This window comes from Actinomadura sp. NPDC000600 (genome assembly GCF_040492135.1).
GTDB lineage: Bacteria > Actinomycetota > Actinomycetes > Streptosporangiales > Streptosporangiaceae > Spirillospora.
In genome coordinates, this window is sequence record NZ_JBEUPD010000031.1 from 1 (window position 1) to 57,671 (window position 57,671).

The window sequence follows — 57,671 nt, forward strand, 5'->3', positions numbered from 1 at the left end:
GGCGCGCGCGGGCCGGGCACGGCGTCCCGCACGCCCGCCCGCGCGCCCGGCAGCTCCAGCGGGTCGACCAGGAAGATGATCGCGTCGGCCGCCTCCAGGTACCGCAGGTGCAGGTCGGTGGCCTCGCGGCTGCGCAGGTCCTCGCCGGCGGTGTCGAACAGCACCAGCGCCAGCGAGTCGTTGCGGGACCGGGAGAAGCGGCCCCTGCGGGTGCGGGTGAGCAGGTACACCAGCGGCTCGCGCGGGCCGGTCGCGGCGCTCGGCGTCGTCGGCAGCAGCCGCCGCTCCTCCAGCAGCGGCCGGGCGAAGTCCCGCTTGTACCGCTCGATCGTCCGGTCGTCGCACGCGACGAGCGACGCGTCCAGCTCGGTCCCGACCCGGTTCATCAGCTCGTGCAGCAGGACGGCGATGTAGGTGCTCTTCCCGGCGTTCTTCGCCCCGACGAGCGCGACGATCCGGCCGGGGGAGTCGCAGTACGCCGACGGCAGCGGGTTGTGGCACTCGGGGCAGGCGCGGTTCCCGGTCGGCACGCCGCACGCGGGGCAGTCGGCCCGGCCCTTGCGCCCGGACGCGGCGAACACCGGCGGCAGCGACGCCCCCGCCGTCGACCCGGTGTAGGCGGCGAGCTTCTCGTCCAGGACGGGGGCGCAGCCCTGCCGCCGCCCGGCCTGCCCCCGGCACCGGAACAGGATCCGCTGCGGCGCGACCGAGGCGAAGCAGTAGGGGCAGGTGACGCCCTGCCGGGACGGAACGCCGGGGATCGCCACCCGGGCCAGGGGTCTCGTCATCAGGGGACCTGCAGTCGGCGGACGGGGGGATCGCTCAGCTCGACGGCGTCGTCGTCGGCGAAGCAGCGCAGCCAGTACGGCCCCGGCGCGCGGGGCGCGCCGAGCGACAGCTCGCCCGGCACGGGCACCTGGTCCCACGCGGCGAGGGTCTCGCCGTCGGCCGCGCGCTGCGGCATGACCCGCCCGGCGCGCAGCACCAGCGACAGCCGCGCGACCCGCAGCGGGCGGGACGAGGTGAGCCGGATCGTCAGGGCCCGCCGCCACGGCGGGCCCGACCGCAGCACGTCGTACCGGACGACCGCGGTCGCCGCGACCTCGGCGGTCACCGGCGGGCCGGTCACCCGCGCGCCGCCCACCGTCCCGGCGGCGGCGACGGACAGCTCGACGGGCTCGTCCTCGGGGACGGGCAGGCGGATCCCGCCCTGCGTGTCGTAGGCGGCCCGGGTGACGCTCTGCGCGGCCCGGACCGGGACGGCCGCCGGGTCTGCGGTGTGCGCGGGGTCGCGCCCGATCCGGTAGGCGATGTCGACCTCCGCGACGTCCGGCGGCCAGTCGAACCCGACGTGCACGTACGCGCCCCGCCGCTCGGCGACCAGCCGGCGCGGCGGCGGCAGGTTCACGTGCCGGTGGTACGCGCCGATCGCGGCCGTGCCCTCCGCGACCGTCACCGCGAGCAGCCACCCCCCGGCCCCCGGCCGCACGGCGAGCCCGCCCGGCGCCGGCGCGCACGCCAGCCGCCGCGTCTCCCGCCGCACCTCCTCCAGCGGGACCAGCGCGCTGCGCGGCCACGGCGGCGGCCCCTCGCTCAGCACCAGCTCCACCGTCCCGTGCGCGGGCGGCTCGAACCGGGCCCGGACCAGCCCGGGGTCGGCCGCGTCGGTCTCGGCGGCCAGCTCGTACACCGGTTCGGGCGGCGCGCTCGGCGTGGCCGACGCCGCCACCCCGTCCGTCACGACCTCCCGCCCGGACGCGTCGAGGTAGACGGCGGAGACCCGGTAGTGGTGCGTGCGGCCGTTCGGCACGCGCTCGCGGAACCCGTCGCGGCCCGCCGCGACGGGCTGCCCGTCCCGGAGCACGACGACCCGCGCCGCCTCCGCCGGGCACCGCCACCGCCCGGTGACCTGCCCGTCCCCGGCGGTCAGCTCGACCTCGTCCGGCTCGGGCCGCACGACCACCGGCCCGGCGACCGCGGGCGCCGCGGCGGCCTCGCCCCGCGCCGCGAACACCCCGTAGTACAGCGGCACGTTGACCGGGGGGCGGGTGTCGAGCGCCCCGCCGACGGCCGTGCCGTCGCGCACGTCGCGCGGAGCCCTGCCCGCCTGCCGCACGACGTGGTGGGCCACCTCGCCCCCGGTGGACGGCGTGTCCTCCCAGGACACCCGCACCGACGCGCCGTCCACGTCGAGGCGCGCCGCCTGCGCCGGGCGGGGCGGCAGGCGCCGCAGGCGGGCGGCCGCGCCCGGGAGGTCGCGGACGAGGCGCAGCGCGTCGGTGAGCATGCCGTAGGCGCGGTCGGGGTCGGGTTCGGCGGACGCGGTCTCGCGCAGGCGCAGCGCGGTGGCGAGGCGGTGCCGGGCCTCGGCGGCGAGCACCTCCTCCTCGGGCGCCTCGGTCCCCGAGGAACCCGGGGACGGGGGCGGGACCTGCGCGGCGTCGGCCAGCTCGGCCGCCGCGTGCACCTCACCCGCGTCCAGCAGCGCCCGGAGCCGCCCGGCGAGGCCGCCGCCCGGGTCGGTCTCGCGCACGACGGCGAACACCAGGCGGCGGGCGTCGCCGTGCTCGACGCCCAGCTCCTCGACGGCGTACCGGAGCAGGGCGCGCTCGGACGCCCGCTGCCGCAGCCGCTCGCGGAGCCGGTCGGCCACGTCGAACAGCAGCAGTCCGGGCAGGTCGGCGCCCGAGCGCAGCGCGGCCAGCACCGTGTCGGCGTGCGTGGTGCTGGTGTCGCGGCTGCGGCGCGCCCACTCGGCGCCCGCGGCGGCGACCGCGTCCGCGTCCGGGCGCAGGCCGCCGCCCTGGACCGCGAAGCCGCCCAGGACGCGGAAGGGGCCGGTGAGGCGGGCGCCGAACAGGAAGTCGGCGAGATGCCGCTTGCCGAGCACGTCCAGCGACTCGCGCACCTTCCGGTACGCGGGGTAGGGCGCGGCGGACGGCAGCCGGTCGGGCTCGCGGATCTCGATGCCGTCGGCGGCGGCGAGCTCCGACAGCTCGGCGCCCCGCACCCCGGCGGTGCGGGCGATGGCCTCGACCTCGGCGGGCGCGGCCATCCGCAGCGTCCCGGCGGCGTCGGCGAGGCGGGCGCGGGCCTCGCCGAGGCGCCGCTCGGCGCGTTCCCGGCCGCCGCGCAGCCGCGCCTCCAGCGGGCGCAGGTCGCCGCGCTCGGCGGCCGAGAACAGCGGCGCCAGCTCGCGGTGCTCGGCCTCCAGCCGGTCGATCAGCTTGCGGTACTTCAGCTGCCCGCGCGCCCGCCGCCAGCACTGGCGGACCTGCTTGACCCGCGCCGCGACGGCCGCCGCGTCCATCCCGTCGAGCGTAGCCCCTCCATTGAATGGCGGTGGGTGGGGGCTGGAGGACGGTCCGCCATCGAGCGCGTACCGGGCGCGCAGGTCCTCGGGCGGCTGGTCGCCCGCGGCCCGCGCGGGCTCCAGCACGTCCCGCCGGTAGTCGTCGTCGAACGCCACGGGCGCCTCCAGGGGCTCCGCCGCCCGCTCAGCTGACCTGGACCCGGGAGAGGGCCTTGCGGGACCGCTCGACCTCCTCCTCCGACATGCCGCCGACGTCGACCTTCAGCTCCAGCCGCTCGCCGGTCTCCTTCTCCACGGCCGTGACGTTGAGCAGGCCGGAGGAGTCGAGCGCGAACGTCACCCCGATCGGCCAGCCCGCCTTCTTGCCCGGCGGGACGCGGATCTCCCCGGTCGCGATCTCGGTGTTGTCGATCAGGTCGGCGGACTCCACGACGCCGGCCTGCTCCATCACCCGGATGTCGGCCGAGGCCTGGTCGTCGTAGACGGTGAAGAAGTCCTCGGTCTTGGCGGCGGGCAGCTCGTCGTTGGCGTGCACGAGGTGCGCGACGCTCTCGGCGCCGGTCTCCCGGTCGACCACCACGATCCCGAACGCGTGCGAGGCGACCGTCCTGATCCGCCGCCCGGCGATCTGCCGCTGCTGCTCGGCCGACAGGCCCGCCCGGGTCGCCATCTCCTCGGCGCGCTCGGCGGCGCCCTCCCGGACGAGCCGCCGGTAGGTCTCCTCGAACGCGTACAGGGCGGCGCCCTTGGCGACCGCGAGGTCGGGGTCCTGGAGGCGGGGGGTGATGCCGAGCTCGGTCGCCAGCCGCGCCGCGACGACCGGCATCTTCGTGGAGCCGCCGACGAGGACGAGGTCGTCGTAGTCCTCCACGCCCTTCTCGGCCGCGGTCGCCAGCGTCCGGCCGGTGATCTCCACGGCGCGGTCGAGGAGGTCCTTGGTCAGCTCCTCCAGCTTCTCGCGCGTCACCTCGACCGCCGCGACCCGCCCGCCGTGCATCACCCGGACGGTGTGGGACGTGCGGGTGGTGAGGGCCTTCTTGGCGTCCTCGGCGTCGCGGCGGAGCTGCTGCTCGGTCTGCCGGTCGTCCAGCGGGTCGCCCGCCTCGGGGTGCTCGGCGCGGAACCGCTCGGCCAGGTGCTCCACGAGCCGCGCGTCCCAGTCGGCGCCGCCGAGCTCGTGGTCGCCGTCGGTGCACACCACCTCGATGTGGCCGCCGCGCAGCGCGATGACCGTGGTGTCGAACGTGCCGCCGCCGAGGTCGTAGACCAGGATCGTCCGGTCGGCCTCGGGGTTGAGGACGCCGTAGGTGATCGCGGCGGCGATCGGCTCGGACACGATGTCGATGACGTTCAGCCCCGCGATGCGGCCCGCCTTGCGGGTCGCGTCCCGCTCGGCGGCGCCGAAGTAGGCCGGGACGGTGATGACCACGTCGCGGGCGTCCTCGCCCGTGGTGGTGCGCGCGTCGGTGGCCAGCTTCAGCAGGATGAACGCCGACACCTCCTCGGGGGTGAAGTCGATCCCGTGGATCGGGCGCGTGACGTCGCGGCCCATGTCCCGCTTGATCAGGCTGACGACGTTGTCGGGCTCCAGGACCGCGGTGTCCTTCGCGGTCTGGCCGACGACGACGTTCTCGCCGCTCTCGAAGAACACGACGGACGGGGTGGTGTCGGTGCCCTCCAGGTTCCGCAGGACCGCGGGCCGGCCCACATCGTCGATGGAGGCAATGCAGGAGTACGTGGTTCCCAGGTCGATCCCGTAGACGGCCATGTCCCTCTCACCCGCTGTTCGTCGTCTGTCCGTTGTGCGTCGCCTCGCCGGCGGACGCCGGCTCGGCGGGCCTGGCGGCGGACGCCGGCTCGGCGAGCCTGCCGACGCTGACCGCCGCCTTGCGCAGCACCTTCCCGCTCTGCTCGAACCCGTCGGACTGGACGGCCGTGACGGTGCCGTCCGCCACGGGGTCGTCGACCGGCGTGACCGCGACCGGCCGGTGCCGGGACGCGTCGTAGGGGGCGCCCGGCTCGACGGTGAACCGCTCGACGCCGAGTCGCGCCAGCGCGTCGGCGACCTCGTCGGCCACCGCCGCCAGCAGCGCCGCGGTCCGCCGCGGGTCGGGCGCCTCGGCGAGGTCGGGCGCGCGGAGCCGGTCGGACTCGCGGCGCGCCTGGTCGTGCAGCCGGTACAGCGCCGCGCGGACCGGCTCCAGCATCGCCTGCAGCTCCCCGCGCCGCAGCCGCTGGTTCTCCTCGTGCAGCCGGTCGATGACGGCCTCGCGGTGCGCGGCGCGCTCGTGCTCGCGGTCGAGCCGTGCGGCGAGCCCGGCGAGCGCGTCCCGCACCTCGGCGTGCAGCGCCGCGCCGACGCCGCCGACGCCGCCGACGCCGCCGGCGTCACCGGCTCCGGCCGGGGCCGCCTCGTCCCCGGCATCTCCGGCATCCCCGGTGGGCGCCGGCTCCGGCTCGGCTCCGGAGTCCTCGCTGACTGGGGGTTCCCCGTCCCTCGACACGTAGAGTCACCTTAATGATGGGCGGCAGGAGACGTCAGGCCATTCGATGACCTCCACCGGACTCTAGTTTGACCTGTACCACCCTTCCAGCACCGACTTTCCGTGCCGTTTTCTTGGGACGACACGTATGGGTAACACGGGGGAAACGGGGGTCGCCCAAAGTGGAGACCTCGCACGGAGACTGGAGGTGGCGATGTTGCTGCGGATACGGGTGCGCCTGCCGGACCGTCCCGGATCGCTGGGGCAGGTCGCGCGCACTCTGGGCGCGGCGGGCGCGGACGTCGTCCAGATGGCGGTGCTGGAACGCGCCAACGGGCGGGCGATGGACGACTTCACCGTCGCGTGGCCGGCGGGGGCGGGCTCGGAGCGGCTGGCCGAGGGGCTCGGCTCGGTGCCGGGCGTGGAGGTCGTCGGGATCTGGCCGACCGCCGAGCCGCAGGGCGCCTTCCCGGACGCGGCCGTGATCGGGCAGGTCGCGGCCGTCCCGGAGCGCGGCCTGGAGGTCCTCGCCGACGCCGTCCCGGCGATCCTGAGCGCCGACTGGGCGGGCCTCGCCGAGCTGAAGGGGGAGGGCGAGGCGGTCCTCGTGCACGCCAGCTCCGGCGGCACTCCGGGCACCGGCCTGCCGGAGCTGCGGCCGCTGCGCCCGCGCGCGTTCACCGCGCCGGACGGCGTGCGCTTCGCGGTCTGCCCGCTCGCCACGGGCACGATCGCGCTGGTGGTCGCCCGGACGGGCGCGCCGCCGTTCCACCGGACGGAGGTGTTCAGGCTGGAGCAGCTCGCCGGGGCGGCGAACGCCGTCCTGTACCGGGACCGCCGCACGGCACAGCTCTGAGCCCGCGTCGCTCCCGCTCCGTGCGCTTCGTCGGCGTCACCCCAGGAGGGCGAGGACCGCGTCCAGGTCGGTGAGGCAGGCGTCGGAGCCGAGCCCCTGCGCGACGGTGGCCGCCGCGGCGGTGCCCCAGCGCGCGGCCTCCAGGACGTCCTTGCCGTGGGCGAGGCCGGTGATGAACCCGGCGCAGTACGCGTCGCCGCAGCCGGTCGTGTCGACGACCTCGACGGGCAGGGCCGGCAGCCGGTGCGCGCCCTCGGCGGTGGCGACGAGGCTGCCGCCCCCGCCGAGCGTCACGACGACGGTGCTCGGCCCGCGCGCCAGCAGCGCGGCGGCGGCCCGCTCCGGGTCGTCCTCGCCGGTCATCAGGGCGGCCTGCTCCCCGTTGGGCAGGAAGTGGTCGACGTGGGGGAGGAACGCGGCGGCGCCGGTCAGCAGGTCGGGCATGTTGGACAGCAGGTCCATCGTGACGACGGTGCCGGCCTCGCGGGCGGTGTCGAGCATCGCGAAGAACCCGGGGTCGTTGAGCCCGAACGTGACGTCGGGGCCGCCGAGGTGCACCGCGCTCGCCGCGCCGAGCAGGCCCGGCCCCACCGCGCCCGCGGTGAGGGTGAGGTTCGCGCCGGGGACGTGGAAGCTCGGCCGCCCGCCGTCCGGCCGGATCGGCAGGATGGACGCGCTGGTCTGGTCGGCCTTCCGCCGGACGAGGCCGCGCACGTCCACGCCCTCGCGCGCCATGATCCGCACCAGCAGGTCGCCGAGGTCGTCGTCGCCGATCGCGCCGACCGAGACGACCCGGTTGCCGAGCCGGGCGAGGGCGACGGCGGTGCCGGCGGCGGCGCCCGCCGCGGTCACCCGGATCTGCTCGACGACGACGGTGTCCTGCCCGTCCGGGATGCCCTCCACCGGGCGGGCGAGCACGTCCAGGATGTGCGCGCCGAGAGTGACAACGGTCATGGCCGGCCCCTTAGTGATCGTCCGGGCCGTAGCGTACGCGGTGCAGGCCATGAAATGTGAGAGGTATTCGCATGTTGCTGAGGGACGAGCGGGACGCGCTGTGCGAGGTCGGCCGCAGGCTGGCCGCGACCGGGCTGGTGACGGGCGCGTCGGGCAACGTCAGCGTCCGGTCGGGCGATCTGGTCGCGGTCACGCCGGGCGGGATGATGCTCGACCGGATGGAGCCCGCCGACTGCCCCGTCGTGAACACCGCCGGGCAGTGGGTCGACGGCGACAGGGCGCCGTCGTCCGAGACGCCCATGCACCTCGCGCTGTACGAGGAGACCCCGGCCGCCGCCATCGTGCACACGCACTCCACCTACGGCGCCGTGGTGGCGACGACCATGTCCGAACTGCCGCCGATCCACTACAACACGCTGCTGCTCGGCGGCGTGGTGAAGGTCGCCGAGTACGCCACCTACGGGACGCCCGAGCTCGCCGAGAACGTCCGCGAGGCCATGGCGGGCGGCAAGCGCGCCGCGCTGATGGCCAACCACGGTGGCGTCACGATCGGCCGCGACCTGGAGGAGGCGTACGAGAACGCCCGCCTTTTGGAATGGCTCTGCGGCGTCTACGTCCGCGCCAGGATGATCGGCGAGCCGCGCGTCCTCACGGACGAGGAGCTGGCGAAGGTGGTCGAGCGGGGCCTCGCGCCGCCCGAGTTCCCCCGCGTGTAACCTAACGCTTGTTAGGTCACTCTGGGAGGCCCGCCTTGCCCTTCGTCCTGGTCGACAAGCCGCGCCCGAACGTCACCCTCATCACCCTCAACCGGCCCGAGCGCATGAACGCGATGGCGTTCGACGTGATGGTCCCCTTCCGTGAGGCCCTGGAGGAGGTCAGCCGCGACAACGGCACCCGCGTCGTCGTCATCACCGGCGCCGGGCGGGGGTTCTGCTCCGGGGCCGACCTGGAGAACCCGGGGAGCATCCCCGGCATCGACGGGCTGACGCTCCCGACGATCGCGCTGCGCTCGATGGAGCTGCTGGACGACGTGGTGCGGGCGATGCGGCGCGTCCACCAGCCGGTCATCGCGGCGGTCAACGGCCCGGCGATCGGCGGCGGCCTGTGCCTGTCCCTCGCCGCCGACATCAGGCTCGGCGCGGAGACGGCCCTGTTCCGCGCGGCCGGCATCAACAACGGGCTGACCGCCAGCGAGCTCGGCCTCAGCTACCTGCTGCCGCGCGCGATCGGCGCCTCCCGCGCGTTCGAGCTGATGCTGTCCGGCCGCGACGTGGACGCCGCCGAGGCCGAGCGGATCGGCCTGCTCTCCCGCGTCGTCCCCGGCGACAAGCTCCTCGACGCCTGCTACGAGCTGGCCGAGCGCATCGCCGGGTTCAGCCGCCCCGGCACCGAGCTGACGAAGCGCATGCTGTGGTCGAGCCTTGACGCCGCGAGCCTGGACGCCCACATGGGCCAGGAGGGCCTCGCCCAGCTCTACGTCCGCCTCACCACCCACAACTTCGAAGAAGCCATCAAGGCCCGCCGCGAGAACCGTCCCCCGGACTTCCAGGACTGACGCACACCGGCAGGGTCCGCCGCTGGTACGACCACGCCGCGGCGCCAAGCGCCACGCCGTAGGCGGCGAACGCGCCGATCCCGCACGCCGCGACCGTCCAGCCCGACCATCCGCTGATGAGCCCGTCATGGGGGAGACCGCCCAACCCCAGGACGGGCGGCAGCAGGTAAGCGACGGACCCGACGACCCCGTAGGGGCCGAGCGTCAGGGCGCCGAGCCAGGCCGGCGCGAGCGGCAGCCAGCGCGGCACCCGGCGCCCGGCCAGCGGCGGCGCCCATCGCGGGAAGACCTGCCCCCACTCATGCGTGAGCCCCATCAGCAGGAAGACGCCGGCGAGCGCCGCCAGGGTGGTGAAGTCCAGCCCGTACCTCTCCAGCGTGAGGACCAGCCCGGACGCGCCGTTGCGCTCGAACTCGGCGACGACCCGCTCGCCCTCGATCCCCGCGAACGAGCCCCCGAGCGCCCACGTCGTCTTCATGGCGATGTAGGGCGCGAACCCGAGCGCCCCGGCATAGGCGGCCCACCGCACCGCACGCGGCGCGGGGGACACGGGCGCCGGGACCCTGACCGTCCCCGCCTCGGCGTGCGCTCGGCCGCATCGCGCGCACGTCCCCGCGGTGGCGCGCTGGTAGGCCAGGGCCGTCGCCGCGAGCAGGGCCGCGCCCACCGCGCACAGGACCTCGACGCCGAACCTCGGCCAGTCGTCGACCGTCCCGTCGAAGACGAGTTGCAGCGCGTTCATCACGAAGCCGAACGTTCCGGCCGCCGCCAGCACGCACGCCGCCCAGAGCCCGGTGAGGGGCCACCAGCGCGGCATCTGCCGCCCCACCTCGCGGACGCTCGACACCGCCATGATCCCGCCGACCCCGAGGAAGGCGGCGATCACCCACGCCGCCGCTCTCGTGCCCGCCGACGGGGACCCGGCATCCCCGCCGCCCGCCCAGTACAGGGCCACCCCTACCGCGACCACCGACCATGCCCCGGCCGCGTACCCCGCCCAGCGCGGCCGCAGCCTCCCGACCGATTCCATGGGACGAGCCTCTCCGCGCTTCCGGTCGCGGCACCTCCCGCCCAAGGGCGAATGCCCTGCCCCGCGCGGGGGAGCGGCGTGGGAGGGTGAGGGGGTGCCGAAGCTTGCGCCGGACGAGGCGCGCCGCCTGCTGACGACCGTGCCGGTCGCGCGCCTCGCGACCGTGGGGGAGGACGCCCGCCCGCATCTCGTCCCAGTGACGTTCGCCGTCCACCGCGGCGCCGTCTACACGGCCGTCGACCACAAGCCCAAGAGCACCCGGGAGCTGCGGAGGCTCGCCAACATCCGCGCCAACCCGCGCGTCGCGCTCCTGGCCGACCACTACGAGGACGACTGGGACCGCCTCTGGTGGGTCCGCGTCGACGGCCACGCGACCGTCGTCGACGACCCCGCCCGCATGGCCGACCCCGTCCGACTTCTGGCGGACCGCTACCCCCAGTACCGCGACCACCCGCCGGAGGGCCCGCTCATAGCCGTCACCATCGAAGCCTGGACAGGCTGGTCCGCGTCCTAGAGGGAGCGCTGGAAGGTGGTGACGGCGGCGGCGACCTCGTCGGGGAACTCCACGTGCGGGTGGTGGCCGCCGCCGTCCAGCAGGACGACCTGGCCGTTGAGCCTCTGGGCGACCCATTCGGCCTCGGCGGCGGGGTCGGGCCAGTCGATGTCGGCCGTGCCCATGATGACGAGCGTGGGCGCCTGCACCCGGTCGAGCCGCGCCTCCGACTCGGCGTGCGACATGCTCAGGTACTCGGCGATGACCTTGTCGCGGCCGGGCTCCTTGAGGTTGGCCTTCAGCTTCGCCTTGTGCTCGGCGAAGTCGGCGGGCGGCTTCGGCTCCCACTTCGGGTAGTAGGCCATGTAGAGCGGCAGGGCCAGGCCGGGGACCCGCATGAGGGCGGTGGTCAGCCGCTGCGCGAACCCGCCCTTGCCGTCGCGGACGAACGGCGCCGCCAGCACGAGGCCCTTCACCAGCTCGGGCGCCTCGGCCGCGACCCACACCGCGGCGGCCGCGCCGTTCGAGCACCCGTAGACGAGGGCCGGGCCGGCGTCGAGGTGGCGCAGCAGGGCCAGCAGGTCGTGGGCCAGGGGCGTGCTCCCGTACTCGGGCCACCGCGCGCTGGTCTCGCCCATCCCGCGCTGGTCGACGGTCACGACCCGGTACCCGGCCTTCAGCAGCAGCGGCTTCAGGAACCGGTACTGCGACCGCAGTTCGAGCATCGGGGGCAGGCAGACGACCAGCGGGCCGTCGCCGTCGTCGTCGTAGGCCAGCCGCCCACCGGGAAGGTCGAGGAACCGGGTCTCGCTCATCGCGCACTCCTTGAAGCTCTGTAGCTCTATAGCTAATGAGATTAGCTTCAGGGCGGGCGAGAGTCAAGAGCGGTGCTCTCGCGGGATCAGTCCCAGGCCTGGCCGAGCCTCGCGAGGCCGTTGGCGTACTCGATGCGGGCGGACCATTCGGCGGGCCAGGCGTCCATGCCGAGGTGGGCGCCCGCGAACGCGCCGGCCAGGCAGGCGATCGAGTCGGAGTCGCCCGAGCTGGCCGCGCCGCGCCAGATCGCCTCGACCGGCTCGTCCGGGAACAGCAGGAAGCACAGCAGGCCGGTGGCGAGCGCCTCCTCGGCGACCCAGCCCGCGCCGGTGGTCTCGCAGGGGTCGGACGCCCGGTCCGCGCGCGCGACGGCCTCGTCCAGGCGGTCGAGGACGGCCAGGCACTCGTCCCAGCCCCGGGCGATGAACGCCTCCGGAGTGTCCATGCCGGGCCGCTGCCAGAGCGTGCCGAGCCAGTGCTCGTGGTAGACGGTGCGCTGGTCGTGGCAGCGGGCCCGGAGCGCGCCGGGCAGGTCGGACGGGGCCATCCCGTCGGCCAGCCACCGGACGGCGAACGCGGTCAGCTCGCTCGCGGCGAGCCCGGTGGGATGGCCGTGGGTGAGCGCGGCCTGGAGCTGGGACGCCCCGGCCCGCGTCTCGTCCGACAAGCCCGGGGCCAGGCCGACCGGCGCGACGCGCATGTTGGCGCCGCACCCCTTGGAACCGGTCACGGTGACCTCCACCCAGGGCTTTCCGGCCGCCAGGCCCCGGCATGCGATGAGGCAGGTGTTCCCGGGCGCGCGGTTGTTGTCGGGGCTGTTCAGCCAGTCGACGAAGCGCCGCCGCCACATGGGCGTGACCAGGTCCGGGGTGAACGGAGGGTTGGCCAGGGCGTCCAGCAGCCCGAGCCCGACCGCGATCGCCATCTGCGTGTCGTCGGTGACGAGCGCGGGATCGCCGTTGAGCTGCGTGGGCCCGTGGTCGCCGAAACGCCTGTGGATCTGCTTCATGTCGAGGAACTCGGTCGGCGCCCCCAGGGAGTCCCCGTACGCCAGCCCGAACATCGCACCGCTCGCCCGTCTCATGGCGGGCATTCTTCCCCAGACGCCCTCAAACGGCCGACTGGAAGCGTCCGGGCGTCATGCCGTAGCAGCGGACGAACCAGCGCGTCAGATGGCTCTGGTCGGCGAAGCCGGTGCGGGCCGCCACGTCCCCGATGGCCTCGCCCCGGGCGAGCAGGCGGCGCGCGGCGCGCAGGCGCAGCTGGCGCTGGTAGTCGCTCGGCGCCATGCCGTACTCGCGCCGGAACCCCCGGTACAGCGCGAACCGGCTGCACCCCGCCGCCTCCGCCAGCGCGTCGGCGCCGATGTCCTCGGTGCAGGACTCCTCGAGCCGCCGCCGGGCCCGCTCGACGAACCCGCCGGCCGGCGACGCGCGCACCCGCCGCATGGCGGCCCGGTCGACCAGCGACCCGACGGTCGCGGTCAGCAGCTCGTCGCGCCGGAGGGCGGGCGCGCCGCCGAGCAGCGCCGCGTGCAGCGCGCGCAGGGTCCTCGCCAGGCCGGGGTCGGGCACCACGGGCGCGTCGAACAGCGGCAGCCCGACCGGCCGGTCCGCGATGTCGGCGAGCACGTCCGAGATCAGCCCCGCCCCGATGTGGACGATCCGGTACGTGAAGCCGAGCTCGTCGGCGGGGTGGCCGTCGTGCGGGTCGTCGGGGTTGAACGCGAGGACCATCCCGGCCGCGCTCGTGTGCGCCCCGCCCCGGCACCGGAACGCCTGACGGCCGTCCTCGGTGACGCCGAACGAGTACGTCTCGTGGCTGTGCCGGTGGTAGACGTGCCGCTCGAAATGGGCGTGCATCGCCTCCAGGGGACGGTCGGGAGACCGCCAGTACCTGCTCCAGTCCACGCCTCCAGTCTGGCGCACGAGCGTTCAAGACGGCGCGGCACGACCAGGGGAAGGATCGGCCGCATGCGTTTCGACACCAAGATCGGGATCGTGGTCCGGGACGACCTCGCCGCCTGGCAGCGCCTCAACGTCACCGCGTTCCTCGCCAGCGCGGTCGCGGGCGGCGTCCCCGGCGTCATCGGCGAGCCGTACGAGGACGCGTCGGGCAACACCTACCTGGCGATGTTCAGGCAGCCCGTCCTGGTCTACGAGGCCGGCGCCGAGGCGATCGCGCAGGCCCACGCCCGCGCCCTCGCCCGCGGCATGGACACCGCCGTCTACATCGAGGACATGTTCAAGACGGGCCACGACGAGGCGAACCGCGCGACCGTCCGGGCCGTCACCGCCGAGGAGATGCCCCTCGTCGGGTTCGCCGTCCACGGCCCCCGCAACGGCGTGGACAAGGTCCTCAAGGGGTTGCGGCTGCACCCGTGAGCCCGGCCAGCGCGGCCAGGCGCTCGCGGTGCCGGTCGGGCGACCCGAAGAGCTCCCGCGACGACTGGGCCCGCTTGAAGTACAGGTGCGCGTCGTGCTCCCAGGTGAACCCGATGCCGCCGTGCAGCTGGATCGCCTCGCCCGCCGTGTGGAAGAAGGCCTCCGAGCAGTACGCCTGGGCCAGCGCGGCCGCGGCCGGCAGCTCCTCCGGGCTCTCGTCGGCGGCGGCCGCCGCGTTCAGCACCGCCGACCGCGCCGACTCCACGAGCACGAACATGTCCGCGCACCTGTGCTTGATCGCCTGGAACGATCCGATCGGACGTCCGAACTGGTTGCGCACCTTCGCGTACTCGACCGTCATGTCCAGGGTCCGCTGCGCCCCGCCGAGCTGCTCGGCCGCCAGCGCCACGGCCGCGACGTCGAGGGCCCGCGCCAGCGCCTGCGGCCCGCCGACCCGGCGCGCCGGAACGCCGTCCAGCTCGATCCGCGCCAGCTTCCGCGTCTGGTCGAGCGTCGGGAGGGCCCGCCGGACGAGCCGCGCCGCGTCCTCGACGGCGTAGACCCCGACCCCGTCCTCACCCCGGGCAGCCACGAGGACGAGATCTGCGATGTGCCCGTCCAGGACGTAGTTCTTCGTCCCCCGGAGCACCCCGCCCTCGAAGACCGCCCGCACGGAACCCGGATCCCAGGACCCGCCGTCCTCGGCCACCGCGAGCGTCGCGATCACCGACCCGTCGGCGATGCCGGGCAGCAGGTCGTGCCCGCCCTCCCCGGCCTCCAGCGCCGCCGCGGCCGTGATCGCCGCGAGGAAGGGCGCGCACACCACGGCCCGCCCCATCTCCTCGAACACGACGGCCAGCTCGCGAACCCCGAAACCCGCCCCGCCGTGCTCCTCGGCGATCGCGAGGCCCTGCAGCCCGAGCTGCTCGGCCATCTGCCGCCACACCTTCGGGTCGTAGCCCTCGGCCGTCTCCATCAGCCGCCGCACCTCGGCGCCGGGGGACCGGTCGGCGAAGAAGCGCCGCAGCGCGTCCCGCAGCTCGCGCTGCTCCTCGGTGACGACGAGCTTCATCGGGCGTCCTCCCACACGTGTCCCAGGCCTACCGGGTCATCGTGCCGTACGCCCGGCGTCCGCTTCCAGGCCTTCCCGGCCACCGGGACGGTCAGGGCGCCCAGTCGTGCGGCCCGAGCACGTACCCCTTGCTCGTCGAATGCAGGTGGTTGATCGACACGAGGTGCCCGAGCGCGGCCCACAGGTCCTCCTCGGGCGCGTCGACGAGCGCGCCGATCGTCTCGAAGTCGGCCGCGCCTCCCTCCTTGTCGATCTCCGCCACGGTCTCGTACACGGCCAGCTCGAAGTCCGACAGCTCCTGCACGTCCCCACGCGGAACATCTCGCTCATCCATAGACACACCGTGCCCACTCGCACTCGTTCTAAGTCCCGCGCGGGGTGCGGCACCGTACGCTGGGATTGGAAAGCTCGGCAACTACGTTCTGTATGCGAAAGGTGGCGCTCTGCTTATAGACTCGCTCGCGAGGAAAGGAGCAGGGCATGACTGTGATGGTTCAAGAGCCTCTGTCGCGCGATGACGCTGACGTCGTCCTGGAAGGTTTCCTCGCCCTCGACACCCCGGAGGGCTTCCGAGCCGAGCTGATCGACGGAGAGATCGTCGTGACCCCACCCCCCCTTGGCGACCACGAGCGATGCATTGGCAAGATCATCCGCCAAGTCATCCGGTACAGCGCCACCGAGTTCGAGTGTTCCGGCAACAAGGGCCTCACGGTTCCCGGTGTCGAGGGGCAACCGGACAACCGCGTGATCCCGGACATCACGTTCATATCTATCGAGAAGGACCCGTTCCAGGGGGCCGCCTCATGGATGCCCGTAGAGGCTGATGGCGCGATCGTCATGGTGGTCGAGGTGACCTCCGCCAAGCCGAGACGGGATCGAGAGGCGAAGCGGACCGGTTACGCACGGGCGGGAGTTCCGTTCTACCTGCTGGTAGACCGCGACGAACAGAAGGTGAGCCTGTTCAGCGGGCCGGACGGCGAGGACTACGGGCACATCGATCAGGTGCCGTTCGGCAAGACGATGCCGCTGCCGGAGCCCTTCGACATCGATCTGGACACCTCCGAGTTCGGTTGAGGTCTCGGCACGGCTCCGCGGTGGTGCGTCCGGCTGTCACAAGGGCTGGTGGTGCGTCGTCTCCCTGGGGAAAACGCGAAGGTGGAGGGGACACCCATGAAAGCTGTACGCATCCACAAGCCCGGCGGTAGTGACGGGCTGGTGTTCGAGGACGCGCCGATGCCGAGTCCGGCCACGGGCGATGTCGTGGTTCGGGTGCACGCCGCCGGGTTCGTCCCGGACGAGTTGGACTGGCCCGGCACGTGGGTCGACCGGGCCGGGCGCGACCGGACGCCGTCCATCCCCGCGCACGACGTCGCCGGGGTGGTCAGCGAGGTCCGCTACGGCACCGCCGGGCTGGCCGTGGGCGACCGCGTCTTCGGTCTGGCCGACTGGCACCGCGACGGGGCGGCGGCCGAGTACGTCGCGGTCGAAGCCCGCAACCTCGCCCTCATGCCCGAGTCGCTGACCTACACCGAGGCCGCGGCGCTGCCGCTGTCCGGGCTGACCTGCTGGCAGGGGCTCTTCGTCCACGGCGGCCTGGAATCCGGGCAGACGGTGGTCGTCCACGGTGGCGGGGGCGGCACCGGCGCGCTGGCCGTCCAGCTGGCCCGGCAGGCCGGAGCGCAGGTCATCGCCACGGGACGCGGCCGGGCGGCCGACCTCGCGATCGAGATGGGCGCGCACACCTTCGTCGACCTGGAACGGCAGCGCTTCGAGGACGCCGTCGAGCCGGTCGACCTGGTCTTCGACACGATCGGCGGGGACCTCCTCGCCCGGTCGGCGGGCAGGGTGAAGCCGGGCGGCGCGCTGGTCTCGATCACCGCGCCGCCCCCGGTCGAGCCGGAGGGCGGGCGCGCCCTCTTCTTCATCGTCGAGCCCAACCGCGAGCAGCTCACCGAACTGGCGAAGCGGGCCGAATCGGGAGGCCTGCGAAACCACGTCGGGGCCGTCTATCCCCTGGCACGGACGCGCGAGGCGTTCCAGGCCAAGCGGAACGGCATCCCGGGCAAGGTCGTACTGGAGATCTGATCTCGGCGAGGGGCCCGCGCGGCTTCCCGGCACGGGCCCCGCCGCTGCTGCTGATCGATGCAGCCCGCCAGAGCTTCCTCGCGGCGGCGGGGCGCCTCATCGGGGGTTCTCGCTGAGATGGCCGCCCGGGTGACAGGTCATGCGGGCAGGGCGCCGTCCTGCAATTGCAGGACGGCGTGGACCAGCGGCGCGAGCGCGGGGTCGGTGGCGGCCTCGTCGAGGGCCTCGCGCAGAGCGGTGTTGTGGGTGGGGCGGGCCTCCTCCAGCAGGCGCAGGCCGGCCTCGGTGACGTCGGTGTAGATGCCGCGCCGGTCGGTGGGGCACAGGTAGCGGGAGAGCAGCCCGCGGTCCTCCAGCCGGGTCACCAGCCGCGTGGTGGCGCTCTGGCTGAGGACGACCGAGTCGGCGACCTGCCGCATCTGCAGGTGCCCGCCCTCGCCGTCGTGCTGGCGGCTCAGCACGTCCAGCAGTGAGTACTCGCGTGCGCTCAACCGGTGCCGGGCCTGGAGCGCGCGTTCGACCCTGCTCTCGATGCGTCCGTGCAGCAGCGAGAGGGCCGACCAGCCGTGCGCCAGTGCGGTCATCGCCGGGTCGGTGGCGGTCATGAGCGGCTCCCTCGGTCGGGCCGTGCGAGCGGACGCGTCGGCGGTGCGCCTGCCGCCGTGTTGCGGACCTCACTATACCCGCGTTTGCCAATAGTCCGCGTATGCAAATATTGTCAACGCCGGTAGAGCGCTTGCACAACCTTGCCCGGAACGTCGAGAGGACCGCCACCATGCCGCTCGCGCTGCTGGCCCTGGCCATCGGGGCCTTCGGAATCGGCACCACGGAATTCGTGATCATGGGGCTGCTGCCCCAGGTCGGCGCGGACCTCGGCGTGTCCGTGCCGACGGCCGGCCTCCTGGTCACCGGCTACGCCCTCGGCGTCGTGATCGGCGCACCGATCATGACCGTCCTCGGCACCAGGATCTCCCGCAAGACCATGCTCATGCTGCTCATGGGCCTGTTCATCCTCGGCAACCTCATCTCCGCCGCCGCGCCGGCCTTCGCCGTCATGCTGATCGGCCGGGTGGTGGCATCGCTGGCCCACGGCGCCTTCTTCGGCATCGGCTCCGTCGTCGCCGCCCAGCTCGTCGCGCCGGAGAAGAAGGCCGGCGCCATCTCCATGATGTTCACCGGCCTGACCGTGGCCAACGTCGTCGGCGTGCCCCTCGGCACCTTCGTGGGGCAGACCGCCGGCTGGCGCGTGACCTTCCTGATCGTCGCCGCCCTCGGCGTGATCGGCCTGGGCGGCGTCGCCAAGCTGGTGCCGGACGTCCCCAAGCCGGAGGGGGTACGGCTGCGGCACGAGGTGGCCGCCCTCAGGAAGCCCCAGGTCGTCCTGGCCATGGCCATGACGGTCCTCGGCTTCGGAGGAGTGTTCGCCGCGATCACCTACATCGCGCCGATGATGACCGAGGTCGGCGGCTTCGCGGAGTCCTCCGTCACCTGGCTGCTGGTGGTCTTCGGGCTGGGCATGGTGGCCGGGAACCTCATCGGCGGCCGCTTCGCGGACCGCAAGCTCATGCCGATGCTCTACACCGCCCTGGGGGGCCTGGCGCTGGTCCTGCTGCTGTTCACCTTCCTGGCCTCCGGAAAGGCCGCGTCCGTCGTGGCGGTCTTCCTCATCGGGCTTCTCGGCTTCGCCACCGTCCCACCGCTGCAGAAGCGCGTCCTGGACCACGCCCACGGCGCGCCCACGCTCGCCTCCGCGGCCAACATCGGCGCCTTCAACCTGGGCAACGCCCTGTCCGCCTGGCTCGGCGGCCTGGTGATCTCCGCAGGCCTCGGCTACACGGCGCCCAACGCCGTCGGGGCCGTCCTGGCCGCCGGCGCTCTGGTGCTGGCCGTCATCTCACGGCGGCTCGAAGTGCGCCAGGCCCGCACCAGCGCGGCCTCCGCGCCGACGAGCCCCGCGCCCGCCGAACACGGCGCCACTGCCGCCGCACCGGAACCTGCCCGCTCCTGACCCCGCACCTCCGCCGCACCGACCCGGCCTTCGATCACTGGGCGGTCCAGCCTCCGTCCACGGCGATGAGAGCGCCGGTGATGAAGCTGGAGGCGTCGGGCGACCCCCGCGTGCGGCAGGTGCTCGCCGAACTGCTGGAGCGCAGCCCCGAGTTCGCCGAGCTGTGGGGGCGGCACGACGCGCGCGGGAAGGCGCTGGAGCGCAAGCGCTTCGGGCACCGGCACGTCGGGCCGCTGACGCTGACCATGCAGACGTTCGACGTGCGGTCGAGCCCGGGGCAGGAGCTCGTCGTCTACCACGCCGAGCCCGGCTCGGAGAGCGCCGATGCGCTCGCCCTCCTCGGGTCGCTCGCAGCGACCGGGCGTCAGCCGTAGCGCTTCATCTCGTGGAAGAAGTCCGGCACGGTGTTCAGCGCGCCCGACGACGCGACCTGGTCGTAGACGTACTTCGCCACGGCCAGGTCCAGGACGCCCAGGCCGAACGGTGAGAAGACCACCGGCTTGTCGGCGGGCGGGGTCGTCTTCTCCGTCAGGACGTCGTACAGGGTCCCGGCGACGAAGTCGCGGTTGCCGACCCGCTGCTCGGCCAGGTGCGGGGACGTGTTGGCCTTCATGCAGTGCTCGACGTCGTCCACGACGTTGTAGGACGCCAGGATGATCTCGGGGGAGAGGTCGCGCAGCGACACGTGCAGGACGAGGGGGTTGTGCGCGAACCAGTCCGGGTCGGTGACGTGCGGCTCCCCGGCGACGGTCGCGAAGACGACCAGGTCGGACGAGCGGATCAGCGACTCGGGCGAGTCGTGGATCGTGATCTCGCCCTTCTCGGTGCGCTCCAGGTAGCCCTGGAAGCCCTCGGCGTGCTCGCGCGACAGGTCGTGGACGCCGAGCTCGTCGAAGGTGAAGCCGTTGCCCGCCAGGTAGGTGTGGATGTACCGGGCGATGAGGCCGACCCCGACGAAGCCGACCCGGCGGGGGCGGGCGCCGCGGCGGTCGGCGAGGGCCGCGGCGGCCAGCGCGGCGGACGCGGCGGTGCGGGCCGCGGAGATGATGGAGCTCTCCAGGCACGCGAACGGGTAGCCCGTCTCCGCGTCGTTGAGGATCAGCACGGCCGACGCGCGCGGGATGCCGTTCGCGACGTTGCCGGGGAAGCTGGAGATCCACTTGATGCCGTGCACCCCGACCTCGCCCTTGACGGACGCGGGCAGGGCGATGATCCGGTCGGACGGGCGGTCCGGGAAGCGCAGGAAGTAGGAGTCGGGGTTGACGGTCAGGCCCTCGCCGTGCAGCCGGTAGGCCGCCTCGACCATCCGGGTGACCTCCGCCTCGCGCCCGGCGACCGCCTCGTGGACCTGGGCGCCGGAGACGACGGCGAACGTGGGGGCCTGCGTCATGGGGAGAACTCCGTCTTTCTGTAGATGATCAGTCGCCGAGGATGGCGGCCGGGTCGCCGAAGTGCTCGCGCACCCAGTCGTCCTCGTAGATGGAATCGAGGTAGCGTTCGCCGAGGTCGGGGGCGATGGCGACCGCCACGGGGTCCTCGCCGGGGTACTTGGCCTCCAGCCAGCGGGAGGCGCCCGACACGACGGTCCCGGTGGAGCCGCCGAACAGGAACCCGCGTGCGGCGAGCGCGTGGACGGTCCGGATCGTGTCGGTCTCGGGGACGTGCACGACGTCATCGATGAACGACTCGTCCACCAGCGCCGGCTTGCTGCTGGTGCCGAGGCCCGGCACCATCCGCCGCTCGGGGATGCCGCCGAAGGTGACCGAGCCGACCGCGTCCACCGCCACGATCGTGACGGGGCGGCCGTGCTCGCGGAAGTAGCGGGCGCAGCCCATCAGGGTGCCGGTCGTCCCGGCGCCGACGAACAGGACCTCCAGGTCAGGGAACTCGCGGTCGATCGCCGGGGCGGTGCCGCGGTAGTGCGCCAGCCAGTTGTTCCGGTTGGCGTACTGGTTCAGCCAGACGTACTCGTCGCCGGACGCGCACAGGTTGCGGACGTAGGCGATGCGCCCGCCGAGGTAGCCGCCGTTGGCGTCCCGGTCGGACACGACGCGGACCTCCGCGCCGAGCGCCCGCATGACCCGCATCGACGCCGGGTTGCAGCGCGGGTCGGTGACGCACACGAAACGCAGGCCGCGGCTCGCGGCGATCAGGCTGAGCGCGATCCCGAGGTTGCCCGAGGAGGACTCCACGATGATCGAGTCCGGGGTCAGCGCGCCGTCCCGCTCGGCCGCCTCCACCATCGCCGCGGCCGCCTTGAGCTTCACCGAACCGGCGAAGTTGAAGCCCTCGCATTTAAGGTAGAGCGGGCGGTCAATGACATGCCGAAGATCGACGTAAAGGTCGTCGACATTGAATTCCTGCGGCGAGGTTATTATCGGCACGCTGCCACCCTGAAATGAAGAAGCAATTCCCTCGTCTTCCCCCGAAGTTCGCCGCGGGCTTCACGCCAGAGCCATGGCGGAGCATCACGGTACCTTCGGGCATCTTGCTGCCGCAACCCCCTGATTACCCGCCGGTAGGGCAGAATGCGTGGTGCTTCTGCCGGGCCGGACTTAGGCTATGGCGGCCGCTTTGTTCCGCTGTTACAGCGGAGAAGTTCTACAACACGGAGAGTAATGATGAGTGCTCGCGGACCCGCCGTGGACCGGCTGCTGCCCCTGGCCGGGCTGCCCGCGCTGGACGTGCCCGCCGCGCAGGCGGAGCGCGCCCGCGAGCTGGCCGCGCGGCTCGGGATGCTCCGCGAGCGGGACGTCGACCTCGCCGACCCGGTCATCACGCGGGTGGAGCGAATCGCCGCCGAGCGCGACCGCCCCGCCGTCGCCGACGAGCACCGCTCGCTCTCCTACGCCGAGCTGGCCGCCGAGGCGCGCCGCCTGGCCGCGCTGCTGGAGGACGAGGGGGTCCGCCCCGGCGAGGTCGTCGGCGTGGGCGGCGGGCGCTGCGCGGGCGTCATCGCCGCGTTCCTCGCGATCGAGCTGGTCGGGGCCCTCTACGTCCCGGCCGACGAGACCTGGCCCGCCGGACGCGTCCGCGACGTCCTCGACCAGGCGGGCGCTTCTGTGCTGGTCACTGTGGACACGCCAGAACAGAGCGCGCCGGCGCTGCTGGAGGGGGCGGCCGAGGCGGGGTGCCGCGTCGTCGCCGCGTCCCGGGCGGACGGCTTCGCCCCCTGGCCGGGCGAGCCGCGGCTGAGCGCGCCGGACCAGCCGCGATACGTGCTGTTCACCTCGGGTTCGACGGGCCGGCCCAAGGGCGCGGTCGTCGAGCACCAGGGCATGCTCAACCACCTCTGGGCGAAGATCATCGACCTGGAGCTGACCGGCGCGGACGTGGTCGCGTTCACCGCCCCGCTGGGCTTCGACATCTCGATCTGGCAGATGCTCTGCCCGCTGCTGATCGGCGGCCGGGTGGACGTGGTCGGCGACGAGACCGGCCACGACCCGGTCGCGTTCGCCCGCGCGGTGGACGCGCAGGGCATCACGGTCGTCGAGCTCGTCCCGACCATGGTCAGGCACCTGCTGGACGACCTGGCGGGCTCGCCCGCGGCCGGGGGGCGGCGCCCGCTGGCGGGCCTGCGCTGGATGATCGCCACCGGCGAGGAGCTGCCGGCCGAGCTGGCCCGCCGCTGGCTGGAGGCGGCGCCGCACGCCCGGCTGCTGAACGCCTACGGCCCGACCGAGTGCTCCGACGACGTCACCCACCACACCGTGACCGCCGGTGACCTGGACCTTCTCCGCCTGCCGATCGGCACGCCGGTCGTCAACGCGCGCCTGTACGTGCTGCGGTCGGACGAGGACGGCGGCACGGACGACACCTGGTCGGCGTGCGACGTCGGCGAGGCCGGAGAGCTGTTCGTCGGCGGCGTGGTGGTCGGCCGCGGCTACCTCGGCGACGACGAGCGGACCCGCGAGGCGTTCTACCGGGACCCGTTCGGCGCGTCCCCGACCGGGCGCCTCTACCGGACGGGCGACGCGGTGCGGCTGCTGCCGCCCGGCGCGGGCGGCGAGGACCGCCCCACCCTGCAGTACCTGGGGCGCGTCGACCGGCAGGTCAAGATCGCCGGGGTGCGGATGGAGCTGGGCGAGATCGAGGCGGTGCTGCAGCGCCACCCGGGGGTGCGGGCCGCCGCGGTGGTGGTGCACGAGTACCCGTCCAGGTAGCGCGACCGCCGTTCACCGAGCGTGATCGCATTGGCCGGATTCGGTTGCCAACCTTTGTCGCCCCGCGAGCGTCCGGCCGTCGCAGTCGCCCTGACAGCCGATGGTTTTGTCACTCCTGTTAGCAATGGGGCGGTGCAACTTCTGCTTTTGAGGGGATTGCGAGGCATGTGACCGGCTGGTTGACTGTGACCCCGCTACTCCTGAGTAGATCGTGGGACGCGGGCGGAAGACGGGCAAGGGCGCAAAGCGGCGGCGCTCCGTATTGGCCGGAACACAGGGCGTTGACTCCGGGATCGCGCGGGCGATCGCGTGCCCCGGAGGGAACTCGGGGTGAAAGGGGACGGGGAAACCCGATCAGTTCTGTGGTCATTCTCTTTGAATTTCTGCCCGCCGGCGCGTTGCCGGACCCGAAACCGGGCGTTAAGAAAGCCCCCTGCGACCGGGAAAGCACCGCTTGATGTCCACCGAGTACGTTCCTCTTTCGGCCGCTCAGCAGAGCGTCTGGTACGCGCAGCAGCTGGCGCCGCGGACGCCGATCCACATCGCGCAGTACATCGAGATCGAGGGCCCGGTCGACCCCGAGCTGTTCGACCGGGTGGCGCGCATCGCGGCCCACGAGTCGCCGGCGCTGAACGCCCGGCTGGACGAGCGGGACGGCGTCCCGCACCAGATCCTCGACCCGGACGCGACCGGTTCGATCCCGTTCGTGGACCTGTCCGGCGAGCCCGACCCGGACGCCGCCGCGCGGGCGTGGATGCGGGAGGCGATGGCGGCGCCGCTGCCGCTGGACGCCGAGCGGCTGTACGTCACGGCCCTGCTGCGGCTGGCCCCCGGCCTGCACCGCTGGTTCATCCGCGCGCACCACGCGATCCAGGACGCCTACAGCGGGTCGCTCATCAGCCGCCGCGCCGCCGAGATCTACACGGCGCTGGCGAACGGCGGCGAGTACGTCCCCGCGGAGCTCGGCGACTACCGCAGGGTCCTCGCCGAGGAGGAGGCCTACCGGGCGTCGGAGAAGTTCGAGCGGGACCGCGCCTACTGGACCGAGCGGTTCGCCGACCGGCCGGTCGCGGTGTCGCTGTCGGACGAGATGGCCGAGCCGACCGCCGACTACCTGAGCCTCGTCTCGGTCGTCCCGCCGGAGCGGACGGCCGAGCTGGCGGCCGGCGCGCGGCGGCTCCGCACCGCGACGCAGGGCCTGGCGATCGCGGCGACGGCCGCGTACGTGGCGCGGATGACGGGCACCGAGGACGTCGTCCTCGGCCTGGCCGTCACCGGCCGCACGACGCAGGTCGCGCTGGACACCCCGGCGATGCTGGCGACCATCCTGCCGCTGCGCGTCCAGGTCCGCCCCGACATGACGGTGGACGAGCTGGTCCGCGCGGCGACGCGGGCGAGCGCGCGGGCGCTGCGCCACCAGCACTACCGGCGCGAGGACCTGCTGCGCGACCTGAAGCTGCTCGGCGAGCGCCGCCGCCTCTACGGCCCGGTCATCAACATCATGGCGTTCGACTACCGGCTGGACTTCGCGGGCCTGCCGGCGCGGATGCACGCGATCACCACCGGCCCGATCGACGACCTGTCGATCAACATCTACGACAACTTCGACGGCGCCGGCATGCGCGTCGACTTCGAGGCGCACCCGGACCTGTACGCCGAGGACCAGGTGGCAACGCACCTGGACCGGTACATCCGGTTCCTGGGCGTGCTCGCCGACGTCGACCCGGCCACGCCGCTCCGCGAGGTCGAGCTGCTCGACGACGCGGAACGGGCCCGCGTGCTGGGGGAGTGGAACGACACGGCGGCGCCGGTCGAGCCGGCCGTCGTCCCCGAGCTGTTCGAGGCGCAGGCCGCCCGCACGCCGGACGCCCCGGCCGTCACCCGCGGCGGCACGACCCTCACCTACCGGGAGCTGGACGAGCGCGCCAACCGCCTCGCCCGCCACCTGATCGCCCGAGGTGTCGGCCCGGAGGACTTCGTCGCGCTGGCCCTGCCGCGCGACGAGGACCTGGTGGTCGCGGCGCTGGCCGTGCTGAAGGCGGGCGCCGCCTACCAGCCGATCGACCTGGCCTACCCGGCCGACCGCATCGCCTACATGCTGGAGGACGCCGCCCCGGCCTGCGTCATCACCACGTCCGGCGCCGACCTGCCCGGCACGACCCCGCGCGTCCTGCTGGACGCCCTCGACCTCGCGGGCCGCCCGGCGGCGAGCCCGTCCGACGCCGACCGCGTCCGGCCGCTCCGCCCGGGCAACGCGGCCTACGTCATCTACACCTCGGGCTCGACGGGACGTCCGAAGGGCGTCGTCGTCTCCCACGCCAGCGCCGTCGACCTGTGCGCCTGGGCGGGGAGGGACTTCGGCCCGGAGCGGCTCGCCCGCGTGCTGTTCTCCACGTCCCTCAACTTCGACGTGTCGGTCTTCGAGTGGCTGACCCCGCTCACGGTGGGCGGCCGCATCGAGGTCGTCCGCGACCTGCTGGAGGTCGCCGAGCGCGGCGGCTGGCAGGGGACGCTGATCAGCGGCGTCCCGTCCGCGATGTCCGCCCTGCTGGCCACCGGCGCCCTCGACCTCCGGGCCGGGGACGTGGTGCTCGCGGGGGAGGCGCTCCCGGCGCGGCTCGTCCAGGACCTGCGGGCCCTCCTGCCGGACGCGCGGATCTCCAACATCTACGGCCCCACCGAGGCTACCGTCTACGCGGCGGCCTGGTTCGACGACGGCAACGCCGCGGGCCACGCCCCGATCGGCGGCCCGATCGCCAACACCCGCGCCTACGTGCTGGACGCCTCGCTGCGGCCGGTGCCGGTGGGCGTGCCCGGTGAGCTGTACCTCGCGGGCGACGGGCTCGCGCGCGGCTACCTGCGCCGCCCCGACCTGACCGCGGACCGGTTCGTCGCCTGCCCCTTCGGGGAGCCGGGCGGGCGCATGTACCGGACGGGCGACCTCGTCCGCTGGAACAGCGCCGGCCACATCGAGTACCTCGGCCGCCTCGACCACCAGGTGAAGGTGCGCGGGTTCCGGATCGAGCCGGGCGAGATCGAGACGGCGCTGTCCGCGCACCCGGCCGTGACGCAGAGCGTGGTCGTCGCGCGCCGCGACAACGCGGGCGACACCGTCCTCGTCGCCTACGTCGTGTCGGACGGGGCGGATCCCGCCGAGCTCCGGCGGTCCGCGGCCGCCGTGCTGCCCGAGTACATGGTCCCCTCGGCGGTCGTCGTCCTGGACGAGATGCCGCTGAACCCCAACGGCAAGCTCGACCGGGCCGCCCTGCCCGCGCCGGACCTCACCGCGCCGACGGGCGGCCGGGAGCCGCGCGACGCCCGCGAGGAGACGCTGTGCGCCGTGTTCGCCGAGGTCCTCGGCGTGGAGCGGGTGGGGATCGACGACAACTTCTTCGACCTCGGCGGCGACTCCCTCAAGGCGACCCGGGTGGTGTCGCGGGCGCGTGCCGCGCTGGACGCCGACCTGGGCGTCCGCGCGCTGTTCGAGGCGCCGACCGTCGCCGCGCTCGCCGCCCTGCTCAAGGAGGCCGACGGGGACGCGCGCCCCAGGCTCGTCCCGGCCGAGCGCCCCGCCCTCGTGCCCGTGTCGTACGCGCAGCGGCGCCTGTGGTTCATCCACGACCTCGAAGGCCCGAACGCGACCTACCACATCCCGATCCCGCTGCGGCTGACCGGCGAGCTGGACCTCGCCGCCGTCCGCGCCGCGATGCGCGACATGATGGCGCGCCACGAGGCGCTCCGCACGGTGTTCGTGCAGGTCGAGGGCGAGCCTTACCAGCGCATCCTCGCTCCCGACCAGATCGAGGTCGAGCCGGAGTTCACCGACCTCTCCCCCCTCCGGGGGGAGTGGGGGGTCGCCCCCCCACAGGGAGACGTATCCGAAGACGGGCTCCACGCCGCGGTCTTCGAGGCCGCGACGCGCGGATTCGACCTGGCCGCCGAGCCGCCCGTCCGCGCGCACGTGTTCCGCGTCGCCGAGGACGACCACCTGCTGCTGCTGGTGATGCACCACATCGCCGGGGACGGCTGGTCGATGGAGCCGCTCGCCGCCGACCTCATCACCGCCTACGCCGCCCGCGCCGCCGGGGGCGAGCCGCGCTGGGAGCCGCTGCCGGTCCAGTACGCCGACTACGCCCTCTGGCAGCGGGACGTCCTCGGCGGCGAGGACGACCCGGGTAGCGTGATCAGCACGCAGCTCGCCTACTGGCGCGAGGCCCTTGCGGGACTGCCCGAGGAGCTGGCGCTGCCCGCCGACCGGCCGCGCCCGCCGCGCGCCACCTACCGGGGCGCCCAGCATCCGTTCACGCTGCCGCCCGCGCTGCACGAGGCTCTCGCCGCGCTCGGCCGCGACCACCGCGCCAGCCTGTTCATGGTGCTGCAGGCCGCGCTCGCCGGCCTGTTCACCCGGCTCGGCGCCGGGACGGACGTGCCGATCGGCTCGCCGGTCGCCGGGCGCGCCGACGAGGCCCTGAACGACCTGGTCGGCGTGTTCGTCAACACGCTCGTCCTGCGCACCGACACCTCCGGGGACCCGACGTTCGCCGAGCTGCTGGCCCGCGTCCGCGAGGCCGACCTCGCGGCGTTCGCCCACCAGGACGTCCCGTTCGAGCGGCTCGTCGAGGTGCTGAACCCGCAGCGGTCGATGGCGCGGCACCCGCTGTTCCAGGCGATGATCTCGATCCAGAACAACCCGTCCGCGCGGGTCGAGCTGCCCGGCCTGACGGTCGCGCTGGAGCCGGTCGACCCGGGCGTGTCCCGCTTCGACCTCGCGCTCCTGGTGGACGAGACGCGGGACGCGGCCGGCGCCCCGGCGGGGATCGACTGCCGGCTGGAGTACGCGCTCGACCTGTTCGACCCCGGGACCGCCGCCGCGATGGCGGCCCGGCTGGAGCGGCTGCTGGCGCAGGTCGCCGCCGACCCGTCCCTGCCGCTCAGCGCCGTCGACCTGCTGGACGACGCCGAGCGCGACACGCTCCTGCACCGCTGGAACGACACGGCCCTGCCGGTCGCCCCGGCCGTCGTCCCCGAGCTGGTCGAGGCGCAGGCGGCGCGGACGCCGGACGCCGCCGCCGTGGTCGCCGGCGGGACGCGGCTCACCTACGCCGAGCTGAACTCCCGCGCGAACCGCCTCGCCCGCCACCTCATCGGCCGCGGGGTCGGCGCGGAGGACTTCGTCGCCCTCGCGTTGCCGCGCGACGAGAACCTGGTCGTCGCGGCGCTGGCCGTGCTGAAGGCGGGCGCCGCCTACCAGCCGATCGACCTGGCCTACCCGGCCGACCGCGTCGCCTACATGCTGGAGGACGCCGCCCCCGCCTGCGTCATCACGACGCGGGACGCGGACCTGCCCGCGGGCGCCCCCCGCGTGGAACTCGACGCGCTCTCCCTGGACGGCCTGCGCGGCGACGACGTCACCGACGCCGAACGCGTCCGGCCGCTGCGCCCGGCGAACCCGGCGTACGTCATCTACACGTCCGGGTCGACCGGGCGCCCCAAGGGCGTCGTGATCTCCCACGCCAACGTCGTGGACTTCTGCGCCGAGTCGACGGCGAGCTACGGGCCCGCCCGGATGGCGCGCGTGCTGTTCTCCACGTCGCTGAACTTCGACGTGTCGGTGTTCGAGTGGCTGGTGCCGCTCACCGTCGGCGGCGAGATCGAGGTCGTGCGCGACCTGCTGGAGGTCGCCGAGCGCGGCGGCTGGTCCGGGACGCTCGTCAGCGGCGTGCCGTCCGCGGTGTCGGCGCTGCTGGCGCGCGGCGGCCTGCGGCTGGAGGCCGGGGACGTGGCGCTCGGCGGCGAGGCGCTGCCGCCGCAGCTCGTCCGGGACGTCCGGGCGCTGCTGCCGGACGCGCGGATCTCCAACATCTACGGCCCCACCGAGGCGACGATCTTCGTCACCGGGTGGTACGACGACGGCAACACCGAGGGCCTCGCGCCGATCGGCCGCCCGATGGCCAACACCCGCGCCTACGTGCTGGACGACCGGCTCGGCCCGGTCCCGGTCGGCGTGCCCGGCGAGCTGTACCTCGCGGGCGACGGCCTCGCGCGCGGCTACCTGCGCCGCCCCGGCCTGACCGCGGACCGGTTCGTCGCGTGCCCGTTCGGCGGGCCGGGCGAGCGGATGTACCGCACGGGCGACCTCGTCCGCTGGAACCGCGCCGGCCACATCGAGTACCTCGGCCGCCTCGACCACCAGGTCAAGGTGCGCGGGTTCCGGATCGAGCCGGGCGAGATCGAGACGGCGCTGTCCGCGCACCCCGCGGTGACGCAGAGCGTCGTGGTCGCCCGCCGCGACGCGGTCGGCGACACCGTCCTCGCCGGGTACGTCGTCGGCTCCGCGGACCCGGCCGAGCTGCGCGCCTTCGTCGCCGGGACGCTGCCGGACTACATGGTGCCGTCGGCGATCGTCGTGCTGGAGGAGATGCCGCTCACCCCGAACGGCAAGCTCGACCGCGCCGCGCTCCCCGAGCCGGACTTCGCCGCGTCGCTCACCGCCCGCGGCCCCCGCGACGCCCGCGAGGAGATCCTCTGCGGGATCTTCGCCGACGTCCTCGGCCTGGACCGGGTCGGCGTCGACGACGGGTTCTTCGACCACGGCGGCGACTCCCTCAAGGCGACCCGCGTCGTCGCCCGCGCCCGCGCCGCGCTGCGGGTGGAACTGCCGGTCCGGGCGCTGTTCGAGGCCCCGACCGTCGCGGGCCTGGCCGAGTACATCGCCTCCGCCGGGGACGCGGAGCGGCCCGCGCTGCGGGCGGCCGAGCGCCCGGCGCCGCTGCCGGTGTCCTACGCGCAGGAGCGGCTCTGGTTCCTGAACCGGCTCGAAGGGCTCACCGCCACCTACAACATGCCGATCCCGCTGCGCCTCACCGGCGCGGTCGACCCCGGCGCGATGCGGGACGCCCTGCGCGACGTCGTCGCCCGCCACGAGCCGCTGCGCACGCTGTTCGCCGACGCCGACGGCGAGCCCCACCAGGTCGTCCTCGCGCCGGACGAGGCCGAGCCCTGCCTGACCGTCGGCGAGCCCGCCGACCTGCACGCCGCCCTCTTCGCGGACGCCACGCGCGGCTTCGACCTGGCGAACGAGCTGCCGGTGCGCGCCCACCTCTACCGGCTCGGCGCGGACGAGCACCTGCTGCTCATCGTCCTGCACCACATCGCCGGGGACGGCTGGTCGATGGCGCCGCTCGCCCGCGACGTGATCACCGCCTACCTGGCCCGGCGCGGCGGCGAGGCCCCCGAGTGGGAGCCGCTGCCCGTCCAGTACGCCGACTACGCGCTCTGGCAGCGCGAGCTGCTCGGCGACGAGCGCGACCCGGCGAGCCTCGCCGCGCGCCAGATCGCCTACTGGAAGGACGCCCTCGCCGGGCTGCCCGACCAGATCAGGCTGCCGCACGACCGCCCCCGCCCGGACCGCGCGTCCTACCGGGGCGGGCAGGTCGCCTTCGAGGTCCCGGCGGAGCTGGCGGACGGGCTGCGCGCCCTCGCCCGCGACCACCAGGTCAGCGTGTTCATGGTGCTGCAGGCCGCGCTCGCCGCGCTGCTCACGCGCCTCGGCGCCGGGACGGACGTGCCGATCGGCTCGCCCGTCGCGGGCCGCACCGACGAGGCCCTGGACGACCTCGTCGGCGTCTTCGTCAACACGCTGGTGCTGCGGACCGACACCTCCGGCGACCCGTCGCTCGCCGAGCTGCTCGCCCGCGTCCGGGAGACCGACCTCGCCGCCTACGCCCACCAGGACGTCCCGTTCGAGCGGCTCGTGGAGGTGCTCAACCCGGCGCGGTCGCTGGCGCGGCACCCGCTGTTCCAGGTCATGCTGACCCTGCAGAACAACCCGGAGGCGTCGGTCGAGCTGCCGGGCCTGACCGTCGCCGTCGAGCCGGTGGACGCCGGGGTCGCCAAGTTCGACCTGGAGTTCCTGCTGGAGGACGCCCGCGACGGCGCGGGCGGGTACGCCGGGACCCTCGAATACGCCCTCGACCTGTTCGACCGCGAGACCGCCGAGCGGCTCGCCGGCTGGTACCGGCGGACCCTGGAGGCGGCCGTCGGCTCCGCCGGCGCCGTCACCGTCGGCGCCCTCGACCTTCCCGGCGCCCCGCGGGACCTCCCGGCGGCGCCGCGAGCGGCGGAGGGGCCGGTCGAGAAGCGCCTCGTCGCCTACGTCGTCGCCGCGCCCGGCGAGACCCTCGACCCCGAGGAGCTGCGCGCCCACATCCGCGAGAGCCTGCCGGAGTCGATGGTGCCCGCCGCCGTCGTCGTCCTGGACGAGATGCCGCTCACCCCGAACGGCAAGGTCGACACGAAGGCGCTGCCGAAGCCGGACCTGGCGATCACCCCGGCGACCGCCTACCGCGCCCCGTCCGGGGAGGCGGAGGAGGCCGTCGCCGCCGTCTTCGCCGACCTGCTCGGCGTGGACCGGGTCGGCGCCGACGACGACTTCTTCGCTCTCGGCGGCAACTCGCTCATCGCGATGCGGGTCGTGAGCCGGGTCCGCCGCGCCCTCGACACCGAGCTGCCCGTCCGGGCGCTGTTCGAGGCGCCGACCGTCGCGCGCCTCGCCGCGCTGCTCGGCGGCGACGGCGGCGCGCCCGTCCGCCCGGCGCTGGAGCCGCGCGAGCGCCCGGCCGTGCTCCCGCCGTCCTACGCGCAGCAGCGGCACTGGTTCCTCAACCGCTTCGAGGGGCCGTCGGCCACCTACAACATGCCGACCGCGCTGCGCATCCGCGGCCCGCTGGACGTCGGCGCGCTCCGCGCCGCCGTCGGCGACCTCGTCGAGCGGCACGAGTCGCTCCGCACGGTCCTGCCGGACAGCGGGGGAGTGCCGCGCCAGCTCATCCTGGACGCCGCCGCGGCCCGGCCCGAGCTGGAGGTCACCGAGACCACCGAGGCGGAGCTGCCGACGCGGCTCGCCATGGCCGCCGGCTACGCCTTCGACATCTCCGCCGAGCCGCCGCTGCGCACCCACCTGTTCCGGGTCGGGCCGCAGGAGCACGTCGCGCTGCTGCTCATGCACCACGTCGGCGGCGACGGCTGGTCGATGGCGCCGCTGGCCCGCGACTTCATCACCGCATACGCGGCACGGGCAGGGGGCACCGCCCCCGACTGGGCGCCGCTGCCCGTCCAGTACGCGGACTACACGCTGTGGCAGCGGGAGCTGTTCGGTTCGGAGGACGATCCGGAGAGCCTGATCTCCCGGCAGATCGCGTACTGGCGTGAGGCGCTGGCGGGGCTGCCGGAGGAGCTGCCGCTGCCCGCCGACCGGCCGCGCCCGGCGCAGGCGTCCTACCGGGGCGGGACGGCCCGGTTCCGCCTCGGCTCCGGCGTCCGCGCCGGCCTGCAGAAGATCGCCCAGGAGACCGGCGCCAGCCCGTTCATGGTCGCCCAGGCCGCGTTCGCGGCGCTGCTGACGCGGCTGGGCGCGGGGACGGACGTGCCGATCGGCTCGCCGATCGCGGGGCGGACCGACGAGGCGCTGGACGATCTGGTCGGCATGTTCGTGAACATGCTCGTGTTCCGCACCGACACCTCGGGCGACCCGTCGTTCCGCGAGCTGGTCGGGCGGGTGAAGGAGACCGACCTCGCCGCCTACGCCCACCAGGACGTCCCGTTCGAGCGGCTCGTGGAGGTGCTCAACCCGCCCCGCCACCTGGCCCGCCACCCGCTGTTCCAGGTCGGGCTGACGTTCCAGAACAACCCGGAGGCCCGGCTGGAGATGCCGGGGTTCAGCGCCGAGCTGGAGCCGCTCACCGCCGGGGTCTCCCGGTTCGACCTGCTGATGATCCTCACCGAGCGGGCGGACGGCCTCGACGGCGAGCTGGAGTACGCGCTCGACCTCTACGACCCGTCCACCGCGCGCGGCCTCGTCGAGCGGTTCGAGCGGTACCTCGCGGCGCTGCTCGCCGACCCCGACGCCCCCATCGGGGCCGCCGACGTCCTCGCGCCGGAGGAGCGTTCGCTCCTCCTCGGCGAGTGGGCGGGCGGCTCCGCGCACTCCGCGGAGTGGACCACGATCCCGGCGCTGTTCGAGGCGCAGGCTGCGGCGCGTCCGGGTGCCGTGGCGGTGTCGTTCGAGGGTGTGTCGTGGACGTTTGGCGAGGTGAACGCGCGGGCGAACCGTCTTGCGCGTCGTCTGGTCGAGCGGGGTGTGGGGCCTGAGCAGTTCGTGGCGCTTGCTCTGCCGCGTTCGGCGGAGCTGGTGGTGGCGATTCTCGGGGTGTTGAAGGCGGGCGCGGCGTATGTGCCGATCGACCCGGACTACCCCGAAGACCGGATCGCGTACATGGTCGAGGACGCGCGCCCTGTCCTGACCCTGCGTCCGGAGGATCTGGCCGATCTGGACGCGGCCGGGTACGACGACACGAACCTCGGTGTCTCCATCGACCCCGACCATCCGGCGTATGTGATCTACACGTCGGGTTCGACGGGGCGTCCGAAGGGTGTGGTGATTCCGCATCAGAACGTGGTGCGGTTGCTGCGTTCGACCGAGGAGTGGTTCGACTTCGGGCCGGAGGACGTGTGGACGCTGTTCCACTCCTATGCCTTCGACTTCTCGGTGTGGGAGCTGTGGGGTTCGCTGCTGTACGGGGGCAGGCTCGTCGTCGTCCCCTACCTGACCTCGCGTTCGCCCGACGACTTCCTCGCCCTCCTGGAGCGGGAGCGGGTGACCGTCCTCAACCAGACCCCGTCGGCCTTCTACCAGCTGATGGCGGCCGACCGGCAGAACCCGGGCGCGGACCTGGCGCTGCGCTACGTCGTCTTCGGCGGTGAGGCGCTCGACCTCGGCCGGCTGGAGGACTGGTACTCCCGGCACGACGAGAACGCCCCCGTCCTGGTCAACATGTACGGGATCACCGAGACCACGGTCCACGTCTCGTACGTGGCGCTGGACCGGGCCTACGCTGAGGCCGCGCCCGGCAGCGTCATCGGCGTGGGCATCCCCGACCTGCGCGTCTACGTGCTGGACGACCGTCTCCAGCCGGTCGCGCCCGGCGTCATCGGCGAGCTGTACGTCGCGGGTCCCGGTCTGGCGCGCGGCTACCTGAACCGTCCCGGCCTGTCGGCCGAGCGGTTCGTCGCCGACCCGCACGGCGAGCCCGGCACCCGCATGTACCGGACGGGCGACGTGGGCCGTTGGCTGGCCGGGGGCCGTCTGGAGTACCTCGGCCGCAGCGACCAGCAGGTGCAGCTGCGCGGCTTCCGGATCGAACTCGGCGAGATCGAGTCGGCGCTGGTGCGGCACGGCGAGGTCTCCGACGCCGCGGTGATCGTCCGGGACGACCGCCTCGTCGCCTACGTGGCCGGCAGCGGAGTCGACACCGCCGAGCTGCGCCGGTTCGTCGGCCGGGAGCTGCCGGACCACATGGTCCCGGCCGTGGTCGTGGAGCTGGACGCGCTGCCGCTGACCTCGAACGGCAAGCTGGACCGCAAGGCGCTGCCCGCGCCCGACTTCTCGGCCAAGGTGTCCTCCCGCGCGCCCCGGACGCCCGAGGAGGAGACGCTGGCGCGGCTGTTCGCCGAGGTCCTCGGCCTGGAGCGGGTGGGGATCGACGACGGGTTCTTCGACCTGGGCGGCGACTCCATCATCGCCATCCAGCTCGTCTCCCGAGCCCGCCAGTCCGGCCTGGTCATCACCCCCCGCGAGGTCTTCCAGCACCAGACCGTCGAAGAACTCGCCGCCACCGCCAGACCGGTCGGCGAAGGCGAAGAGGTCGAGACCGAGGCGCCGGGCGCCGGGGTCGGGCCCGTCCCGATCACCCCGATCATCGCGTGGCTGCGCGACCGGGTGGACGGCGACGCGTCGCTGATCAGCGGCTTCCACCAGGCGATGCTGCTGCGCACCCCGCCCGAGCTCGGCGCGGAGCGGCTGACCGCCGCGCTCCGGACCCTCATCGACCACCACGACGTGCTGCGCCTCCGCCTGGACGTGGACGGCGGCCGCTGGCAGCCGGTCGTCCGCCCGCAGGGCGCGGTCGACGCGACCGACCTCGTCACCCGCGTCGACATCGCGGGCCTGGACGGCGACAAGGCCCAGGCCGTCATCACCGAGCAGGCCGCCGCCGCCCGCGACCGCCTCGACCCGGCCGCCGGGACCGTCGCGCAGCTCGTCTGGTTCGACGCGGGCCGCGAGCAGGGGCGCCTCCTCGTCGTCCTCCACCACCTGGTCGTGGACGGCGTCACCTGGCGGATCCTGCTCCCCGACCTCGTCACGGCCTGGGCCGGGGGAGAGCTCCAGCCGGTCGGGACGTCCTTCCGCCGCTGGGCGCAGAAGCTCACCGCCGCCGAGCGGGGCGAGCAGGACCTGGAGGAGTGGCTCGACATCGTCGACGGCCCGCCGCAGAAGCTCGCGGACCGCCCGCTCGACCCGCGCGCCGACATCGCGGCCCGCGCCCGCTCGCTCACCCTCGACCTGCCCGCCGACGTCACCGGGCCGCTGCTCACCGACGTGCCCGCCGCGTTCCACGGGCGCGCCAACGACGTGCTGCTCACCGGCCTCGCCGTCGCCGTCGCCCAGTGGCGCCGGCGCCGCGGCGGGCGCGGCACCGGCGTGCTGGTCGACCTGGAGGGCCACGGCCGCGAGGACTCCGTGCCCGGCGTGGACGTCTCGCGCACGGCCGGCTGGTTCACCTCGATCCACCCCGTCCGGCTGGACGCGGGCGGCGCGGCCGGCGGCGCGGCCGTCAAGAAGGTGAAGGAGCAGCTGCGCGCCGTCCCGGACGTCCTCGGCTACGGGCTGCTGCGCCACGTGGACGGCGACGAGGAGCTGGCGGGCCTCCCGCCCGCGCAGATCGCGTTCAACTACCTCGGCCGGGTCGCTGCCGGGGACGAGGGCGGCGACTGGACGCTCGCGCCGGAGGGCCTGCCCGCCGGGGAGGACCCCCGCATGCCGATGGCGCACGCCCTGGAGATCAACGCCCTCACCCGGGACCTGCCCGCGGGCCCGGTGCTGTCGGCGACCTGGACGTGGCCCGGCGGGCTGCTCGACCCCGCCGACGTCCGGGAGCTCGCCGAGGGCTGGTTCGCGGCGCTGCGCGGCCTCGCCGCGGAGGTCGCCGCCGGCGCGGCGGGCGGGTTCACCCCGTCCGACCTGCTGGTGGACCTGGACCAGGGCGAGATCGACAAGTTGCAGACCGCGTGGAGGCAGAAGAAGTGAACCGGGGCGACCTCGAGGACATCCTGCCGCTGTCGCCGCTGCAGCAGGGCTTCTTCTTCCACGCCCTCTTCGACGCCGCCGACGGCGACGTCTACACGGCCCAGTTCGTGCTGGACCTGGAGGGGCCCCTCGACACCGCCGCGCTGCGGACCGCCGCCGAGACGCTGCTGCGCCGCCACCCCAACCTGCGCGCCGCGTTCTGGCACGAGGACCTGTCGCGGCCCGTGCAGGTCGTGCCGCGCACCGTCGAGCTGCCGTGGGAGGAGGTCACCGCCACCGGCGCCGAGGCCGACGCCGTCGTGCTGCGCGAGCGGGCGCGCGGCTTCGACATGACCGCGCCGCCGCTGCTGCGGTTCGTCCTCGTCCGGACGGGCCCGGAGCGGCACCGCCTGGTCTTCACCAACCACCACATCCTGCTGGACGGCTGGTCCACGCCGATCCTGGCGACCGAGCTGTTCCTGCTGTACATGCAGGGCGGCCACGACGCGGGCATGCCGCGCGTCACCCCGTACAAGAACTACCTGGCCTGGCTCTCCCAGCAGGACCGCGCCGCCGCCGAGGACGCCTGGCGCCGCGCCCTGGACGGCGTCGGGGAGCCCAGCCTCGTCGCCCCCGCGGCCGCCGCCCGCGCCCCCGAACCCCCCGAGCGCACGATCACGGGGCTGGACGAGCGCACCACCCGCCGCCTCACCCGCGCCGCCCGCCGGCACGGCGTCACGCTGAGCACCGTGCTGCAGGGCGCCTGGGGCCTCGTCCTCGGCCGGTTCCTCGGCAGGGACGACGTGGTGTTCGGCGCGACCGTGTCCGGCCGTCCCCCCGAGCTGCCGGGCATCGAGCAGATGATCGGGCTGTTCATCAACACGCTGCCCGTCCGCGTCCGGTACCGGCTGGACGAGCCGCTCGGCGCGCTGATGGAGCGGCTCCAGGACGAGCAGACCGAGCTCCTCGCCCACCACCACCTCGGCCTCACCGACATCCAGCGGGCGGCGGGCCACGGCGGCGCGCTGTTCGACACGATGACGGTGCTGGAGAACTACCCGTTCGACCCGTCCTCGATGGACGGCTCCCTCAACGGCGTCCGCATCACCGGGGTCGACTCCTACGACGCCACCCACTTCCCCCTGTCGTTCGTCGCCGTCCCCGGCGAGACTCTCTCGCTCCGCCTGCACTACCGGCCCGACGTGTTCGAGCCGCCCGCCGTCGAAGCGCTGCTCGCCCGGGTCCGCCGCTTCCTGGAGGCGTTCGCCGCGGACGCCGACCAGGCGATCGGCGCGGTCGACCTCGCGGACGACGCGGAGCGGGCGGCCCTGGCGGCCTGGAACGACACGGCCGCCGACGTCCCGTCCGGCACCCTCCCGGCGCTGTTCGAGGCCCAGGCCGCGCGAACCCCGGACGACACCGCCCTCGTCTGCGGCGGCGACCGGCTGACCTACGCCGACCTGAACGCCCGCGCCAACCGCCTCGCCCACGAGCTGATCGCGCGGGGGATCGGATCCGAGGACCGCGTCGCCCTCGTCCTGCCGCGCACCCCGGAGATCGTCGTCGCGATCCTCGGCGTGCTGAAGGCCGGCGCCGCGTACGTCCCGATCGACCCCGAGTACCCGGCCGACCGCATCGCGTCCACGCTGGAGGACTGCCGCCCGGCACTGGTCATCACCGCCGACGGCCTCCCCGCCGCGGCCGGACGGCCCTCCCACGACCCCTCCGACGCGGAGCGGGTCCGGAGCCTGCGGCCGGACAACGCCGCCTACGTCATCTACACCTCCGGATCGACGGGGCGCCCGAAGGGCGTGACCGTCCCGCACGTGGGCGTGCTGAACTACTTCGAGGCGCACCGGGGCGCGTTCTTCGACCCGGCGATCGAGGCCGCCGGGGGCCGCCGGATGCGGTTCGCCCACCTGGCGTCGTTCTCGTTCGACACGTCCTGGATGGGCCTGCTCTGGATGATGTACGGCCACGAGCTGCACCTCATCGACGACGAGACCCGCCGCGACGTCGAGGCCTACACCGCCTACGTGGCGCGTGCGCGGATCGACCTGGTGAACACCACCCCGTCGCACTTCACCTCGCTCCGCGAGGCCGGACTGCTCGACGCCGACGGCAGGCACATGCCCTCTCAGCTCCTCCTGGGCGGCGAGGCGGTCAGCGAGAGCCTGTGGGCGGAGCTGCGCGCGGTCCCCGGCCTCACCGCGCGGAACTTCTACGGGCCCACCGAGTCGACGATCGACACCATGAACGCCGTCGTGGCGCGCAGCGAGCGCCCGACCGTCGGCTCCCCCTACCGGGGCACCCGCGCCTACGTGCTGGACCGCGCGCTCCAGCCCGTCCCGGCCGGCGTCCCCGGTGAGCTGTACCTCGCGGGCGTCCAGCTCGCGCGCGGGTACCACGACCGGCCCGGCCTGACCGCCGAGCGGTTCGTCGCGGACCCGTTCGGCGCGCCCGGCGAGCGCATGTACCGCACCGGCGACCTCGCCCGGTGGCGGCCGGACGGGACGGTCGAGTACCTCGGCCGCGCCGACGACCAGGTCAAGATCCGCGGCTTCCGGGTGGAGCCCGGCGAGATCGAGAACGTGCTCGGCGGATGCCCGGGCGTCGCGCGCGCCGCCGTCGTCGTCCGCGAGGACCGGCCCGGCGACCGCCGCCTCGCCGCCTACCTCGTCGGTCCGGATGCCGACGCCGCCGCCGTCCGGCGGTACGCCGCCGAGCGGCTGCCGGACTACATGATCCCCTCCCTCACCGTCCTCGACGCGCTGCCGCTCACCGTGAACGGCAAGCTCGACCGGGCCGCGCTGCCCGCGCCCGACACCGGCGCCGACACCGGCCGCGCCCCGCGCTCGCCGCAGGAGGAGATCCTCTGCGGGCTGTTCGCCGAGGTCCTCGGCGTGCCGAGGGTCGGCGTGGACGACGGCTTCTTCGACCTCGGCGGCGACTCGCTCACCGCGACCCGCCTGGTCAGCAGGATCCGGTCCGCGCTCGGCGCCGAGCTGCCCGTCCGGGCGCTGTTCGAGGCGCCGACCGCCGCGGGCCTCGCCGAACGGCTCGCCGAGGCCGGCGGGGACGTCCGCCCGCCGCTGGTGCGGGCCGAGCGCCCGGACGTCGTCCCGCTGTCGTACGCGCAGCAGCGGCTCTGGTTCCTCAACCGGTTCGAGGGCGCGCCCGCGACGTTCAACATGCCGATCGCGCTGCGCCTGGAAGGCGCCCTCGACCTGGCCGCGCTGCGCGCCGCGCTGGCCGACGTCGCGGCGCGCCACGAGCCGCTCCGCACGATCTTCCCGGACCGGTCCGGGACCGCGCGGCAGCTCGTCCTCGACCCGGCCGACGCCCGCCCCCGCCTCGACGTCGCGGAGGTGGACGAGAGCGCGCTGCCGGCGGCGCTGGCCGCGACGGTCGGGCAGGGCTTCGACCTGTCGGTGGAGCCGCCGCTGCGGGCCCGCCTGTTCGCGCTCGGCGACGGCGCGCACGTCCTCATGCTCGTCCTGCACCACATCGCGGCGGACGGCTGGTCGATGGCGCCGCTGGCCCGCGACGTGATCCTCGCCTACGCGGCCCGCGCGGAGGGCCGCGAGCCGCAGTGGGCGCCGCTGCCCGTCCAGTACGCGGACTACACGTTGTGGCAGCGGGAGCTGTTCGGTTCGGAGGACGATCCGGAGAGCCTGATCTCCCGGCAGATCGCGTACTGGCGTGAGGCGCTGGCGGGGTTGCCGGAGGAGTTGCCGCTGCCCGCGGACCGGCCGCGCCCGGCGCAGGCGTCCTACCGGGGCGGGACGCACGCGTTCGAACTGGACGCCGAACTCCACGCCGAGCTCCTCGCCCTCGCCCGGCAGAGCGGCGCGAGCCTCTTCATGGTCATGCAGGCCGCGTTCGCTGCGCTGCTGACGCGGCTGGGCGCGGGGACGGACGTGCCGATCGGTTCGCCGATCGCGGGGCGGACCGACGAGGCGCTGGACGATCTGGTCGGCATGTTCGTGAACATGCTCGTCCTGCGCACCGACACCTCGGGCGATCCGTCGTTCCGTGAGCTGGTCGGGCGGGTGAAGGAGACCGACCTCGCCGCCTACGCCCACCAGGACCTGCCGTTCGAGCGGCTCGTGGAGGTGCTCAACCCGGCGCGGTCGATGGCGCGGCACCCGCTTTTCCAGGTCGTCCTGTCGTTCCAGAACAACCCCGAGGCGCGGCTTGAACTGGACGGCCTGACCGGCGGCGCCGAGCCCCTCGCGGCGGGCGCCGCGAAGTACGACCTGTCCCTCTACCTGGAGGAGCGGCACGGCGACGACGGCGCCCCCGCCGGCATCGAGGCCGGGCTCGAATACGCCCTCGACCTCTTCGACCCCGCCACCGCCCAGGCCGTCGCCCGCCGGTTCGAGCGCCTCGTCCGCGAACTCGTCGCCGATCCCGACGCGCCCGTCACCACCGCCGAGATCCTCGACCGCGGCGAGCGGCGCACCCTGCTGCGCCGCTGGGCGGGCGGCAAGGGCGGCGACGTCCCGCGCACGACGATCCCGGCGCTGTTCGAGGTCCAGGCGGCGGCGCGTCCGGGTGCCGCGGCGGTGTCGTTCGAGGGTGTGTCGTGGACGTATGGCGAGGTGAACGCGCGGGCGAATCGGCTGGCTCGGCGGTTGGTCGAGCGGGGTGTGGGTCCTGAGCAGTTCGTGGCGCTTGCTCTGCCGCGCTCGGCGGAGCTGGTGGTGGCGATCCTCGGAGTGTTGAAGGCGGGGGCGGCGTATGTGCCGATCGACCCGGACTACCCCGAAGACCGGATCGCGTACATGGTCGAGGACGCCCGCCCTGTCCTGACCCTGCGCCCGGAGGATCTCGAAGGGCTGGACGACCCCGGTCTTCCGGGCACGGACCTCGGCGTCGCGATCTCGCCGGACCACCCCGCCTACGTCATCTACACGTCGGGTTCGACGGGGCGTCCGAAGGGTGTGGTGATTCCGCATCAGAACGTGGTGCGGTTGCTGCGTTCGACCGAGGAGTGGTTCGACTTCGGGCCGGAGGACGTGTGGACGCTGTTCCACTCCTACGCGTTCGACTTCTCGGTGTGGGAGCTGTGGGGTTCGCTGCTGTACGGCGGCAGGCTCGTCGTCGTCCCCTACCTGACGTCCCGCTCTCCGGACGACTTCCTCGCTCTGCTCGCCGCCGAGAAGGTCACCGTCCTCAACCAGACCCCGTCGGCCTTCTACCAGTTGATGGCGGCCGACCGGCAGAACCCGGGCGCCGACCTCGCGCTGCGCTACGTCGTCTTCGGCGGTGAGGCGCTCGACCTCGGGCGCCTGGAGGACTGGTACTCCCGCCACGACGAGAACGCCCCCGTCCTCGTCAACATGTACGGGATCACCGAGACGACCGTGCACGTCTCGTACCTCGCCCTCGACCGGGTCCAGGCGGCCACGGCGCCGGGGAGCAGCATCGGCGCCGGCATCCCCGACCTGCGCGTCTACGTCCTCGACGGCCGGCTCCAGCCCGTCCCGCCCGGCGTCCCGGGCGAGCTGTACGTCGCGGGTCCCGGTCTGGCGCGCGGCTACCTGAACCGCCCTGCCCTGTCGGCCGAGCGGTTCGTCGCCGACCCGCACGGCGAGCCCGGCACCCGCATGTACCGGACGGGCGACCTCGGCCGCTGGCGCGCGGACGGGACCCTCGAATACCTCGGCCGCGGCGACCAGCAGGTGCAGCTGCGCGGCTTCCGGATCGAGCCGGGCGAGATCCAGGCCGTCCTGACCCGGCACGAGGACGTCCGCGACGCCGCGGTGATCGTCCGGGACGACCGCCTCATCGCCTACGTCGTCGCGTCCGGCACCGACTCCGCCGAGCTGCGCCGCTTCGCCGCGAAGGCCCTGCCCGACCACATGGTCCCGGCCGCGGTCGTGGAGCTGGACGCGCTGCCGCTGACCTCGAACGGCAAGCTGGACCGCAAGGCGCTGCCCGCGCCCGACTTCTCGGTGAAGGTGTCGTCCCGTGCGCCCCGGACACCCGAGGAGGAGACGCTGGCGCGCCTGTTCGCCGAGGTCCTCGGCCTGGAGCGGGTCGGGATCGACGACGGCTTCTTCGACCTGGGCGGCGACTCCATCATCGCCATCCAGCTCGTCTCCCGCGCCCGCCAGTCCGGCCTGGTCATCACCCCCCGCGAGGTCTTCCAGCACCAGACCGTCGAAGAACTCGCCGCCACCGCCAGACCGGTCGGCGAAGGAGAAGAGGTCGAGGCCGAGGCGCCGGGCGCGGGCATCGGCCGCGTCCCGCCCACCCCGATCATGCGCTGGTTCCAGGAGCTGCGCGGCCCCGTCGACGGCTACAGCCAGCGGATGCTGCTCCAGGTCCCGCCGGACCTCGGCACGGAGCGGCTCACCGCCGCGCTCCAGACCCTCCTCGACCACCACGACATGCTCCGCCTCCGCGTGACCGGCGCCGAGTTCGAGGTGACCGAGCCGGGCACCGTCGACGCCGCGCCCCTCGTCCGCCGCGTGGACGTCTCCGGACTCGGCCCCGACGACCTGCGCGCCGTCCTCGCCGCCGAGGCCGAGGCCGCCCGCCTCGGCCTCGACCCGGCCGCCGGGACGATGGCGCGGCTCGTCTGGTTCGACGCGGGCCCCGCCGCGTCCGGGCGCCTCCTGCTCACCCTCCACCACCTGGTCGTGGACGGCGTCTCCTGGCGGATCCTCCTGCCCGACCTGGTCACGGCCTGGGCCGGGGGCGATCTCGACCCCGTCCCGACCTCGTTCCGCCGCTGGGCGCAGCGCCTCGCCGCCGAGGCGTCCGACCCCGCCCGGACCGCGGAGCTGCCGCTCTGGGACGACATCCTCGCCACCCCCGACCCCGCGCTCGGCTCCCGCCCGCTGGACCCGGCGACCGACACGTTCGCGACGGCGGGCCACCTCACCCTCGACCTGCCCGCCGACGTGACCGAGCCGCTGCTCACCGAGGTCCCGGCCGCGTTCCACGGCCGGGTCAACGACGTGCTGCTCACCGGACTCGCCATCGCCGTCGCCGAATGGCGGGGCGAGCGCGGCGCCCGCGACGAGACGGCCGTCCTCGTCGACCTCGAAGGGCACGGGCGCGAGGAGATCGTCCCGGGCGTCGACCTGTCCCGCACCGCCGGATGGTTCACCTCGATCCACCCGGTGCGGCTCGACCCGGGGCGGCTGTCGCCCGCCGACGTCCGCGAGGGCGGCCAGGCGGTCGGCACCGCCCTCAAGCGGGTCAAGGAGCAGCTGCGCGAGATCCCGGACAACGGCATCGGGTACGGCCTGCTCCGCTACCTCAACCCCGTCGTCCGCGCCGGCGGCCACCCCCAGATCGCGTTCAACTACCTCGGCCGCTCCGCCGCGCCCGAGGCCACCGACTGGGGCCCGGCGGACCAGGCCGACGGCGACGCCCTCGGCGCCGGGCAGGACGGCGCGCTCGGCCTCGTCCACGCCATCGAGGTCAACGCGCACACCCGCGACCTGCCGGGCGGTCCCGAGCTGTCCGCGACCTGGACGTGGGCGGGCGGCCTGTTCGACGCCGCCGCCGTCGAGGACCTCGCCGAGCGCTGGTTCGCGGCCCTGCGCGGCCTCGTCGCGCACGTCGTGGACGGCGCCGCGGACGGGCCCGTGGGCGGGTTCACCCCGTCCGACCTGTCCCTGGTGGACGTCAGCCAGGAGGAGATCGACGAGCTCGCCGCCGAGCTCGACGGCGAATGGGAGCTGGATTGAGCAAGTCGCAGCTTGAGGACATCCTCCCGCTGTCCCCGCTACAGCAGGGCCTGTTCTTCCACGCCCTCTACGACTCGGGCCGCGACGTCTACACCGCGCAGATCGTGTTCGACCTGCGCGGCCCGCTCGACACCGGCGCCCTCCGCGCCGCCGCCGCGACCCTCCTGCGCCGGCACGCCAACCTGCGCGCCGGGTTCCGGCAGCGCAAGGAGGGCTCGCCCGTCCAGGTCGTGCACCGCGCGGTCAGGCTCCCGTGGCGGGACGAGGACCTGTCCGCCCTGCCCGAGGCCGAGCGCGAGGCCAGGGCGCGGGAGCTGGCCGACGCCGAACGCGCCCGGCCGTTCGACATGGCGAAGCCGCCGCTGCTGCGCTTCCTGCTCATCAGGCTGGCGGACGGCCTGCACCGCATGGTTTTCACCAACCACCACATCCTGCTGGACGGCTGGTCCACGCCCGTCCTTCAGACCGAGCTGTTCGCGCTCTACCTCGCCAAGGGCGACGACACAGGCATGCCGCGCGTCGCCCCCTACAAGAACTACCTGGCCTGGCTCGCCGCGCAGGACCGCACCGCCGCTGAGGACGCCTGGCGCCGCTCCCTCGACGGCGTCCACGAGCCCACCCTCGTCGCCCCGGGCGCGCCCGAGGGCGGCGCCGACACCCCCGGACGCGTCCGGACCCGCCTCACCGAGGACCTCACCTCCGCGCTCGGTGCGCGCGCCCGCGCCCAGGGCGTCACCCTCAACACCGTCCTGCAACTGGCGTGGGGCACGCTGCTCGGCAGCCTCACCGGCTCGGCCGACGTGGTGTTCGGCGCCGCGGTCTCCGGCCGCCCCCCGGAGCTGCCCGGCGTCGAGCAGATGATCGGCCTGTTCATCAACACACTGCCGATCCGCGTCCGCGTCCGCCCCGCCGACACGGTGGCCGAGGCCCTGACCCGGCTCCAGGACGAGCAGGCCGCGCTGATGCCGCACCACCACCTCGGCCTGTCCGACATCCAGCGCCTCACCGGCGCCGGGACGCTTTTCGACACCATGACCGTCCTGGAGAACTACCCGTTCGACCCGGACGCCGCCGGCACCGACCTCGGCGGCCTCACCCTCCACGACGTCGACGGCTACGACGCCTCCCACTACCCGCTGACCTTCGCCGCGGTCCCCGGCCGCGGCCTGTCGCTGCGCATCGACCACCGCACCGACCTGTTCACCGGGGACGACGCCGCCCGGCTGATGCGCCGCCTCGTCCGCGTCCTGGAGGCCGTCGCCTACCGCCCCGACCTGCCGCTCGGCCGCATCGCGGTCCTGGACGACGAGGAGCGCGCCCGCGTCCTGGGGACCTGGCAGGGTCCGGTGACCGCCCGCCGCCCGCAGACCCTCACCGCCCGCTTCTCCGAGCAGCGGGACAGGACCCCGGACGCCGTCGCCGTCCGGGCCGCGGGGGAGTCGCTGACCTACGCCGGACTCGACGCCCGCGCGAACCGGCTCGCGCACCGGCTCATCGGCCTCGGGGTCCGCCGGGACACCCCCGTCGCGGTGCTCCTCGAACGGTCCGCCGACATCCCCGTGGTGTCGCTGGCGATCCTCAAGGCGGGCGGGGCGTACGCGCCGATCCACCACGGCTACCCGCCCGAGCGGATGGCGTGGGCGGTCGCGGAGGTCGCCGCGCCCGTCCTCGTCGTCAACGCGCCGATGCGCGACCGCGTCGCCGGCCTCGACACCTCCGCGCGGATCCTCGACGTGGACGACGACCCCGACCTCGCCGCCCAGCCCGCGACCGACCCGGCCCTCCCCTGCCACCCCGAGCAGCTCGCCTGCGTGCTGTTCACCTCCGGCTCCACGGGCGTGCCGAAGGGCGTCATGCTGCGGCACCGCGACGCCGTCGACCTCGCCACCGACGGACGGCTCAGGGGCGGGGCGCACGACCGGGTCCTCGTCCACTCCCCGCACGCCTTCGACGCCTCGCTCTACGAGCTGTGGACGCCGCTGCTGCACGGCGGCACGGCCGTCGTCGCGCCGCCCGGCCACCTGAACGGGGAGGCCCTCGAAGAGATCATCGCCGCCGAGGACCTGACCGGCCTGTTCCTCACCACGACGCTGTTCAACCTCGTCGCCGACGAGCGGCCGCGGGCGTTCGCGCGGCTCCGCGAGGTCCTCACCGGCGGGGAGGCCGGCGCCCCCGCCGCGATCCGCAAGGTCCTCGCGGCCTGCCCGGACACCGAGGTCGGCAACGTGTACGGGCCCACCGAGGCCACCACCTACACCACCATCGCCGGGCAGCGGGCCCCGCTCGCCGACCCCTCCGAGACGTCGGCCGTGCTGGGCCGCCCCATCGACGACATGCGCGTGTACGTGCTGGACCAGGCGCTGCGGCCCGTCCCGCCCGGCGCCGCCGGCGAGGCCTACATCGCGGGCGCCGGGCTCGGCCGCGGCTACCTGCGGCGGCCCGCGCTCACCGCCGAGCGGTACGTCGCCGACCCGTTCGGCGCGCCCGGCGACCGCATGTACCGCACGGGCGACCTCGTCCGGTGGCGGCCGGACGGCACCCTCGAATACCTCGACCGCGCCGACTTCCAGGTCAAGGTCCGCGGGTTCCGGATCGAGCTCGGCGAGATCGAGGCCGCCGTGGCCGCGCACCCCGCGGTCGCGAACGTCGCCGTCGTCGCGCGCGAGGACGTCCCCGGCACCCGGACGCTCGTCGCCTACGTCATCGCGCCGGACCTCCCCGCGGTCGGCCACGGCCTCCGCGAGTTCGTCAGGGAGCGGCTGCCCGAGTACATGGTGCCCGCCGCGTTCGTCCTGCTCGACACGTTCCCCGTCGGGCCGAACGGCAAGCTCGACCGGCGCGCCCTTCCCGCCCCCGACTACGGCGAGGCCGCCGCGGGCCGCGACCCCCGCACCCCCGACGAGGAGCGCCTCTGCGGGATCGTCGCGGACGTCCTCGGCCTCGACCGCGTCGGCGCCGACGTCAGCTTCTTCGACCTCGGCGGCGACAGCATCGCCGCGCTGAAGCTCGCCACCCGGGCCCGGCAGGCCGGCGTCGAGCTCACCCCCCGCGACGTGTTCACCCACCAGACCGTCGAGGCGATGACCAGGGTCGGCGACCCCGAGGACCGGCTCGGCTTCGAGGTGCTGCTGCCCATCCGGACGTCGGGCACCCGGCCGCCGCTGTTCTTCGTCCACCCCGCCGGCGGGCTGGCCTGGGGCTACCTGCAGTTCCAGCGGCACCTCGGCCCGGACCAGCCGATCTACGGGCTCCAGGCCCGCGCGTTCACTCGGTCCGCGCTGCCGGAGTCCGTCGCGGAGATGGCCGACGACTACCTCGCCCAGATCCGGACCGTCCAGCCGACCGGCCCCTACCACCTCGCGGGCTGGTCGCTCGGCGGGCTCGTCGCCTACGAGATGGCCCTGCGGCTCCAGGCCGCGGGGGAGCGGGTCGCCCTGCTCGCCCTCATCGACGCCTACCACGGCCAGGACCTCGAGTCGGAGCGCCGCGAGGTCCTCCCCGAGCTGCTGGAGGCGATCGGCGTCGACGCCTGCATGGTCGCCGAGGACGGCAACCCCGACATGGCGCAGATCATGGCGGTGCTCGCCGAACGCGACGACGCGCTCGCCACCCTCGGCGAGGACGACCTCGTCAACGTCTACCGCAACTACGAGAACGGGCTCCGCCAGGCCGAGGAGTACGAGCCCGGGCTGTACCGGGGCGACATCGTCTTCTTCACCGCGCTCCGCGGCCGCACCGAGGACTCGCCGACCGGCCGCTCCAACTGGGGGCCGCTCGTCGAGGGCGAGATCGAGGACTACCCCCTCGACGTCGACCACCACCTGCTCATGGAGCCGGGCCCGGCCGCCGAGATGGGCGCCGTCCTGGCCGCCAAGCTCGACAAACTGCACAGCAGCCACTGAGACCGCACAGATCACTGAGACCGCATGGCCACGGAAAGGGAAAGACGATGACCAACCCCTTCGAGGACCCCGACGGCACCTACCTCGTCCTCGTCAACGACGAGGGCCAGCACTCGCTGTGGCCGTCCTTCGCCGAGGTCCCCGCCGGCTGGACGGTCGCCAAGGACGAGGACACCCGCCAGGCGTGCCTCGACCACATCAACGAGAACTGGACGGACATGCGGCCGAAGAGCCTCGTCGAGGCCATGGGTGAGTGACGCCGGCGGGGGCCCGCCCCCGGAGACCGCGCATCTGCGGATCCCCTCGGTCACCGAGTGGGAGATGGAGATGCTGGACGCCGCCGACCTGCGTCCCGCGCCGCTGCCGGGCGTCGAGATGACGTTCACCCTCGCCGGGCTGCCCTCCCCGGACGTCAACCGCGCCCTGTACGCGACCGTCGGGTCCCGCGTGTGCTGGACGGACCGCTTCCCGTGGACGTACGAGCAGTGGCAGGCCTGGGTGGAGCGGCCGGAGCTGTCCACCTGGATCGCCATGGCCGAGGGCACCATCGCCGGCTTCTTCGAGATCGAGGCGCAGCCCGGCGGGGACACCGAGATCCACCTGGTGGGCCTCACCCCCGCGTTCGTCGGGCGCGGCTACGGCGGCTACCTTGTCGAGCAGTGCACCCGCCGCGCCTGGCAGCGGGGCGAGCTGTGGGCCCTGGACAGCGGACCCGCCACGCGGGTGTGGCTGCGCACCAGCAGCCTCGACCACCCGAACGCGATCGCCAACTACCGGCGGCGGGGCTTCAAGGTGGCGGCGGAGAGCACCGCGGCCAAGCTCGTCCCGGACCCGCGGGTGGCGCCGTGGCCGCTGCCGCGCGACCCCCGCGTGGCGTCCCGCCGGGACGAGGAGGAGGAGTTGATCACGTGACCTGGTTCCGCTGCCCCGAGACGCGGCCCTGGGCGTCGATGCGGCTGTTCTGCCTGCCGCACGCGGGCGGGTCGGCGGTGTTCTACCGGCCGTGGGCCAAGGAGGCGGGCCCGGCCGTCGAGGTGCAGGCCGTCCAGTACCCGGGCCGCGCCGACCGGATGGCCGACGCGTTCGTCACCGACGCCCACCAGCTCGCCCGCCTGGTCGCCGGGGCGATGGCGCCGCTGATGGACCGCCCGGCCGCCCTTTTCGGGCACAGCATGGGCGCCGTCCTCGCCTACGAGGTGGCGCGGCTGCTGGAGGAGCGCGGTGCCGCCCCGGTGCACGTGTTCGCCTCGGGCGCCCGCCCGCCGGACGACCGCGGCGACGAGCGCGTCCACGAGAAGGACGACGACGGGCTGGTCGCCGAGCTGGCGAAGCTCGGCGGGACCGACGCCGAGCTGCTCGCGGACCCGGAGATGCGCGAGCTCGTCCTGCCGTACGTCCGCAACGACTTCACGCTGATCGAGAAGTACGCCCGCCGGCCCGGCCCGCCGCTGGCCGCCCCGCTCACCGCGCTCGTCGGGGACGCCGACCCGCACGTGGACGAGGAGAAGGCCCGCGGCTGGGAGCGCGCCACCAGCGGCCGGTTCGCGCTCAGGGTGCTGCCCGGCGGGCACTTCTACCTGGCCGACCAGCGGTCCGCCGTGCTCGCCGAGATCCTGCGCACGCTCGAGGTCCCCGCCGTGCGGTGAGCGGACGGGCCGCCCCCACGGGAGTCCGTGGCGGGGGCGGCCCGTCGCTGAGGGGGAGCCTCCTTCAGGGTCAGTAGACCGACACCCCGTACCTGGACAGCGGCTCGGTGACGGGCTGGAAGAACGTCGTCCCGCCCGAGGAGCAGTTGCCGCTGCCGCCCGAGGTCAGGCCGAGCGCGGTGCTCCCGGCGAACAGGGAGCCGCCGCTGTCGCCGGGCTCGGCGCAGACCGTGGTGCGGATGAGGCCGCTGACGCTGCCCTGCGCGTAGTTCACCGTCTGGTTGAGCGCGGTGACCCGGCCGCTGTGCAGGCCGGTGGTGCTGCCGCTGCGGTACACGGTCTGGTTGACCGAGGCGTTCCCGGCGCTGGTGATGTCGCGGGTGCCGCTGTAGAGGTAGACCGAGCCCTGCGTGTCGGTGGGCGTCGAGCTGTACCGGACGATGCCGTAGTCGTTGCCGGGGAAGCTGCTGCCGGCGGTGGTGCCCAGCGTCCGGCCGGAGCTGTCGGTCCACGTCGAGCCGATGTTGGTGCAGTGTCCGGCCGTGACGAAGTAGTACGTGCTGCCGCTCCTGACGTTGAAGCCGAGCGAGCAGCGGGCGCCGCCGGTGTAGATCGCCTCGCCGCCGCGGGTGAAGGTCTGGAACTTCCCTGCGACGGTCTCGGTGCGGACCGCGGCGCCCTGCTTGGCGGCAGCGGCCCGGACCTTCTTGAGCTTGGCGCCCTTGACCGTGCTGTCGACGCTGAGGACGACCTGGTTGGCGGCCGGGTCGACGGCCCAGGCGGTGCCCGGGACGGTCGCGTCGCGCTTGAGCGCGGCCTCGACCTTCTTCAGGTCGGCGCCGCTGCGCGCGACGGTCTTCGGCACCGCGCCCGCGGCGCGGACCGCCTGCGCGGCCTGCGCGTCGGTGACCGTGACGACCAGCTTGCCGTCCTGGAGGTAGGAGCCCGCGCTGCGGGTGCCCAGCTGGTGCGCCAGGGCGGTCGCGACGTCGCCGGGAGCGGCGGGGGCGGCGGGAGCGGCGGGGGACGCGGACGCGGCGGGGGCGGTGGCGAGGGTGGCTGCCACCAGACCGGCCGCCGCCGTGGTGACGGCGGCGGCGCCGACGCGCCTGTGACGGATCTTCACTTGTGCCTCCACGGGGGATCGGGCGCACCCGGGTGGTGCGCCGGAGGTCACCGACATGGTGTAAGAACCGTCAAGTCGGACGTAAGACGCAGAAGGTGACCAATTCGGCGCGTGCGCGTTGGCACTCTCGGAGCGGCGTCCGTGGTCAGTCCGGCAATACCAACCCGCCGCTCGCCGGCCCGGAACGGAGTCCGGCCCTGGTCCTTCCGCCGGAAAGGCCGAAGGACCAGGGCCGAAACTCACGTGGCCTCCCGCCGCCTGGGAGCTCCGGCGGGCCGCCTGGGGCCGCTAGTAGACCTCGGCCCCGAACGCCGACAGCGCCTCGGTCACGGGCTGGAAGAACGTGACGCCGCCGGAGGAGCAGTCACCGCTGCCCCCGGAGGTCAGCCCGACCGCGCTCGACCCGGCGAACAGCGGCCCGCCGCTGTCGCCCGGCTCGGCGCACACCGTCGTCTGGATGAGGCCGCTGACGCTGCCCTCCTGGTAGTTCACCGTCTGGTCGAGCGCGGTGACCTGCCCGTCGTGGACGCCGGTGGTGCTGCCGCTGCGGGTCACGGTCTCGCCGACCGTGGCGTCCGCGGCGCCGGTGATGTCCTGGAACTGGCCGTTGACCGTGACGCCGCCCTGCGTGTCCTCCGGAGTGGAGTCGTATTTGACGATGCCGTAGTCGTTGCCGGGGAAGCTGCTGCCGGCGTTGCCGCCGAGCGTGCCCCCCGACTCGTCGGTCCAGGTGGAGCCCGCCTCGGTGCAGTGCCCCGCCGTCAGGAAGTAGAACTCGCTCCCCTTCTTGACGTTGAAGCCCAGCGAGCAGCGCGCGCTGCCGGTGTAGATCGGGTCGCCGCCCGCGGTGAACATGCGGAACTGCCCCGCGACCCGCTTGGTGCGGACGGCCGCACCCTGCTTGCCCGCGGCGCTCCGCACCTTCTTGAGCTCGGCGCCCTTGACCGTGCTGTCCATGGTGAGGACGACCTGGTTGGCCGCCGGGTCCACGGCCCAGGCGGTGCCCGGGACGGTCGCGTCGCGCTTGAGCGCGGCCATGACCTTCTTCAGGTCGGCGCCGCTGCGCGCGACGCTCTTCGGCACGGCCCCGGCTGCGCGGACCGCTTGCGCGGCCTTCGCGTCGGTGACCGTGACGACCAGGTTCTTGGTGGCCTGGTCCACGTAGGCGCCGGCGCTGCGGTCACCGAGCCGCTGCGCCAGCTCGGCTGCCACCCCGCCCGTGTCGGACCGGGCGGCGACGCGCCCGGTCGGCGCGTCGAGGGCGGCGTTCGCGGCGGGTGCGGCGACGAGGGCGGTCGCCACGAGCCCGGACGCCGCCACGGTGACGGCGGCGGCGGTGCCGCGGACGCGGTTGGAACGGATCTTCACTCTGCCTCCAGGGGGGATTGGGCGCACCCGAGTGGTGCACCGGAGGTCACGGGCAATGCTGGAAGATCGCTGAAGGCCCACGTAAGGCGAGAAAGTGACTAATCGACCATCTACGGATTGTCACAATGGGTGCGGGTTCCGTGGTCGATCCCCGGGGAGGATGGCCCGTTTGGCCGGTTTGGTACTGGCCGGTAGACAGGGCCAATGGGCGAGGGGCCGCCGAGAGCGGCACTACCCGGGACGCGGGAGAATGATCCGGTGACGTTGCTTCTGTCCCGCTCGGACCTCGAGTCGCTGCTCGACCCCGCCCGGTGCCTGGAGGCCCTGCGCCGCGGCTTCACGGCCGGGGACGGCGGGACCGCGGCCCGCCGCGTGGTCGTGAAGCCGCCCGGGGAGGGCACGGCGACGGCGCTGCTGCCGGGCGTGGTCGAGGGGATCCCCGCCTACACGGTGAAGGTCAACGCCAAGTTCCCGGCCAGCCGCCCGGCGCTGCGCGGCGTCGTCTGCCTGCACGACCTCGGGACCGGCGAGCTGCTCGCCCAGCTGGACTCGGCGACCGTGACCGCCTGGCGCACCGGCCTCGCCGCCGCGCTCGGCACCCACGCCCTGGCGCGTCCGGCCGCCGGGGCGGTCGCGGTGATCGGCGCGGGCGCGCAGGCCGAACTGGTCCTGCGGGGGCTGAGCGGGCTGCGGGAGGTGCGCGGCCTCGCCGTGTGCGACCTCGACGCCGGCCGCGCCGCGGACTTCGCCGCGCGGCACGGCGCCCGGCTGGGCGTGCCCGCGGCCGTGGCGCCGGACCCGCGCGCCGCCGTCCGGGACGCCGAGATCGTCGTCATGGCCACCTGGGCGCGCAGCCCCCTCCTGGACGCCGCCGACGTGGCCCCCGGGACGCACCTCACCTCCCTCGGCGCGGACGAGCCCGGCAAGGCCGAACTGGGCGCCGGCCTGCTGGCGGGCGCCCGCGTCGTCGTCGACGACGTCCCGCTCGCCGCCGAGATGGGGGTGCTGGCGGGCGCGCCCCCGGGCGCCGTGCGCGCCGCCGGGACGCTGGGCGACCTGCTGCGCGGCCGGGCGCCCGGGCGGGCGGACGACGGCGAGGTCACGGTGTACGCGCCCGTCGGGCTGCCCTGGCAGGACCTCGCGCTCAGCTGGACGGCCTACGCCGACGCCCGCGCCGCGGGCGCCGGCGTGGAGTTCGATTTCCTCGCCTGAACCGGTTCCGGCCCATCAGGTGTACGAACGCTAATTGGCGGAATACCCCTCGCTGGATTCCTGGTTTCCCCGGTGTCTTTGCATTGACGCGGTGAATAGTGTTGGCTCCGTCCGGTGAGACTTTAGTAGTCGCGAGGCTGTCGAAGGTGACGCAATGGAAGTTCGATTTAGCGCTGACCGAATCCCCGGTATCGTCTCGCGGCCGCCGCCCTGACGCGCTGAACGTGCTCGGTAATTCCTCTTTCTCAGGACGCGGACGGGTGGCCCTGTTGGAGACGAAAATGATTCGCATTCTGCTCGCCGAGGGCGCCCCGCTGCTGCGCGGCGGGCTCGTCGCGCTGTTCGAACGGGTGAAGGACCTCGACGTCGTGGCGGCCGTCGGCTCCGGTGAGCAGGTGCTCCGCACGGCGCGCAGACGGCGGCCCGACGTCGCCCTGATCGACGTCGGGCTGCCCGACCTGGACGGCTTCACCGCCGCCCGCGCCTTACGAGAGTCCGTCCCGGAGTGCCGCACCGTCCTCATGGCGGGCCGCTGCCGGACCGGCGACCTGCGCCGTGCGGTGGCCGCGCGGGCGTCCGGGCTCGTGCTGAAGGACACCTCGCCGAACGACCTCGTCGACGCGATCCGGCAGGCCGCGGCCGGGGCGCGCGTCATCGACCCCGACATGGCGTTCACCGAGCTGGGCTCGGCTCAGAGCCCGCTGACCGAGCGGGAGATCGAGGTCCTCACCCTGGCGTCACGGGGCGCGACCGCGGCCGAGATCGCCGAGGACCTCGTCCTGACGATCGGCACCGTCCGCAACCACCTGTCCCGCATCAACCGCAAGGTCGGCGCGCGGAACCGGGTCCAGGCCATCCGGATCGCCGAGGAGGCCGGATGGTTGTGAGCCCTCCTCCCAGCGCCCGATCAGGTCCCGGTACAGCGGGCAGACCGCGGGCAGGTCCGCGTGCCGCCCGAGGTGGGCGCGGGTCCCGTCCAGCACCAGGACGCGGCGGGCGCGCATCGCCGAGCTGATCCGGTGCGCGATGACGACCAGCGTGCCGGGCCGCCGCGCGAACGCCTCCTCCACCCGCGCCTCGTCGGCCGGGTCGAGCCGGTACGCCGCCTCGTCCAGGATCACGAGCGGCTGCGGCGCGAGGTAGGCCCGGCACAGCGCGACGCACTGCCGCTGCGCCTCGGTCAGCGCGGCCGGGTCCAGCCGCGCCCCGAGCCCGCCGAGATCGCGGACGAGCGGCGCGAGCCCCAGCGCGTCCACGGCCCGCCCCGCCTCCCCGGGGCCCGCGTCCGGCGCGTAGTAGAGGAGGTTGTCGAGCAGGGTGCCGCCGAAGACGTACGCCTCCTGCGGGACGAGCACCCGCCGGTCCGGGTCGCCCGCCGCCCGCCCGTCCACCAGCACCTCGCCCGCGCCGGGCGCGGCCAGCCCCGCGATCAGCGCCGCGAGCGTCGACTTGCCGATGCCGCTCGGCCCCACCACGGCCAGGTGGTCGCCGTGCGGGACGACCAGGTCCAGGTCCTCGATCACCGGCCGCGCGCCCTCCCCGTAGGCGAACGTCACGCCGCGCAGCTCCACCGCGGGCGCCCCCGCCGCGGGCTCGGCGGGCCCGGAGACGGGCGCGTCCGGCGCGTCCGGCGCGCCCGTCTCCAGGATGCGGCCGAGCGTCACCGCCAGCCGCAGGCCGCTGCCGCCCATGCCGTGCACGAGCGTCCGCAGCGCCGGCTGCAACCCGTGCAGGACGTAGGTCAGCGCGCCGATCAGCGTCCCCGCCGTGGCGCCGCGCCGCATCAGCCACGGCGCCGCCGCCAGGACCAGCAGCAGCGGCAGCCAGCCGCTCACCGCGAGCGCGACGGAGCGCACCGCCGCGAGCCGCGCCACCGCGCGCCCGGCCGCCGCCTGCGCCTCCACCGCGGCGCCCAGCTCCGCCCGCAGCAGGTCCTCGCCGCCGCACGCGACGGCGTCCCGCAACCCGGCGGCGAGCGCGGTGGTCCGCTCGGCGATCTCCTCCTCGCCGACGACGAGGTCCCGCTGCCGCGCGGCGGCCCGGCCGAACACCGCCCCGAACAGCACGAGCCCGAGCACCAGCGGCGGCACCACCAGCACCGTCACCTCGGGCGTCATCGCCGCCAGCCCCAGCAGCGCCGCCCCGGCGGTGAACACGAACCCGCGCGCGACGACGAGCAGCCCGCCGAAGGTGTCGCGGACGATCTCCACCTGGTGGGTGAGCCGCGCGACCGCGCCGGTGTCGGGCCGTCCCCGCAGCGACCGGTGCAGCGCCCCCGTCGCGACCCGCCGCACCAGGTCGTCCCGGAACGGCTCCACGATCGCGGCCAGCGCCGGATACAGCCGCCGGCTCCCTGCCGCCCCTACCAGCGCGGACACGGCGAGCACGCCGAGCCAGACCGCCGCGGTGGACGTCCGTCCCGTCCGGAACGCGTCGGTGGCCTCACCGACGGCCCGCCCGAACACCGCCGTGGGGACCGCCTCCACCGCCGACCATCCGGCGGCCCGCGCCACCGCCCGGGGCCGCGCCCGGACGGCGTCCCCGGCGCTGCGCCACAGGACCTGCGCCGCCTCCCGCCTGCCGGTCACGCCGTGCCTCCGAAGACCGCGCGGTAGTCGGGATCGGCCCATAGGACCTCGTGGGGGGCCGTCCGGCGCACGCGTCCCCCGTCGAGCCAGACGACGAGGTCGGCGCGGGCGGCGGTGGAGGCGCGGTGGGCGACGATCAGGCGCGTCCGGTCGGCGAACCGGTCGAGCAGCGCGTCGGTGATCTGGAGTTCGGTCACGGTGTCGAGGCTGGAGGTCGCGTCGTCCAGGACGAGGACGCGCCCGGCGTGGGCGAACGCGCGGGCGAGGCCGAGGCGCTGCAGCTCCCCGCCGGACAGCGGCGCCTCCGCGAGCGGCGTTCCGTACCCGTCCGGGAGGCGGCGGACGAAGCCGTCGGCGCGGGCGGCCCGCGCCGCCTCGCGCAGCCGGGCGTCCGGCGGCCGCGAGGGCCCGAAGGCGATGGCGTCGCGGACGGTCGCGCCGAACAGCGCCGGCCGGGCGAAGGCGTAGCCGATCTCGCGGCGCAGCGCCGCCCGGCCGAGGCGGGGGAGCGGCGTGCCGTCCAGCAGCACCTCGCCGCGGTCGGGGTCGGCGATTCGGCCGGCGAGCGCGGCGAGCGCGGAGGCGCCGGAGCCGGACCGCCCGACGACGGCGACGGCGCGCCCGCCGGGGACGGTCAGGTCGAGGCCCGGCGCCCCGGCGACGGCGACCCCGCGGAACTCCAGGCGGCCGGGGCCCGGCGGGGCGTCGCCGGTGCCGTAGGTCGGCGCGGGCCACGCCAGGACCTCGGCGGCGCGGCGGGCGCCGGCGCGGGCGCGGCCGAGGCGGAGCAGCTGGGTGAGCACGGGCCCGAACCCGGCGGCGAGGCCGGCGTACTGGACGGTCGCGACCAGCTCGCCCGGCGTGATGCGGCCCGCCGCGAGCTCGGCGCCGGCGACGCCGACGGCCGCGACCTGCAGGAGCAGCAGCGCCAGCAGGCCGCGCGCCGCGATGCCGCCCTGCACCCGCCACATCGCCTCGCCCTCCGCGCGCAGGCCGGGCAGCGGGCGCAGGATGCGCGCGGCCTCGCGGTCGGCCGTGCCGGCGGCGGCGATCGTCCGGGCGCCGACGAGGGCCTCGGCGAGGCGTCCCGCGATCGTGCCCTGGACGGTGAGGTAGCGGTGCGCGGACGCGGTGATGTCGCGGACGAACGCGCGCATCAGCAGCGCCACCGCCGGCACCGCGACCGCGATCGCCGCCGCGGTCCGCCAGTCGATCAGGTAGAGCGCGGCGAGCGCCCCGGCGGCCGGCAGCAGCGCGGCCGCGGCCTCGGTCGCGGCGGCCGGCGCCACGCCGGCCTCGGCCGCGCCGCCCACCATGCGTCCAGCCACGTCCCCCGGGGGGAGGCGCGGCGCGGGGCCCGCCGCGAGCAGGTGCCGGACGAGCGTGTGCCGCAGCCACGCGGTCGCCCGGGCCGCCGTGCAGCCGGTCGCGAGCTCCGACAGCACCTCGGCCGCGGCGGCCGCCGCCACGAGGGCGGCGCAGGGCCAGAGCGCGGCGGCGGCCGGGGCCCCGCCCGGCGGGACCGCGTCGATCGCGCGGGCCAGCGCGAACGGCAGCAGGACGGCCGCCGCCGCGTCCGCCAGCGCCGCGGCCCCGACGAGCGCCGTCCATGCGCGGGCGTGCCCGGCGGCGCGCAGCAGCAGCCGGTCCGCGCCGGCCGCCGCGGGGAGGGAGGTCATGGGGTCTCCAAACACGGCGACGGCCATGGCCCCGGGAAGGGGGCCATGGCCGCCGGCGTCATCACAGGCAGATCGTGATGCTGTGGGAGCTGTGGCAGAGCAGGCT

36 protein-coding genes and 1 pseudogene (1 of these 37 running past the window's edge) are annotated in these 57,671 nt (G+C 74.5%); 18 read left to right on the top strand and 19 right to left on the bottom strand.

Annotated features, from left to right (window positions below):
- The 4 genes from ABWI07_RS33290 to grpE all read right to left on the bottom strand — a co-directional run.
- On the bottom strand, window positions 1-788 hold a 788-nt coding region (locus tag ABWI07_RS33290; protein ID WP_502912877.1), incomplete at its 3' end, for a TRAFAC clade GTPase domain-containing protein.
- Window positions 788-3,469, bottom strand: coding sequence for a SaeA-related protein (locus ABWI07_RS33295; protein ID WP_353820992.1), 2,682 nt, complete (start codon window positions 3,467-3,469; stop codon window positions 788-790). The genes ABWI07_RS33290 and ABWI07_RS33295, both read right to left, overlap by 1 nt.
- 28 nt (window positions 3,470-3,497) lie before the next feature.
- Window positions 3,498-5,081, bottom strand: a complete 1,584-nt coding sequence (locus ABWI07_RS33300) for an Hsp70 family protein (RefSeq protein ID WP_353820993.1) — start codon at window positions 5,079-5,081, stop codon at window positions 3,498-3,500.
- Window positions 5,082-5,088: 7 nt separating this feature from the next.
- Window positions 5,089-5,817 carry a nucleotide exchange factor GrpE gene (grpE, locus tag ABWI07_RS33305; RefSeq protein WP_353820994.1) on the bottom strand — a complete coding sequence of 243 codons (729 nt, stop codon included), beginning with the start codon at window positions 5,815-5,817 and terminating at the stop codon, window positions 5,089-5,091.
- 193 nt (window positions 5,818-6,010) lie between these two features.
- On the opposite strand from grpE, the gene ABWI07_RS33310 reads away from it, so the two are divergent.
- Window positions 6,011-6,652 carry an ACT domain-containing protein gene (locus ABWI07_RS33310; RefSeq protein WP_149263730.1) on the top strand — a complete coding sequence of 214 codons (642 nt, stop codon included), beginning with the start codon at window positions 6,011-6,013 and terminating at the stop codon, window positions 6,650-6,652.
- Window positions 6,653-6,688: 36 nt separating this feature from the next.
- On the opposite strand, the gene ABWI07_RS33315 is transcribed toward ABWI07_RS33310, so the two are convergent.
- The gene (locus tag ABWI07_RS33315; protein WP_149263630.1) at window positions 6,689-7,606 is read right to left on the bottom strand and encodes a carbohydrate kinase family protein; all 918 of its coding nucleotides are present in this window, start codon (window positions 7,604-7,606) and stop codon (window positions 6,689-6,691) included.
- Window positions 7,607-7,677: 71 nt separating this feature from the next.
- Here ABWI07_RS33315 and ABWI07_RS33320 point away from each other — a divergent pair, with 71 nt between their 5' ends.
- Together ABWI07_RS33320 and ABWI07_RS33325 are read left to right on the top strand one after the other, a co-directional pair.
- Window positions 7,678-8,322, top strand: a complete 645-nt coding sequence (locus ABWI07_RS33320) for a class II aldolase/adducin family protein (RefSeq protein WP_149263629.1) — start codon at window positions 7,678-7,680, stop codon at window positions 8,320-8,322.
- A gap of 35 nt (window positions 8,323-8,357) precedes the next feature.
- Window positions 8,358-9,161 (top strand): enoyl-CoA hydratase, encoded by an 804-nt coding sequence (locus ABWI07_RS33325; protein ID WP_149263628.1) that lies wholly within the window; start codon window positions 8,358-8,360, stop codon window positions 9,159-9,161.
- Here ABWI07_RS33325 and ABWI07_RS33330 read toward each other — a convergent pair.
- Complete coding sequence (locus ABWI07_RS33330) at window positions 9,118-10,191, bottom strand: hypothetical protein (protein ID WP_353820995.1); 1,074 nt, start codon at window positions 10,189-10,191, stop codon at window positions 9,118-9,120. The two genes, ABWI07_RS33325 and ABWI07_RS33330, sit on opposite strands and share 44 nt — an antisense overlap.
- A gap of 94 nt (window positions 10,192-10,285) precedes the next feature.
- On the opposite strand from ABWI07_RS33330, the gene ABWI07_RS33335 reads away from it, so the two are divergent.
- Window positions 10,286-10,705 carry a TIGR03668 family PPOX class F420-dependent oxidoreductase gene (locus ABWI07_RS33335; protein WP_235037303.1) on the top strand — a complete coding sequence of 140 codons (420 nt, stop codon included), beginning with the start codon at window positions 10,286-10,288 and terminating at the stop codon, window positions 10,703-10,705.
- Here ABWI07_RS33335 and ABWI07_RS33340 read toward each other — a convergent pair.
- The 3 genes from ABWI07_RS33340 to ABWI07_RS33350 form a co-directional block, all read right to left on the bottom strand.
- The gene (locus tag ABWI07_RS33340) at window positions 10,702-11,499 is read right to left on the bottom strand and encodes an alpha/beta fold hydrolase (protein ID WP_149263626.1); all 798 of its coding nucleotides are present in this window, start codon (window positions 11,497-11,499) and stop codon (window positions 10,702-10,704) included. The two genes, ABWI07_RS33335 and ABWI07_RS33340, sit on opposite strands and share 4 nt — an antisense overlap.
- Before the next feature lie 86 nt (window positions 11,500-11,585).
- Window positions 11,586-12,584: an ADP-ribosylglycohydrolase family protein gene (locus ABWI07_RS33345; protein ID WP_353820996.1), complete on the bottom strand. Its 999-nt coding sequence runs from the start codon at window positions 12,582-12,584 to the stop codon at window positions 11,586-11,588.
- 25 nt (window positions 12,585-12,609) lie between these two features.
- Entirely contained in the window at window positions 12,610-13,410 is an 801-nt protein-coding gene (locus ABWI07_RS33350; RefSeq protein ID WP_235037301.1) for an AraC family transcriptional regulator, read from the bottom strand.
- 63 nt (window positions 13,411-13,473) lie between these two features.
- Here ABWI07_RS33350 and ABWI07_RS33355 point away from each other — a divergent pair, with 63 nt between their 5' ends.
- Complete coding sequence (locus tag ABWI07_RS33355; RefSeq protein ID WP_149263625.1) at window positions 13,474-13,884, top strand: DUF2000 domain-containing protein; 411 nt, start codon at window positions 13,474-13,476, stop codon at window positions 13,882-13,884.
- Here ABWI07_RS33355 and ABWI07_RS33360 read toward each other — a convergent pair.
- Window positions 13,859-14,956: an acyl-CoA dehydrogenase family protein gene (locus ABWI07_RS33360; protein ID WP_353820997.1), complete on the bottom strand. Its 1,098-nt coding sequence runs from the start codon at window positions 14,954-14,956 to the stop codon at window positions 13,859-13,861. The two genes, ABWI07_RS33355 and ABWI07_RS33360, sit on opposite strands and share 26 nt — an antisense overlap.
- A 91-nt stretch (window positions 14,957-15,047) precedes the next feature.
- Window positions 15,048-15,290, bottom strand: coding sequence for a Rossmann-fold NAD(P)-binding domain-containing protein (locus tag ABWI07_RS33365; RefSeq protein ID WP_149263623.1), 243 nt, complete (start codon window positions 15,288-15,290; stop codon window positions 15,048-15,050).
- Window positions 15,291-15,436: 146 nt separating this feature from the next.
- Between ABWI07_RS33365 and ABWI07_RS33370 the strand changes: the two genes are divergently transcribed.
- Together ABWI07_RS33370 and ABWI07_RS33375 are read left to right on the top strand one after the other, a co-directional pair.
- Window positions 15,437-16,030, top strand: a complete 594-nt coding sequence (locus tag ABWI07_RS33370) for a Uma2 family endonuclease (protein WP_353820998.1) — start codon at window positions 15,437-15,439, stop codon at window positions 16,028-16,030.
- Window positions 16,031-16,126: 96 nt separating this feature from the next.
- On the top strand, window positions 16,127-17,041 hold the full coding sequence (locus ABWI07_RS33375) for an NADP-dependent oxidoreductase (RefSeq protein ID WP_353820999.1): 915 nt from the start codon (window positions 16,127-16,129) through the stop codon (window positions 17,039-17,041).
- Window positions 17,042-17,178: 137 nt separating this feature from the next.
- On the opposite strand, the gene ABWI07_RS33380 is transcribed toward ABWI07_RS33375, so the two are convergent.
- Window positions 17,179-17,646, bottom strand: coding sequence for a MarR family winged helix-turn-helix transcriptional regulator (locus ABWI07_RS33380; RefSeq protein ID WP_353821000.1), 468 nt, complete (start codon window positions 17,644-17,646; stop codon window positions 17,179-17,181).
- A 170-nt stretch (window positions 17,647-17,816) separates the two neighbouring features.
- Here ABWI07_RS33380 and ABWI07_RS33385 point away from each other — a divergent pair, with 170 nt between their 5' ends.
- Both ABWI07_RS33385 and ABWI07_RS33390 read left to right on the top strand, forming a co-directional pair.
- The gene (locus ABWI07_RS33385) at window positions 17,817-19,049 is read left to right on the top strand and encodes an MFS transporter (protein ID WP_353821001.1); all 1,233 of its coding nucleotides are present in this window, start codon (window positions 17,817-17,819) and stop codon (window positions 19,047-19,049) included.
- Window positions 19,050-19,129: 80 nt separating this feature from the next.
- On the top strand, window positions 19,130-19,423 hold the full coding sequence (locus ABWI07_RS33390) for an MmyB family transcriptional regulator (protein ID WP_353821032.1): 294 nt from the start codon (window positions 19,130-19,132) through the stop codon (window positions 19,421-19,423).
- On the opposite strand, the gene sbnB is transcribed toward ABWI07_RS33390, so the two are convergent.
- Together sbnB and sbnA are read right to left on the bottom strand one after the other, a co-directional pair.
- Window positions 19,414-20,439 carry a 2,3-diaminopropionate biosynthesis protein SbnB gene (gene sbnB, locus ABWI07_RS33395; protein ID WP_353821002.1) on the bottom strand — a complete coding sequence of 342 codons (1,026 nt, stop codon included), beginning with the start codon at window positions 20,437-20,439 and terminating at the stop codon, window positions 19,414-19,416. The two genes, ABWI07_RS33390 and sbnB, sit on opposite strands and share 10 nt — an antisense overlap.
- 28 nt (window positions 20,440-20,467) lie before the next feature.
- Entirely contained in the window at window positions 20,468-21,433 is a 966-nt protein-coding gene (gene sbnA / locus ABWI07_RS33400; protein WP_149263618.1) for a 2,3-diaminopropionate biosynthesis protein SbnA, read from the bottom strand.
- A 237-nt stretch (window positions 21,434-21,670) separates the two neighbouring features.
- On the opposite strand from sbnA, the gene ABWI07_RS33405 reads away from it, so the two are divergent.
- From ABWI07_RS33405 to ABWI07_RS33435, 7 genes are all read left to right on the top strand, one after another.
- Window positions 21,671-23,212: an amino acid adenylation domain-containing protein gene (locus tag ABWI07_RS33405; RefSeq protein ID WP_353821003.1), complete on the top strand. Its 1,542-nt coding sequence runs from the start codon at window positions 21,671-21,673 to the stop codon at window positions 23,210-23,212.
- Window positions 23,213-23,669: 457 nt separating this feature from the next.
- Complete coding sequence (locus ABWI07_RS33410; protein WP_353821004.1) at window positions 23,670-36,356, top strand: non-ribosomal peptide synthetase; 12,687 nt, start codon at window positions 23,670-23,672, stop codon at window positions 36,354-36,356.
- On the top strand, window positions 36,338-44,044 hold the full coding sequence (locus ABWI07_RS33415; RefSeq protein ID WP_353821005.1) for a non-ribosomal peptide synthetase: 7,707 nt from the start codon (window positions 36,338-36,340) through the stop codon (window positions 44,042-44,044). The genes ABWI07_RS33410 and ABWI07_RS33415 overlap by 19 nt, the downstream gene beginning before the upstream one ends.
- Window positions 44,041-47,946 carry a non-ribosomal peptide synthetase gene (locus ABWI07_RS33420; RefSeq protein WP_353821006.1) on the top strand — a complete coding sequence of 1,302 codons (3,906 nt, stop codon included), beginning with the start codon at window positions 44,041-44,043 and terminating at the stop codon, window positions 47,944-47,946. Before ABWI07_RS33415 ends, ABWI07_RS33420 begins: the two co-directional genes overlap by 4 nt.
- Window positions 47,947-47,993: 47 nt before the next feature.
- A complete protein-coding gene (locus ABWI07_RS33425) occupies window positions 47,994-48,203 on the top strand; it encodes an MbtH family protein (RefSeq protein WP_149263614.1) in 210 nt (69 codons plus the stop codon).
- Complete coding sequence (locus tag ABWI07_RS33430; RefSeq protein WP_235037298.1) at window positions 48,196-48,858, top strand: GNAT family N-acetyltransferase; 663 nt, start codon at window positions 48,196-48,198, stop codon at window positions 48,856-48,858. The genes ABWI07_RS33425 and ABWI07_RS33430 overlap by 8 nt, the downstream gene beginning before the upstream one ends.
- Window positions 48,855-49,592, top strand: a complete 738-nt coding sequence (locus ABWI07_RS33435) for a thioesterase II family protein (protein ID WP_305790880.1) — start codon at window positions 48,855-48,857, stop codon at window positions 49,590-49,592. The genes ABWI07_RS33430 and ABWI07_RS33435 overlap by 4 nt, the downstream gene beginning before the upstream one ends.
- Window positions 49,593-49,662: 70 nt before the next feature.
- On the opposite strand, the gene ABWI07_RS33440 is transcribed toward ABWI07_RS33435, so the two are convergent.
- Both ABWI07_RS33440 and ABWI07_RS33445 read right to left on the bottom strand, forming a co-directional pair.
- Window positions 49,663-50,718 carry a S1 family peptidase gene (locus tag ABWI07_RS33440; RefSeq protein ID WP_235037297.1) on the bottom strand — a complete coding sequence of 352 codons (1,056 nt, stop codon included), beginning with the start codon at window positions 50,716-50,718 and terminating at the stop codon, window positions 49,663-49,665.
- A 288-nt stretch (window positions 50,719-51,006) separates the two neighbouring features.
- Window positions 51,007-52,086, bottom strand: a complete 1,080-nt coding sequence (locus ABWI07_RS33445; RefSeq protein ID WP_149263612.1) for a S1 family peptidase — start codon at window positions 52,084-52,086, stop codon at window positions 51,007-51,009.
- A 258-nt stretch (window positions 52,087-52,344) separates the two neighbouring features.
- On the opposite strand from ABWI07_RS33445, the gene ABWI07_RS33450 reads away from it, so the two are divergent.
- Window positions 52,345-53,298 carry an ornithine cyclodeaminase family protein gene (locus ABWI07_RS33450; RefSeq protein ID WP_149263611.1) on the top strand — a complete coding sequence of 318 codons (954 nt, stop codon included), beginning with the start codon at window positions 52,345-52,347 and terminating at the stop codon, window positions 53,296-53,298.
- Between the two features lie 281 nt (window positions 53,299-53,579).
- A pseudogene (locus ABWI07_RS33455) lies at window positions 53,580-54,104 on the top strand (response regulator); the annotation flags it as partial.
- Here the strand turns inward: ABWI07_RS33455 and ABWI07_RS33460 are convergent.
- From ABWI07_RS33460 to ABWI07_RS33470, 3 genes are all read right to left on the bottom strand, one after another.
- Window positions 54,036-55,928, bottom strand: coding sequence for an ATP-binding cassette domain-containing protein (locus ABWI07_RS33460; protein ID WP_502912878.1), 1,893 nt, complete (start codon window positions 55,926-55,928; stop codon window positions 54,036-54,038). The pseudogene ABWI07_RS33455 and the gene ABWI07_RS33460 overlap by 69 nt on opposite strands.
- On the bottom strand, window positions 55,883-57,565 hold the full coding sequence (locus ABWI07_RS33465; RefSeq protein WP_353821007.1) for an ATP-binding cassette domain-containing protein: 1,683 nt from the start codon (window positions 57,563-57,565) through the stop codon (window positions 55,883-55,885). The genes ABWI07_RS33460 and ABWI07_RS33465 overlap by 46 nt, the downstream gene beginning before the upstream one ends.
- Window positions 57,566-57,626: 61 nt before the next feature.
- Window positions 57,627-57,671, bottom strand: partial view of a SapB/AmfS family lanthipeptide gene (locus ABWI07_RS33470; protein ID WP_179847703.1) — the final stretch only. 63 nt of this gene lie beyond the right edge of the window; the window shows 45 of its 108 coding nt (coding positions 64-108); its start codon lies off the right edge, out of view — the gene reads right to left on this strand; the stop codon is at window positions 57,627-57,629.

Excerpts from the sequence above, each read along its gene's own strand:
- ABWI07_RS33300 (WP_353820993.1), bottom strand. The coding sequence starts at position 5,081 with ATGGCCGTCTACGGGATCGACCTGGGAACCACGTACTCCTGCATTGCC.
- ABWI07_RS33310 (WP_149263730.1), top strand. The coding sequence starts at position 6,011 with ATGTTGCTGCGGATACGGGTGCGCCTGCCGGACCGTCCCGGATCGCTG.
- ABWI07_RS33315 (WP_149263630.1), bottom strand. The coding sequence starts at position 7,606 with ATGACCGTTGTCACTCTCGGCGCGCACATCCTGGACGTGCTCGCCCGC.
- ABWI07_RS33320 (WP_149263629.1), top strand. The coding sequence starts at position 7,678 with ATGTTGCTGAGGGACGAGCGGGACGCGCTGTGCGAGGTCGGCCGCAGG.
- ABWI07_RS33330 (WP_353820995.1), bottom strand. The coding sequence starts at position 10,191 with ATGGAATCGGTCGGGAGGCTGCGGCCGCGCTGGGCGGGGTACGCGGCC.
- ABWI07_RS33340 (WP_149263626.1), bottom strand. The coding sequence starts at position 11,499 with ATGAGCGAGACCCGGTTCCTCGACCTTCCCGGTGGGCGGCTGGCCTAC.
- ABWI07_RS33345 (WP_353820996.1), bottom strand. The coding sequence starts at position 12,584 with ATGAGACGGGCGAGCGGTGCGATGTTCGGGCTGGCGTACGGGGACTCC.
- ABWI07_RS33355 (WP_149263625.1), top strand. The coding sequence starts at position 13,474 with ATGCGTTTCGACACCAAGATCGGGATCGTGGTCCGGGACGACCTCGCC.
- ABWI07_RS33360 (WP_353820997.1), bottom strand. The coding sequence starts at position 14,956 with ATGAAGCTCGTCGTCACCGAGGAGCAGCGCGAGCTGCGGGACGCGCTG.
- ABWI07_RS33365 (WP_149263623.1), bottom strand. The coding sequence starts at position 15,290 with ATGGATGAGCGAGATGTTCCGCGTGGGGACGTGCAGGAGCTGTCGGAC.
- ABWI07_RS33370 (WP_353820998.1), top strand. The coding sequence starts at position 15,437 with ATGACTGTGATGGTTCAAGAGCCTCTGTCGCGCGATGACGCTGACGTC.
- ABWI07_RS33375 (WP_353820999.1), top strand. The coding sequence starts at position 16,127 with ATGAAAGCTGTACGCATCCACAAGCCCGGCGGTAGTGACGGGCTGGTG.
- ABWI07_RS33380 (WP_353821000.1), bottom strand. The coding sequence starts at position 17,646 with ATGACCGCCACCGACCCGGCGATGACCGCACTGGCGCACGGCTGGTCG.
- ABWI07_RS33385 (WP_353821001.1), top strand. The coding sequence starts at position 17,817 with ATGCCGCTCGCGCTGCTGGCCCTGGCCATCGGGGCCTTCGGAATCGGC.
- ABWI07_RS33390 (WP_353821032.1), top strand. The coding sequence starts at position 19,130 with ATGAAGCTGGAGGCGTCGGGCGACCCCCGCGTGCGGCAGGTGCTCGCC.
- sbnB (WP_353821002.1), bottom strand. The coding sequence starts at position 20,439 with ATGACGCAGGCCCCCACGTTCGCCGTCGTCTCCGGCGCCCAGGTCCAC.
- ABWI07_RS33405 (WP_353821003.1), top strand. The coding sequence starts at position 21,671 with ATGAGTGCTCGCGGACCCGCCGTGGACCGGCTGCTGCCCCTGGCCGGG.
- ABWI07_RS33410 (WP_353821004.1), top strand. The coding sequence starts at position 23,670 with ATGTCCACCGAGTACGTTCCTCTTTCGGCCGCTCAGCAGAGCGTCTGG.
- ABWI07_RS33425 (WP_149263614.1), top strand. The coding sequence starts at position 47,994 with ATGACCAACCCCTTCGAGGACCCCGACGGCACCTACCTCGTCCTCGTC.
- ABWI07_RS33460 (WP_502912878.1), bottom strand. The coding sequence starts at position 55,928 with ATGGGCCGATCCCGACTACCGCGCGGTCTTCGGAGGCACGGCGTGACC.
- ABWI07_RS33465 (WP_353821007.1), bottom strand. The coding sequence starts at position 57,565 with ATGACCTCCCTCCCCGCGGCGGCCGGCGCGGACCGGCTGCTGCTGCGC.